Annotated in this window: 44 protein-coding genes and 1 tRNA gene (2 of these 45 cut by a window edge); 24 read left to right on the top strand and 21 right to left on the bottom strand. The window is 64.3% G+C overall.

Going from position 1 to position 57,671, the window contains the following annotated elements:
- The 10 genes from ABXH26_RS13840 to ABXH26_RS13795 form a co-directional block, all read right to left on the bottom strand.
- Positions 1–308: the start of a complex I subunit 4 family protein gene (locus tag ABXH26_RS13840; RefSeq protein WP_353567672.1), read on the bottom strand. 1,192 nt of this gene lie to the left of the window's left edge; the window shows 308 of its 1,500 coding nt (coding positions 1–308); its start codon is at positions 306–308; the stop codon falls past the left edge of the window.
- A 15-nt stretch (positions 309–323) separates the two neighbouring features.
- A complete protein-coding gene (gene nuoL, locus ABXH26_RS13835) occupies positions 324–2,150 on the bottom strand; it encodes an NADH-quinone oxidoreductase subunit L (protein ID WP_353567671.1) in 1,827 nt (608 codons plus the stop codon).
- A gap of 54 nt (positions 2,151–2,204) precedes the next feature.
- The gene (locus ABXH26_RS13830) at positions 2,205–2,609 is read right to left on the bottom strand and encodes a GxxExxY protein (RefSeq protein WP_353567670.1); all 405 of its coding nucleotides are present in this window, start codon (positions 2,607–2,609) and stop codon (positions 2,205–2,207) included.
- 41 nt (positions 2,610–2,650) lie between these two features.
- A complete protein-coding gene (gene nuoK / locus ABXH26_RS13825) occupies positions 2,651–2,968 on the bottom strand; it encodes an NADH-quinone oxidoreductase subunit NuoK (protein ID WP_353567669.1) in 318 nt (105 codons plus the stop codon).
- Between the two features lie 40 nt (positions 2,969–3,008).
- Positions 3,009–3,368 (bottom strand): four helix bundle protein, encoded by a 360-nt coding sequence (locus tag ABXH26_RS13820; RefSeq protein WP_353567668.1) that lies wholly within the window; start codon positions 3,366–3,368, stop codon positions 3,009–3,011.
- Positions 3,369–3,403: 35 nt separating this feature from the next.
- On the bottom strand, positions 3,404–3,958 hold the full coding sequence (locus ABXH26_RS13815; protein ID WP_353567667.1) for an NADH-quinone oxidoreductase subunit J family protein: 555 nt from the start codon (positions 3,956–3,958) through the stop codon (positions 3,404–3,406).
- A 21-nt stretch (positions 3,959–3,979) separates the two neighbouring features.
- Positions 3,980–4,546 (bottom strand): NuoI/complex I 23 kDa subunit family protein, encoded by a 567-nt coding sequence (locus tag ABXH26_RS13810; protein WP_353567666.1) that lies wholly within the window; start codon positions 4,544–4,546, stop codon positions 3,980–3,982.
- A gap of 18 nt (positions 4,547–4,564) precedes the next feature.
- Complete coding sequence (locus tag ABXH26_RS13805; protein WP_353567665.1) at positions 4,565–5,833, bottom strand: complex I subunit 1/NuoH family protein; 1,269 nt, start codon at positions 5,831–5,833, stop codon at positions 4,565–4,567.
- 19 nt (positions 5,834–5,852) lie between these two features.
- Positions 5,853–7,592: an NADH-quinone oxidoreductase subunit G gene (locus tag ABXH26_RS13800; protein ID WP_353567664.1), complete on the bottom strand. Its 1,740-nt coding sequence runs from the start codon at positions 7,590–7,592 to the stop codon at positions 5,853–5,855.
- 179 nt (positions 7,593–7,771) lie between these two features.
- Complete coding sequence (locus tag ABXH26_RS13795; protein WP_353567663.1) at positions 7,772–8,335, bottom strand: elongation factor P; 564 nt, start codon at positions 8,333–8,335, stop codon at positions 7,772–7,774.
- 345 nt (positions 8,336–8,680) lie between these two features.
- Here ABXH26_RS13795 and ABXH26_RS13790 point away from each other — a divergent pair, with 345 nt between their 5' ends.
- The 7 genes from ABXH26_RS13790 (at position 8,681) to phoU (ending at position 17,422) form a co-directional block, all read left to right on the top strand.
- Entirely contained in the window at positions 8,681–9,979 is a 1,299-nt protein-coding gene (locus ABXH26_RS13790; protein WP_353567662.1) for a porin, read from the top strand.
- 195 nt (positions 9,980–10,174) lie between these two features.
- Positions 10,175–11,128 carry a PstS family phosphate ABC transporter substrate-binding protein gene (locus tag ABXH26_RS13785; RefSeq protein WP_353567661.1) on the top strand — a complete coding sequence of 318 codons (954 nt, stop codon included), beginning with the start codon at positions 10,175–10,177 and terminating at the stop codon, positions 11,126–11,128.
- A gap of 108 nt (positions 11,129–11,236) precedes the next feature.
- A complete protein-coding gene (locus tag ABXH26_RS13780; RefSeq protein ID WP_353567660.1) occupies positions 11,237–13,498 on the top strand; it encodes an ABC transporter permease subunit in 2,262 nt (753 codons plus the stop codon).
- 3 nt (positions 13,499–13,501) lie between these two features.
- On the top strand, positions 13,502–15,124 hold the full coding sequence (pstA, locus tag ABXH26_RS13775; RefSeq protein ID WP_353567659.1) for a phosphate ABC transporter permease PstA: 1,623 nt from the start codon (positions 13,502–13,504) through the stop codon (positions 15,122–15,124).
- The gene (pstB, locus tag ABXH26_RS13770) at positions 15,124–15,885 is read left to right on the top strand and encodes a phosphate ABC transporter ATP-binding protein PstB (RefSeq protein ID WP_353567658.1); all 762 of its coding nucleotides are present in this window, start codon (positions 15,124–15,126) and stop codon (positions 15,883–15,885) included. The genes pstA and pstB (ABXH26_RS13770) overlap by 1 nt, the downstream gene beginning before the upstream one ends.
- Positions 15,885–16,667, top strand: coding sequence for a phosphate ABC transporter ATP-binding protein PstB (gene pstB / locus ABXH26_RS13765; protein WP_353567657.1), 783 nt, complete (start codon positions 15,885–15,887; stop codon positions 16,665–16,667). The genes pstB (ABXH26_RS13770) and pstB (ABXH26_RS13765) overlap by 1 nt, the downstream gene beginning before the upstream one ends.
- 14 nt (positions 16,668–16,681) lie before the next feature.
- On the top strand, positions 16,682–17,422 hold the full coding sequence (gene phoU / locus ABXH26_RS13760; protein ID WP_353567656.1) for a phosphate signaling complex protein PhoU: 741 nt from the start codon (positions 16,682–16,684) through the stop codon (positions 17,420–17,422).
- 30 nt (positions 17,423–17,452) lie between these two features.
- On the opposite strand, the gene ABXH26_RS13755 is transcribed toward phoU, so the two are convergent.
- The gene (locus ABXH26_RS13755; RefSeq protein WP_353567655.1) at positions 17,453–20,086 is read right to left on the bottom strand and encodes a hypothetical protein; all 2,634 of its coding nucleotides are present in this window, start codon (positions 20,084–20,086) and stop codon (positions 17,453–17,455) included.
- 145 nt (positions 20,087–20,231) lie between these two features.
- A complete protein-coding gene (locus tag ABXH26_RS13750; RefSeq protein ID WP_353567654.1) occupies positions 20,232–20,780 on the bottom strand; it encodes a rhodanese-like domain-containing protein in 549 nt (182 codons plus the stop codon).
- A gap of 73 nt (positions 20,781–20,853) precedes the next feature.
- Between ABXH26_RS13750 and pssA the strand changes: the two genes are divergently transcribed.
- The 3 genes from pssA (at position 20,854) to ABXH26_RS13735 (ending at position 23,229) form a co-directional block, all read left to right on the top strand.
- A complete protein-coding gene (gene pssA, locus ABXH26_RS13745; protein ID WP_353567653.1) occupies positions 20,854–21,717 on the top strand; it encodes a CDP-diacylglycerol--serine O-phosphatidyltransferase in 864 nt (287 codons plus the stop codon).
- Positions 21,718–21,779: 62 nt separating this feature from the next.
- The gene (locus tag ABXH26_RS13740) at positions 21,780–22,355 is read left to right on the top strand and encodes an N-acetylmuramoyl-L-alanine amidase family protein (RefSeq protein ID WP_353567652.1); all 576 of its coding nucleotides are present in this window, start codon (positions 21,780–21,782) and stop codon (positions 22,353–22,355) included.
- A gap of 82 nt (positions 22,356–22,437) precedes the next feature.
- Entirely contained in the window at positions 22,438–23,229 is a 792-nt protein-coding gene (locus tag ABXH26_RS13735) for a hypothetical protein (protein WP_353567651.1), read from the top strand.
- Positions 23,230–23,816: 587 nt separating this feature from the next.
- Here the strand turns inward: ABXH26_RS13735 and gltB are convergent.
- Entirely contained in the window at positions 23,817–28,493 is a 4,677-nt protein-coding gene (gene gltB, locus ABXH26_RS13730) for a glutamate synthase large subunit (RefSeq protein WP_353567650.1), read from the bottom strand.
- Between the two features lie 165 nt (positions 28,494–28,658).
- Complete coding sequence (locus tag ABXH26_RS13725; RefSeq protein WP_353567649.1) at positions 28,659–29,501, bottom strand: alpha/beta hydrolase; 843 nt, start codon at positions 29,499–29,501, stop codon at positions 28,659–28,661.
- A gap of 57 nt (positions 29,502–29,558) precedes the next feature.
- Between ABXH26_RS13725 and ABXH26_RS13720 the strand changes: the two genes are divergently transcribed.
- From ABXH26_RS13720 to ABXH26_RS13710, 3 genes are all read left to right on the top strand, one after another.
- Complete coding sequence (locus ABXH26_RS13720; RefSeq protein WP_353567648.1) at positions 29,559–30,452, top strand: hypothetical protein; 894 nt, start codon at positions 29,559–29,561, stop codon at positions 30,450–30,452.
- Positions 30,449–31,327: a hypothetical protein gene (locus ABXH26_RS13715; protein ID WP_353567647.1), complete on the top strand. Its 879-nt coding sequence runs from the start codon at positions 30,449–30,451 to the stop codon at positions 31,325–31,327. Before ABXH26_RS13720 ends, ABXH26_RS13715 begins: the two co-directional genes overlap by 4 nt.
- Before the next feature lie 238 nt (positions 31,328–31,565).
- Complete coding sequence (locus ABXH26_RS13710) at positions 31,566–32,282, top strand: hypothetical protein (protein ID WP_353567646.1); 717 nt, start codon at positions 31,566–31,568, stop codon at positions 32,280–32,282.
- Positions 32,283–32,437: 155 nt separating this feature from the next.
- Here the strand turns inward: ABXH26_RS13710 and ABXH26_RS13705 are convergent, their stop codons facing one another.
- Positions 32,438–35,380 carry a DEAD/DEAH box helicase gene (locus ABXH26_RS13705; RefSeq protein ID WP_353567645.1) on the bottom strand — a complete coding sequence of 981 codons (2,943 nt, stop codon included), beginning with the start codon at positions 35,378–35,380 and terminating at the stop codon, positions 32,438–32,440.
- Between the two features lie 124 nt (positions 35,381–35,504).
- On the opposite strand from ABXH26_RS13705, the gene ABXH26_RS13700 reads away from it, so the two are divergent.
- A complete protein-coding gene (locus ABXH26_RS13700; protein WP_434783429.1) occupies positions 35,505–36,287 on the top strand; it encodes a ParA family protein in 783 nt (260 codons plus the stop codon).
- A gap of 86 nt (positions 36,288–36,373) precedes the next feature.
- Here ABXH26_RS13700 and gpmI read toward each other — a convergent pair whose 3' ends face one another.
- Entirely contained in the window at positions 36,374–37,918 is a 1,545-nt protein-coding gene (gene gpmI, locus ABXH26_RS13695) for a 2,3-bisphosphoglycerate-independent phosphoglycerate mutase (RefSeq protein ID WP_353567644.1), read from the bottom strand.
- Positions 37,919–38,081: 163 nt separating this feature from the next.
- Between gpmI and ABXH26_RS13690 the strand changes: the two genes are divergently transcribed.
- Positions 38,082–38,157: transfer RNA gene (locus tag ABXH26_RS13690), tRNA-Lys, on the top strand.
- Positions 38,158–38,298: 141 nt separating this feature from the next.
- On the opposite strand, the gene tpiA is transcribed toward ABXH26_RS13690, so the two are convergent.
- Together tpiA and ABXH26_RS13680 are read right to left on the bottom strand one after the other, a co-directional pair.
- Complete coding sequence (tpiA, locus tag ABXH26_RS13685) at positions 38,299–39,069, bottom strand: triose-phosphate isomerase (protein WP_353567643.1); 771 nt, start codon at positions 39,067–39,069, stop codon at positions 38,299–38,301.
- Positions 39,070–39,107: 38 nt separating this feature from the next.
- On the bottom strand, positions 39,108–40,304 hold the full coding sequence (locus tag ABXH26_RS13680) for a phosphoglycerate kinase (protein WP_353567642.1): 1,197 nt from the start codon (positions 40,302–40,304) through the stop codon (positions 39,108–39,110).
- Between the two features lie 128 nt (positions 40,305–40,432).
- Between ABXH26_RS13680 and ABXH26_RS13675 the strand changes: the two genes are divergently transcribed.
- On the top strand, positions 40,433–41,053 hold the full coding sequence (locus ABXH26_RS13675; RefSeq protein WP_353567641.1) for a bifunctional 4-hydroxy-2-oxoglutarate aldolase/2-dehydro-3-deoxy-phosphogluconate aldolase: 621 nt from the start codon (positions 40,433–40,435) through the stop codon (positions 41,051–41,053).
- Positions 41,054–41,099: 46 nt separating this feature from the next.
- Positions 41,100–42,647: a pyridoxal-phosphate dependent enzyme gene (locus ABXH26_RS13670; protein ID WP_353567640.1), complete on the top strand. Its 1,548-nt coding sequence runs from the start codon at positions 41,100–41,102 to the stop codon at positions 42,645–42,647.
- 11 nt (positions 42,648–42,658) lie between these two features.
- Here ABXH26_RS13670 and ABXH26_RS13665 read toward each other — a convergent pair whose 3' ends face one another.
- The gene (locus ABXH26_RS13665) at positions 42,659–44,035 is read right to left on the bottom strand and encodes a dipeptidase (RefSeq protein ID WP_353567639.1); all 1,377 of its coding nucleotides are present in this window, start codon (positions 44,033–44,035) and stop codon (positions 42,659–42,661) included.
- A 100-nt stretch (positions 44,036–44,135) separates the two neighbouring features.
- Between ABXH26_RS13665 and ABXH26_RS13660 the strand changes: the two genes are divergently transcribed.
- Positions 44,136–45,704: a glycogen synthase gene (locus ABXH26_RS13660; RefSeq protein ID WP_353567638.1), complete on the top strand. Its 1,569-nt coding sequence runs from the start codon at positions 44,136–44,138 to the stop codon at positions 45,702–45,704.
- Positions 45,705–45,711: 7 nt separating this feature from the next.
- Here ABXH26_RS13660 and ABXH26_RS13655 read toward each other — a convergent pair whose 3' ends face one another.
- A complete protein-coding gene (locus tag ABXH26_RS13655; RefSeq protein ID WP_353567637.1) occupies positions 45,712–45,987 on the bottom strand; it encodes a hypothetical protein in 276 nt (91 codons plus the stop codon).
- Between the two features lie 133 nt (positions 45,988–46,120).
- On the opposite strand from ABXH26_RS13655, the gene ABXH26_RS13650 reads away from it, so the two are divergent.
- From ABXH26_RS13650 to ABXH26_RS13640, 3 genes are all read left to right on the top strand, one after another.
- Positions 46,121–49,165: a hypothetical protein gene (locus tag ABXH26_RS13650; protein WP_353567636.1), complete on the top strand. Its 3,045-nt coding sequence runs from the start codon at positions 46,121–46,123 to the stop codon at positions 49,163–49,165.
- A 53-nt stretch (positions 49,166–49,218) separates the two neighbouring features.
- A complete protein-coding gene (locus ABXH26_RS13645; protein WP_353567635.1) occupies positions 49,219–50,514 on the top strand; it encodes an SGNH/GDSL hydrolase family protein in 1,296 nt (431 codons plus the stop codon).
- 62 nt (positions 50,515–50,576) lie between these two features.
- Positions 50,577–51,902 (top strand): MFS transporter, encoded by a 1,326-nt coding sequence (locus ABXH26_RS13640; RefSeq protein WP_353567634.1) that lies wholly within the window; start codon positions 50,577–50,579, stop codon positions 51,900–51,902.
- 52 nt (positions 51,903–51,954) lie between these two features.
- On the opposite strand, the gene ABXH26_RS13635 is transcribed toward ABXH26_RS13640, so the two are convergent.
- Positions 51,955–54,147: a bifunctional rhamnulose-1-phosphate aldolase/short-chain dehydrogenase gene (locus ABXH26_RS13635; protein ID WP_353567633.1), complete on the bottom strand. Its 2,193-nt coding sequence runs from the start codon at positions 54,145–54,147 to the stop codon at positions 51,955–51,957.
- Positions 54,148–54,247: 100 nt separating this feature from the next.
- Between ABXH26_RS13635 and ABXH26_RS13630 the strand changes: the two genes are divergently transcribed.
- The 3 genes from ABXH26_RS13630 to ABXH26_RS13620 form a co-directional block, all read left to right on the top strand.
- Positions 54,248–55,000 carry a DeoR/GlpR family DNA-binding transcription regulator gene (locus ABXH26_RS13630; protein WP_353567632.1) on the top strand — a complete coding sequence of 251 codons (753 nt, stop codon included), beginning with the start codon at positions 54,248–54,250 and terminating at the stop codon, positions 54,998–55,000.
- 16 nt (positions 55,001–55,016) lie between these two features.
- Positions 55,017–56,483, top strand: coding sequence for a rhamnulokinase (locus ABXH26_RS13625; RefSeq protein WP_353567631.1), 1,467 nt, complete (start codon positions 55,017–55,019; stop codon positions 56,481–56,483).
- Positions 56,484–56,588: 105 nt separating this feature from the next.
- Positions 56,589–57,671, top strand: the 5' portion of a protein-coding gene (locus tag ABXH26_RS13620) for an AMP-binding protein (RefSeq protein WP_353567630.1). The gene runs 1,059 nt beyond the window's last position; 1,083 of the gene's 2,142 nt are visible here — the first part of the coding sequence; its start codon is at positions 56,589–56,591; the stop codon falls past the right edge of the window.

The raw sequence follows: 57,671 nt of genomic DNA, 5'->3' as shown, positions 1-57,671 counted from the left end.
GAGGCGTAGTAGAGCTTTTCCCGGCCCTCGGGAGACTTGCCGGAAAGTATGGCAGCCATCGTCACGATCACCGCCAGCAGCAGCATGATCACGCTCATGCCGTCGTAGAGGCCGAGCGAGAGGTGGATTTCCGGGGTGCTGACCACGCCGAGCGAGAAATTCCAGAAGCCGGCCTTCGGAGTGAAGGCAGCGGCAAGGCCGAGGGCGAGGTTGAGGCCGGCGGCGGCGATCGCGGCGAGGCGGGGTTTGGTGCCGCCGAGGATGGCGAACGCCGCGAGGATGGGGATGAGAACGAGGGCGAGGAGCATGGGAAACGCGGGCGCTTAGTTCCAGAAAGCGGTGAAGTAGATGACGAGCACCACGCCGATCCCGAGCAGGAAGGCGTAGCCCTGGAGGTTGCCGGCCTGGGCGCGGCGGAAGAGGTTGCCGAAGGACTGCGAAAGGCGGGTCGAACCGCCGACGAGCAGGCCGTTGATGATCCACTCGTCGAAGAAGTGGACGATGGCGGCGAGTCCGTCCTGGACGATGCGGACGACGCCCTTGTCGTAGAAGGCATCGATGTAGAAGCGGTTCTGCAGCAGCGGGATCCTGACCGGATCCTTGTCCTTGCCGGCGTAGAGGATGAAGCCCAGCGCGAGGCCGAGGATCAGGGCTCCGATCGAGGCACCGAGGATGATCAGGTGGCCCTCGGTGTGGCCTTCGTGATGCAAATGACGGGGATCGATGGCGTTGAGCGGGCCGGTGAGCCAGGCTGAGCCGATCGCCATGGCGGCGAGGATGACCAGCGGGCCCCACATCAGCAGGCCGACCTCTTTGGCGTGATCGGCGCTGTGTTCGCGGGGTTTTCCAAGGAAGGCCACCACGAAGGCGCGGGTCATGTAGAAGGTGGTGAGGAAGGCGACGAAGACGGCGATGCCAAACAGGAATTTGTTTTCGCCGTAGGCGGTGGCGAGGATCTCCTCCTTCGAGTAGAAACCGGAGGTCACGAAGGGCACGGCAATGAGGGCCGCGGTGCCGATGGCGAAGGTGAGGCCGGTGATCGGCATCTTTTTCAGCAGTCCGCCCATCTTCCAGATGTCCTGCTCGTGGTGGCAGGCGTAAATGACCGCGCCGGAGCCAAGGAAGAGGAGCGCCTTGAACCAGGCGTGGGTGAAGAGGTGGAACATGCCGGCTTCGCCACCGCCGAGACCGACCGCCATGACCATGTAGCCGAGCTGCGAGAGGGTCGAGTAGGCGAGGACGCGCTTGATGTCGTTCTGCTGGGTGGCCATCAGCGCGGCGCAGAGCGAGGTGATGCCGCCGGTCCAGGCGATCACGCGGCCGGCGATGCCTTCGAAGGCCTCGGGGCCGAGTTCGACCTGCACGCGGAAGAGCATGTAAACGCCGGCGGCGACCATGGTGGCGGCGTGAATGAGGGCGGAGACCGGAGTCGGGCCTTCCATCGCGTCGGGCAGCCAGACGTGGAGCGGCATCTGGGCGGACTTGCCGACCGCGCCGCAGAACACGCAGAGGATGGCCGCGGCGAGCAGTCCGCCGACGAGGTTCGGGTGGGCGGCGGCGAAGGTGGCGAGGCCGCCTTGCATGTCATCGAAAACGAAGGTGCCGGTGAGCCCGAACACGAGCAGGATGCCGACCATGAAGCCGAAGTCACCGATCCGGTTCACCATGAAGGCCTTGTTGGCGGCATCGGCGGCGGAGGCTTTCTGATACCAGTGACCGATCAGGAGGTAGGAGGACAGGCCCACCAACTCCCAGAAGATGAAGGTCATGATGAAGTTGCCGGCGAGGACGATGCCGGTCATCGAGAACATGAAGAGCGACAGGCCGGTGAAGTAGCGGGCCTTGGCCCCATCGTCCGCCATGTAGGCGAGCGAGAAGATGTGGACCAGCGAGCCGATGCCGGTGACGACGATCATCATCCCGGTCGAGAGCGCATCGAGCTTCAGCTGAATCGGCAGGGTGAAGTCACCGATCGTGATCCACGGGAACGGGGCGGTCATCTCGTCCTTGCCGAGGAGCGAGAAAGAGATGCCTAGCGTTACGACCACCGATGCCACGGACACCATCGAGGCGAGGAAGGCGTTCCGCTTCAGGTAGAGCTGGTTCACCGCTGCGGCGCAGAGGGGAAGGAGGAGAAGAAGCCAGGGCATGAAGGACATCGGATTCAGAAATGGGAAACCACGGATTAAGGGATTGGGGGATTTTTATTCCGTGGATTTGGGGCGCTTGTTGAGGATTCGCCGGAATTCGAGGGAGGGCTTGGCGAAGTTCAGGATGAGTCCGGCCTCAAGCCCGGTCACCGCGAGGTAGCTGAGCGTCTGAGCGATGTGGACCTCGTGGATCTCACGGACGACCTTGTTTTCGAGAAGCACCTTCGAATCGACGATCAGGTCGGTGATCAACTTACTCACGACGTGACCCTTGTAGATCACCGGAAACGTCTCCTGCTGAGTGAACGAAATCTGATGCTCGGCCAATTCGAGGCACATCGAGTTTTCGTAACTACGTTCGTCCAAGCCCGGACCATGAAAACGATGCACGGCCATCGCGAAACCGATCAGTTGTTCGGTTAGATCGCTATGAGGAGCAGTGAAGCGTTCCTGTTTCATGGAATCCCAAATCCCTTAATCCGTAAATCCGTGGTTCAACTTCAGTCGCGCAGGGTCGTCAGTTCGTCGGTGTGGATCGTTTGCCGCGCGCGGTAGAGGGCGACGATGATCGCGAGGCCGACGGCCACCTCGGCGGCGGCGACGGTGATGACGAAGAAGACGAGCATTTGGCCGTTGTAGTCGGGCAAGCCGTGGGCACCGTTGAAGCGGGAAAAGGCGACCAGAGTCAGGTTCGCGGCGCTCAGCATCAGCTCGAGGCACATGAACACGACGATGATGTTCCGCCGCATGACCACACCGGCGAGACCGATGGCGAAGAGAAGGCCGGAGACGAGCAGGTAGGAATTCAGGGAGGCCATGGAGAGAGTAGCGGGTAGCAGGTAGCCAGTAGCAAGGGTGTCAGGTGCAGGGTCGGACGGATTGCGAGAGCCCGATCAGGACTCGCTTGGCTTCCAGGGCGGATTCACGGAGGGCAGCGGTGTCGGCGTACCCGAGGTCTTGGGCAAGGAGAAGTTGGTAGCGTGCCTCCTCAAGCGAGGCTTCGGCGATGTTGTAGTGGCGCGCCTTGTCAGCATTCGACCACCGTGAAAATCCCTCAACAATGTTGGATGGAGTCGAGATAGCGGCTCGGCGGACTTGAGAGGTCAAACAGAACATTTCCTCTTTCGGGAGCTCACGGGTCACCCGATAAACACCAAGCACGAACTCATGCGCCTTCTGCCAGGCGGTGAGATCCTCGAATCGTTGGATTTTGCTCATGGTGATTTCGCTTGCTACTGGCTACCTGCTACCCGCTACACCGACTGGCGTTTGGAAAGGACGACGACGCCGACGGTGGCGACCAGCAGGAGGACGCCGATGATCTGAAGCGGCAGGTTGTAGCCGGTGAAGGCGACCTGGCCGACGAGATTGACGTCGGGCAGGTGACCGGCCTGGAGCTTTTCGGAAAGGCCCGGGCTTTCCGCGTAGTGCGCGGCGGCGGCGGTGAGATCCAGCGGCTCGGCGGCCTTGTCGGGCGAGTGGCCGAGGATGCCGATGAGCTGGATGGTGAAGGCGAGGACGATGCCGAGTCCGCCGATGGCGGGAACCAGCCTCGGCGTGCGCTTCTGCTCGGTCTTCAGGTCGAGTAGCATGATGATGAACAGGAACAGCACCATGATCGCCCCGGCATACACGAGGATCTGCATGATCCCGACGAAGAAGGCGTTCAGACCGATGAAAAGTCCGGCGAGTCCGACGAACGAGGCGACCATCGCGAGGGCGGAAGCGACCGGGTTCGGCAGCACGATGACCGCGAGCCCGCCTAGCAGCATCAGGAGGGCGAAGGTCCAGAAAAAGACGAGAGGCATGGGGAGGTCAGGGTAGGAAGCTTACTTCAGCTCGTTCCACTTGTTGACGAGACCGACGCGCTTGCCGCCGATTTCGTAGAGCTTCTTTTTGTCGTGCATCATCTCGGCGCGGCTGCCGCCGGCGATGAGGTAGTCTTTTCGAAGGAAAATGGCCTGCTCGGGGCAGACTTCCTCACACATGCCGCAGTAGATGCAGCGGGTCATATCGATATCGAACTCCTTGGGCCGCTTCTCGACCTTGGCCCACGGGTCGTCGCTGGGGATTTCGCCGGGCTCGATGGCGATCGCCTTGGGCGGGCAGATGAATTCGCAGAGCTGGCAGGAAACGCAGCGCTCGCGGCCTTGTTCGTCGGTCACCAGGGCGGGGGCGCCGCGGTAGTATTCCGGAAGTTGGTCGTCCCAGCGCTGCTCGGGGAACTGCATGGTGGCGCCGAGACCGGAAGACGCGAGATCGCTGGCGCCGCGGGTTTTTCCGCGCAGCGAGTCGAAGGCGTGCTTCATGGTGATGAAGAAGCCTTTGACGATGGCTCCGAGGTAGAGCTTTTCGCCGGTCGCGAGGTCGGGGCGTTTGACTTTGATGACTGCCATCGAGTGGAGAAGGGGAAATCAGTTCGAGCCGAGCAGGCCGTAATTCGGCTGTGGCTTGGGTTCGGACGAGCGCAGCGCCCAGAGCAGGCCGGCGGTCACGGCGAGAAGCACGACTGCGCCGATGATGGTGATCGCGGTGCCGAGTTGCGGAGCCGCGATCACGAGGGCGGCGAGGAAGACATTGATCAGGGCGGCCTCGAAGAAGATCACCCAGCCGAGGCGCATGAGCTGGTCGTAGCGGAAACGGGGCACGGTCCAGCGGACGAGGATGAAGAACAGGATGAAGGTCACCAGTTTCGTCATGAAGACGCCGAGATGGATCAGTCCGCCGACCTTGAAGCCGCCGATGGCGAGGTGGGACACGGCGTCATCGAGCCCGAAGCCCATCGACCAGCCGCCGAGGAAGAGGGTGACGATCATGGCCGAGCCGATGACCATGGCGGCGTATTCGCCCATGAAGAACATGGCGAACTTCATTGATGAGTATTCGGTATGGTAGCCGCCGACGAGTTCGGTTTCGCACTCCGGAAGGTCGAAGGGCATGCGGTTGGTTTCCGCGAAGATCGAGACGGTGAAGATGATGAAAGCGATCGCCGCCGGGATCCAGAAGAGGAGCTTCGAGACGAAGGTGTGGTCGGCATCGTGACCCCACAAGGGCAGCAGCAGCCAGCCGTGCTGGGCTTGTTGCTCGACGATGTTGGAGAGGTTGAGGTCGCCGTAGTAGAGAAGGACCGGGATGATCGAAAGGCCGAGCGCGATTTCGTAAGAAATCATCTGCGCGGTCGAACGGACGCCACCGACGAAGGGATACTTCGAGTTGGAGGACCAGCCGGCCAGCGTGATGCCGTAAACCGACAGCGAGGCGATCGCGAAGACGAACAGCGGGCCGACGTCGAGGTCGGCGATGACCAGTTTCACTTCCTCGCCGGAGAAGCCGATCGGCGAGCCGAAGGGGATCACGCAGACGGTGATGAGGGAGGGCACAACGACCAGCGCGGGGGCGAGCCAATAGAATGCCTTGCGAACGTGGGTGGGCGTGAAGTCCTCCTTGAGGAAGAGCTTGAGACCGTCGGCCATCGGCTGCACGAGCCCGAAGAAGTGGAAATCTTTCTTGGCACCGAAAAGTGTGAGCGGGATACCGACGCGGTTGGGGCCGACGCGGTCCTGGATGATGGCGGAAAAGCGGCGCTCGAAGTAAACGGAGATCGGCACCAGCGGCAGCACCACCATGAAGGTGAGGCCGATGACCTTGGCGGCGATGATGGCCAGTTGAACGAGGAAATCCATGAGGTCAGGGAAAAGGGGATCAGCCGACGATTTCGCCGGAGGCCTTGCGGGCGGCTTCGTTTTCGAGGAGCGGGATGGTGACGCCGGTCTCGGTGACGGGGACCCCGAGGTCGCCGATCTTCGACAGCGTCATGTCGGCGAACTCCGGCACGCCGGCGGCCATGTCCTTGAAGACGTCCTCGATGAGGAAGGGGCCGGTCTCGCCGGAAAGGTCGCGGAGGATTTCCCAGTCGTCGCGGGCTTCGGCGGGCGGCTCGATCGCGCGGTTGAGGCGTTGGAGGCGACCGGTCACGTTGACCATCGAGCCGCGCTTTTCGGCGAAAGCCGCGCCCGGCAGGACGACGTGGCTGGCTTCAGCGGTCGGGCCGGCGAGGAGCTGGACGGAGGCGAGGAACTCGAGCTTGGCGAGGTCTCCGGTGGAAAGGCCGGCTTCGGCGGTGAGGTCTTCGCCGAGGTTGAGCACGGCCTTGATCGAGCCGTTGCGGATGCCGTCGGCGATGGCCGACAGGCGGAAGGCGGTGTCCTCGCGACGCCACACCAGCTTGGCACCGGTGGTGTTCGGGTTGCGGTCGGCGGAGATCAGCAGGCCGTCGCTTTCGCCCATGCGGGGAACCGTCGTGACCTGCTCGATGCCGTGCTGGTGGGCCAGCTTCATCGCCATGTGCAGCTCCTCATTGGTCATGCGCGCCGAGGCGACGATCGCGATCTGGTCGGCCGAGTAGCGGGCGAGGGCCTCGCGGACCGCGGCCAGCGCGTTGGCCCACGTGGCGGGTTGGTGTTTTCCATCCAGCTTCACCATCGGCTCGGTGAGGCGCTCGGGCGAGTCGATGTAGTGGAAATTCAGGCGGTGCGAGTCGGGCATCCAGCACGAGTTGACCTCGTCATTCTGGCGCGGGGTGATGCGGTAGATCGTTTCGCCGCGGGTCCAGACGATGATGTTGGCGCCGGTGCCGCAGTTGACGTCGATGGTCTTGGTTTCCTTCAGGAACCAGACGCGCATCTCGAAGCGGAAATCGTTGCTGGTGAGCGCGCCGACCGGGCAGATGTCGGCGGTGTTGAGCGAGTAATTCGAGTCGAGCTTGCGGCCCGGGTGAACCGTGAGCGTGGTGTAGGTGCCGCGCTGGGTGAAGCCGAGCACCGGATCGTCGGCGACCTCGCCCATGAAGCGGATGCACCGGCTGCACATGATGCAGCGCTCGTCGTCGAGGCGGATGCGCGGGCCAATGTCGACGTTCTTCGGCTTCTTCACCTTCATGTCGATGAAGCGCGAATGGCCGCGGCCGTAGCCGACCGAGTGCTCCTGCAGGCGGCATTCGCCGGCTTGGTCGCAGATCGGGCAATCGAGCGGGTGATTGATGAGCAGGAACTCCATCACGCCCTCACGGACCTTCTCGACGAGTTCGCCGTGGGTGCGGATGCCCATGTTTTCCGCGACGGTGTTCGCGCAGGCGATGACCGGGCGGGGCATCCAGCCGATTTCCTGATAGCCCTCGTCATTGTAGGCCGGGTCCTGGCCGGGGGCCGGGCGTGGTGGCATGCCCATCTGGACGAGGCACATGCGGCAGTTGCCGGGCGAGGAAAGCTTGGGGTGGTAGCAGTAGTGCGGGACGTCGACCTGAAACATCCGGCAGGCCTCGATCATCCGCGTGCCCTTGGGAACCTGGCGCCAGACGCCGTCGATCTGCACGTTGACCATGCCCTTTTCGGCGGCAAGATCCTTGGGGAGGCGGGCTTCTGCGGTGGAGGCGGAATCGCTCATGTCAATGCGAGGAAACGTGCTTGAGGCACGGCCGGGAGGCGGCGCGGCGGGAATATGGAAACCGCCCCAGCCAGCGGCAAGCGCACTTTGTGAAAAATTTCACAAACTCGGACCGTTGGCGAGGACGCATCGCCCGAACCCGCGAGGATATGCGGAAATCGGGCGTTTCGAAGCAGGAATCAGGCCCGGCTGATGTAGGAACCGTCTTCGGTTTTGATCAGCAAACGTTCGCCCGGATTGATGAAAAGCGGTGCCTGGATGACGAGGCCGGTTTCCATGGTCACCGTCTTGTTGGCGTTGTTGGCGGAGTCGCCCTTGATGCCTTCGGGGGCCTCGGCGACGGTCATTTCCATGGAGGGCGGAAGCTCGATGTCGGCCACCACGCCGTCGGCGAAGAGGAGGGTGTAGATCTGGCCTTCGATCAGGTAGTCGCGGACCAGGTCGATGATTTCCTCGGGCACCACGACGTCGTCGTAGGTCTCGTTGTGGAGGAAATGGTGGCCGGCGGAGTCTTTGTAGGAGTATTCGTGGGGGATGCGCTCGAGCATCACGCCTTCCATCGAGTCGTTCGAGGTCAGGCGGAGGTTGGAAACCTTCTTGGTGGCCACGCTGCGGATCGACATCTGCACGTAGGACGCCATGCGTGGAGGGGTCTTGAGTTCGTGGGAGATCACGACGCAGACGTCGCCGTTGTGACGGACCGCGTGACCGCGGCGGAGGTTGATGACAGGAGTGCTGGCCATGTTGCGCAGCGGGATAGGCGGCGGCCCGGCCGATGGCAAGGATGGAGTGGAGGCTGCGATGGGTGGGGCGGAGTCACGAGAGGAGTTGCAGGATGCGCGGGACGGGGTGGATGAATGAGATGGGATTCCGGGGGTTCGGCGGCTGCGGGTTTTTGTGACAGGACCGTGACGCCGGGAGACCGCAGCTTGGACGGAGCAGTCCCGATTTGGAAGAAAACCAGCGACTTAGGGCGGATTGAGCTTTGTGACATCCGCGTGACAAAACCGTCACACAATCCGGCTACGCGTGACATTTCCGTCATCCTAAGAACCGCGGCGTCCACCCGACGGACATCCACGCAAACCATGAACGCGCTTCCATCGGCCCTTTCCACCGGCCTCCGCTGTGCCCTTTACGGGATCCTCGCCACCACCGCCCTCGGCGGGGAAATCGAAACCGTCGCGCCCGCTCCCGCCCCGGCCAACTCCGGCGACTGGTGCGAGTGGCTCGGCAACAAGCCGGGCACGCTTTACAAGAGCGACAATCCCTTCATCCAGGAATTCGGCGTGTTCGGACGATTCCAATGGCAGGCGGCCTACATGACGGGCGAGGACGTCAATGGCTACGAGTTCAGCGACGACTACACCGAAGTCCGCCGTTTCCGTCTGGGTGCCCAGCTCAAGTTCCTCAACTTTTTCACCGCCAAGGCGAACGTGAACCTCGCTGACGATGCCCGTCACTCGACCACCCGCTTCCCCGGCGATGACCAACTGGGTTGGGGCTACGAGGACTTCGATGAGGCCCTGCTGATCTTCGATGCCAAGAAAGCCTTCGGGATCGAGCAGCTCGACGCCCTCGAAGTCGCCTACGGTCGCCACAAATTCGTGCTCGGCTCGGAGGCGCGGACTTCGTCCAAAAAGCTGCTCACCGTCGAGCGGTCCGCCATTTCCAACAAGGTCTACGACAGCCTGCGCCCGACCGGCCTCTCCGTGAACGCGGCCAAGGGCGACTGGGAGTTCGCCGCCGCGATCTACAGCACGGATGCCGACGTCAACGGCGACAACGTCGATTTCATCGGCGGCTGGAACGACGGACTGGCCTACTATCTGGGCGTCGGCTACCAGGCCACCGACGAGCTCTCCTTCTACTGGGACATGGTCTACAATGACGCCCAGGCGACGAGTGGCGAGGACTCGCTGTGGGGCTACGAGTGGGCGACCGCGTTCACCGCAACTTATGACCAGGGATCCTGGGGGGTGATCGCCGACCTCTATTACGGGGACAATGGCGATGCGGACAACGGCGTGGGCAGGGCCAACCGCCAGGGCGATTTCTGGGGCCTGGTTGTCATGCCCCACCTGTGGCTCGTCCAGGACAAGCTGGAGGGTGTGGTGCGCTACCAGTACGCCGGTGCCTCCGAGGATCAGGGCATTCGGGCCAACAGCCGCTACGTCCGCCGCGATCACGGCCCGGTCGTCAATGTGAACTCCGGCCGCGGCAACGAACACCACTCGATCTACGGCGGCCTGAACTACTACCTCTGCGGCCACAACCTGAAGGTGCAGACCGGCCTCGAGTATGAGTGGTTCAATGCGCCGGGCGTCGGCGTGGCTGGCGACGTCAGCGCCACCACCTACTGGTTCGGCTTCCGAAGCTTCTTCTAAACCCTGGGTTTCCCAGCCCGGGCAGGCGGACCGCGCATCGACCGCCTGCCCGGGTGACGGGTTCGACATCGCCGCTGGATCGCCTGGGTGACAACACCGTCACCAATGAGCCAGTGGCAAACTTCCTGACATTTCCGATCTGTCGGCCGCGCCCAATCAGCGGCCATTTCACGTCACTGAAAAAACGTACATCCCATGAAAACGATCCTTACCGGCATCTTCGCCGCCAGTCTCGCCGCCGCTTCGGCCGCGGAATCGCACCTCGATGAAAACCTCGCCAGCTACGAGCCGGTCTCCGGCGTGTCGGGCAGCCTCTCGTCCGTCGGCTCGGACACGCTGAACAACCTCATGACCTTGTGGGCGGAGGGCTTCAAGAAGGCCTATCCGAACGTCACCATCTCGATCGAGGGCAAGGGCTCCTCGACCGCGCCGCCGGCCCTGATGGAGGGCACCTCGCAGCTCGGGCCGATGAGCCGCCCGATGAAGGCCGAGGAAATGGACGCCTTTGAGAAAAAGTTCGGCTACAAGCCGACCGAGGTGAAGGTCGCCATCGACGCCCTCGCCGTGTTCGCCCACAAGGACAACCCGATCGAAGGTCTCAGCCTGAAGCAGGTCGACGGCATCTTTTCCAGCACCCGCAAGAGCGGCAGCGAGGACCTCACCGAGTGGGGCCAGCTCGGCCTCGACGCCTGGAAGGGCCGCCCGATCTCGCTCTACGGCCGCAACTCGGCTTCCGGCACCTACGGCTTCTTCCAGGAGCACGTGCTCGGCAAGGGCGACTACAAGGCGACCGTCAAGGAGCAGCCCGGTTCCTCGGCCGTGGTGCAGGGCGTCGGCGGCGACCAGTATGCGCTCGGCTACTCGGGCATCGGCTACAAGACCTCCGGCGTGCGCGCCCTGCCGCTTTCCAGCGATGGGGGTGAGTTCTTCGAGGCCACCTACGACAACGCGCTGTCCGGCGACTACCCGCTGGCCCGCTTCCTCCTGATCTACGTCAACAAGAAGCCCGGCGAGGCGCTGCCGAAGACCACGCTCGAGTTCCTCAAATACGTGCTTTCCAAGGAAGGCCAGGCGATCGTCGAAAAGGACGGCTACTTCCCGCTGCCGGCGGAGGTGGTGACCGAGCAAGTCGACTCGCTTTCCAAGTAATGCCGGATTGACCGAAGGCCCGGCAGGGGACAGCACTTTCGGCGTCGAAGTTGTCACTTCGGCCGGATTGCCCCTTGCCGGGTCTTTCCATTGCTTGCCCGCGCGAGAATGAGCCCCGCATCCCCGCCCACACCCGATCCCAAGCGCTTCGAAGTTTCGAAGAGGACGCTGCTGCTGGACCGGGTCATGACCCAGCTGATCCGCATCGGCGGACTTGCGGTGATCGTGGCGGTGTTCGGGATTTTCTTTTTCATCGTCCGGGAAATCCTGCCGCTCTTCTCGGGGGCGCACGTCGCAGCCGAGGAGGTCGTGGAAACCCCCGGCGGCCGGCCCCTGGTCCTGGGCGTCGATGAGTGGGGCGAGATGCCCTTTCTTTACCGCGGCGACGGCCAGGTGGTCTTCGTCAGCATGGCCGATGGTGCCCGCCAGGTGGTGCCGGTGCCCTCGCTTGAGGGACTCGCGCCGTCCGCGGTGGCTTATGATCCGGTGCATCGCCGGGTGGCGGTCGGGCTCGGCGACGGGCGGGTGGGCTCGTTCCGGGTCGTTTATGAAACGAAGTTCAACGAGGCCGGCGAGCGTTCGATCCTGCCGACGATCGAGGCCGAGCCTTGGTTCGAGGACAGCATCGGCGAAGGCCCGGTCACCGCGCTTTCGTACGGCGACGGCGGCGACAAGCGCCTGCTGGTCGTGGCCCGTCAGTCCGGGCTCGCCGCCCTGCGCCTCGGCCAGAAGCGGGCGCTGATCGGCAAGCCGAAGTTGACGCTCCAAGGCACCGCGGACCTGACGGCGGAGGTGGGCTCGCCGGTGGTGTCCATCGTTTCCTCGCAAAACGGTGAAGCGGCGCTGGTCGCGGGTGCCGATGGCAAAGTCCGCTACTTCCAGGTCGATGGCGGTGAAGTGACGCTCAGGCAGACCTTCGCGCCCTTCGGCGACACCCCGCCGGCGCGGATGGATTACCTGTTCGGCGGCGTTTCCGTGGCCATGACGGACACCACGGGGCACCAGAAGATCTACAGCCTGTTCCGCCCCGAGGGCTCGACCGTGCGCCTGTTCGGCGAAACGAAGGAGTTCGACCGTGTCGGCGAGGGCGTGCCGGTGTTCGCGCCGAGCCTGCGCAACAAGAGCTTCCTCACGGGTGCGGGCGGAACGCTGTCGGTGCGTCACCTCACCTCGGGCTCGACCCGCTGGGAGGGCAAGGCGGAGTTCGTGCCGGTCGCCGCCACCATCGATGGCAAAACCGAACACTTCTTCATCGCCGGCGACGACGGTCGCATCCAGCGCTTCGAACTGGAGGACCCGCATCCCGAGGCCGGCTGGCGGGCCTTCTTCGGCAAGGTCTGGTATGAAGGCGGCTCCGAGCCGGTTTTCCAGTGGCAGTCGACCGGTGGCTCGGACGACTTCGAGCCGAAGCTGTCGCTGATTCCGTTGATCGTCGGCTCGCTGAAAGGCACCTTCTACGCGCTGCTGTTTTCCATCCCGATCGCGCTCCTGGCGGCGGTCTTTTCCGCAGCCTTCCTGCCGCACGACATGAAGCGCGTGGTGAAGCCCGCCATGGAAATCATGGCCTCGCTGCCCTCGGTCGTGCTCGGTTTCCTCGCCGGCATCTGGCTGGCGCCGATCATCGAGGACAAGGTGCCGTCGATCCTGCTGGTCTGCCTTTCGCTGCCGGTTTCCGCGCTGCTGGTCGGGCTGATCTGGAGCCGCCAGCCGATGGCCATCCGCGGCAAGTTCGAAGGCGGTCGCGAGTGGATGGTGCTGCTGCCGGTGCTAGTGCTCGTCGGCTGGATCGCCTGGGAGCTGGGACCGGTGCTCGAAAGGCTGGCCTTTGTTTACAAGGACGCCTCGACTGGCAAGGAGATCGCCGATTTCCGCCTGTGGTGGCCGCAGGTGACCGGGCTGTCCTTTGACCAACGGAACTCGCTGGTGGTCGGCTTCATGATGGGCTTTGCGGTCATCCCGGTCATTTTCACGATTGCCGAGGACGCGCTCTCGAACGTGCCGAAGACCCTCACCGCCGCGTCCGCCGCGCTCGGGGCGAGCCGCTGGCAGGTGGTGCGCACGGTGATCATCCCGGTCGCCTCGCCGGGGATCTTCTCCGCCTTGATGATCGGCTTCGGCCGCGCGGTGGGGGAAACGATGATCGTGGTGATGGCCACCGGCAACACACCGGTGACCGAGTGGAACATCTTCAGCGGCATGCGCACGCTGTCGGCGAACATCGCCGTCGAGCTGCCCGAGGCCGCGCCGGGCTCCACCCACTACCGCACGCTGTTCCTCGGCGCGCTCGTGCTTTTCATGCTCACCTTCATCCTCAACAGCGTCGCCGAGGTCATGCGCCAGCGGCTGCGCGAGAAAAACAAGCTCGTCTGATCCATGGCCCGCTCCGACAAGCCATTCTCGACCACCGGCCGCTCGCGGCGGGGAGAGCCGCTCGTATGGCTGACCGCCGCCGGGCTGGCGATCGGCGTGCTGCTGACCGTCTCGCTGCTCGGGCTCGTGGTCTACAAGGGCCTCGAGTCCTTTTGGCCGGGCCGTATCATGGTCTGGGAGGTCGCGAAGGACGGGGGCCACGAAACGATCGCCGGCTATGAAGTCCAGGAACGGACCCGCCGCGATCTGGATGGCACGACCCACGCCGAGGTGCAGGTTTTCCGGGGAAACGCGGAACTCTATGGGGAAAAGTTCATCTATCTCGACCGCGCCGACCTGCAGACCGGCACCGAGCCGGATGACATCCTGCTCATCGAGCGGATGGAAGGCGGGCTTGTCATCGGGCGGGCCCGGGCGCTTGAACTCGACGGTGGAGAAACGCTGGCGCCGGATGCGACCGATTTCCGCAAACGACTGGAGGGCCTGATCCAGACCAGCAAGGAGCGACGCAAGGAGCTCAAGCACATCGAGAAGAAGGAAATCGGCCGCAACGCGAAGCGGGTGAAGGAGCTGACTCTCCAACAAAAGCTTCACGGCGAAAGCGAGGCGATCGACAGGGAACTCGCCAGCCTCCAGGCCGAGTTCCAGAAGCTCGACGCCGAACGCGGCGAGATCCGCAAGCAACTGGACGCCGACCACCTGGTGGTGCTGTCCGCCGACGATCGGGAAATCCGCATCGCAGGCGGGGAGCTGCTGCATGTCTACCGGCCGAACCAGGCCGGTTTCTTCGGCCGCCTCGGCGAGATGCTGCGTCGCATCTGGGAATTCCTCAGCACCGACCCGCGAGAGGCGAACACCGAGGGCGGGGTGTTTCCGGCGATCTTCGGCACGGTCGTGATGACGCTGGTGATGAGCCTGTTCGTCACGCCATTCGGCGTCATCGCGGCGATCTATCTTCGCGAATACGCGAAACAAGGGCCGCTGGTCCGCGCGGTGCGGATTTCCGTCAACAACCTCGCCGGCGTGCCCTCGATCGTCTTCGGCGTGTTCGGCCTGGCCTTCTTCATCTACTTCGTCGGCGGCGTGTTCGACTCCTGGTTTTTCCCGAACAGTGAGGAGCCGGTCTACAAAAGCGGTGGCATCCTGTGGGCCTCGCTCACGCTCGCGCTGCTTACCGTGCCGGTGGTCATCGTGGCCACCGAGGAAGCGCTCGCCGCCGTCCCGCGAGGCGTCCGCGAGGCGGCGCTCGCCTGCGGAGCCTCGAAGTGGCAGGCAATCCAACGCGTGGTCCTGCCGGCCTCCTTGCCCGGCATCCTGACGGGCGTCATCCTCGCCATGGCCCGCGGGGCGGGGGAGGTCGCGCCGCTGATGCTCGTCGGCGTGGTGAAGATCGCGCCCGACTTGCCGATCGATGCCACCGCGCCCTTCGTTCATCCGGAGCGTCAGTTCATGCACCTCGGGTTCCACATCTACGATCTCGGCTTCCAGTCGCCCGACTCCGAGGCCGCCAAGCCGATGGTGTTCGCCACCACGCTGCTGCTGATCACGATCGTCGTCGTCATGAACCTGAGCGCGATCATCATCCGCAACCGGCTCCGCAAGAAGTACGCCACCAGTAGTTTCTAATGCCACGCGAGGACTTCATCGACGTCGACAGCTTCAGCTTTTTCTACGGGGAAAAGCAGGCCCTCTACGACATCGACATGGACATTCCCGAGCGCCAGGTCACGGCGCTCATCGGGCCCTCGGGCTGCGGCAAATCGACCCTGCTGCGGAACATGAACCGGATGAACGACCTGATCGACGGCGTCCGCCACCAGGGCGACATCCGGCTCAACGGCCACAGCCTCTACGACCCGAAAGTGGAGGTGATTTCGCTGCGAAAACGGGTCGGGATGGTGTTCCAGAAATACAATCCCTTCGCCAAATCGATCTACGAGAACGTCGTCTTCAGCCTCCGCGTCGCCGGCCGCAACCGGAAGAAGGAACTCGACGAAGTGGTCGAGCGCTCGCTGACTTCCGCGGCGCTTTGGGACGAGGTGAAGGACCGCCTGCACGACAGCGCCTTCGGACTTTCCGGTGGCCAGCAGCAGCGATTGTGCATCGCCCGCGCGATCGCCAACCAGCCCGAGATCCTCTTGATGGACGAGCCCTGTGCCGCGCTCGACCCGACCGCGACGCTCAAGATCGAGTCGCTGATCCGCGAGCTGAAGCAGCAGTTCACGATCGTCATCGTCACCCACAACATGGAGCAGGCGACCCGCTGCTCCGACCGCACCGCCTTCCTCTACATGGGCCGTCTGATCGAATACGGTCCAACGCTCGAAATCTTCGAGAACCCGAAGGCCGACGAAACTGAAGCCTACATTTCCGGACGATTCAGCTGATGACCGCACCCGTTTCCAACTCCCCGGAGACCGCCATCGCCGTCGATGGCGTGGACTTCTGCTACGGCAGGTCCCGCGCCCTCAAGGAGATCTCGCTGGAGGTGCGAAAGCGCGAAATCGTGGCCTTCATCGGACCTTCAGGCTGTGGAAAATCCACGCTGCTCCGTTGCTTCAACCGCATGAACGATCTCGTGCCCGGAGCCCGCGTGACCCAGGGCACGATCGAGATCGACGGCGTCGAGATCCACAGCCCCGAGGTCGATCCCGTGGAGCTCCGCCGCCGGGTGGGGATGGTGTTTCAAAAGAGCAATCCGTTTCCGCGGACCATCTATGAGAACGTCGCCTACGGGCCCCGGCTGGCCGGGATCTCCGACAAGTCGGAGCTCGACGGCATCGTCGAAAAAGCCCTCCGCGGTTCCGCCCTGTGGGACGAGGTGAAGGACCGCCTCAACGAAAGCGCCTTCGGCCTTTCCGGCGGCCAGCAGCAGCGCCTGTGCATCGCCCGGACGATCGCGGTGAAGCCCGAGATCGTGCTGATGGACGAGCCCTGCTCGGCGCTCGATCCGGTCGCCACCGCCAAGGTCGAGGAGCTGATTCTCGACCTCAAACGGGACTACACGATCGTGATCGTGACCCACAACATGCAGCAGGCCACCCGCGTCTCGGATCGGACGGCCTTCTTTTATCTCGGGGAAATGGTTGAATTCGATGAAACGAGCACGATTTTTTCCAATCCCCGGCGGCAGGAGACGGAAGACTACGTCACCGGCCGCTTCGGTTGATTTCCTCTAGTGCCATGTCCCCGAATACTCCTCATATCATCCGCGAATTCGACGATTCGATCCGTAAGCTGGTGGATTGCCTGATCTCGATGGGGACCCAGAGTCGCCTGAACCTCCAACGATCGATCGACGGCCTGCTGACCCGCGACCTGGACCTGTGCAAGGCGGTGATCGCCGACGACAACGAGGTTGATGAGGCCGAGCGCACGATCGATTCGATGGGCATGAACATCCTGCTGCGCTACCACCCGGTGGCGCGGGACCTGAGGCTGGTGATCACCTGCATGAAGGCGGCGGCCAACCTGGAGCGGATTTCGGATCACGCCGTCAACATCGCCAAGCGGGGTCGTAAAATGCTCGACCGCGAAGAGGTGCGCGAGGCGCGCCTGATCGAGCCGATCTTCCACATGGCGGACGACATGTTGCAGGAGGCCCTGACCGCCTTTGCCGACCGCGATTCGGGTCGGGGCCGCGGGCTCAAGGACCAGGACAAGGAACTCGACCGCGCCCACAAGCGCGTGACCACGACCCTCAGTGAATTGCTGGAGGAGGGCGGCGAGAACTCGGCCTCCTACCTGCATCTGATCTTCATCGTCCGCTCGCTCGAGCGGGTCGGCGACCTGGCCGTCAACATCGGCGAGGACGCCGTCTTCCTCGACGTGGCCGAGGATATCCGCTACGGGCGCCACAAGACCGTCGAGACGCCTGCCGCGGATCTCTCCGCCGGCGGAGCGGCGGAGGATGAAGTCGGGTAGCCCCGGCATTTCGGCCGGGGCTCGGGCGCCCTATTCCGGCAGGGTGTAGCTGGTGCCTTGGATGCGGGCGACTTCCGCCGCCATGTTTACGTTGCCGTAAAGAATTCCAAGCTGCTTGCCCGTGAGGTTCGGATCGAGAACGGTGCCTTGGAGAAGGAAGGGATCGTCACCGGTCGAGGTGGCGAGGTCGAGGCGCAGACCGGTCGCTGGCAGGGTGAGCGATTGATAATTGCTCCGACCGGAGGCCACGAAGGTGAGGGCCGGCGCGTTGCGGCCGACCACTTTGTAGCTGTAGCTCTGATCGACGTAGTAGGCCTCGCCCACGGCGTGGGGCTCGACGATGGCGGCATCGAAGGTGTTGGGAGCCCGGAGTCCGGTGCTGGCGAGCGTCCGCGTGATATCGAGGTCTCCCGCGCCGGTGCGGATCAGCCATTTCAACGACGATCCGTCGAGGTTGTAGTGCAGCCACAGGGTTCCGGTATTGACCGGGCTGTTGGCGGAACGGCTGACCCATCGGATGAAGCCGTTGGTGTCCACGTGCTCATCGCGAGCGTTGCCGGCGGCATCGATGTAGCGGAATCCGAGGTCCATGGTGACCTGGCGCTCGATGTAGGCTTGCGGCGCCGAGCGACGGTCCGTCGGGCCGGTGCCGAGCGCGATTTCCTGGGCGTCGGTGAACCCGTCGCCATCGGAGTCCGCCAGATAAACCTTGGTGCCGTAGATCTTGACCTCGTCGCCATCGCTGATGCCGTCACCATCGGTATCCGGATTGTTCGGATCCCCCTTGGCGCGCTTTTCCTCGCTGTCCAGAAGGCCATCTCCGTCCGCATCGCCATCGAGGGTGAGCACGACATTGGCGGGCCGCGTGGTGACTTGAAGCGGGATGACCGCGCCCGAGGTCAGGGCTCCCATTTCGGCGTAGATGTCATAGGTCGCGTTGGAAACCACCGATACGGTCAGGCGGGCGGTATTGCGGACCAGCTCGACGGTCTTGTTGACGTCGCCAACCTGCAGGGAAACTTGATTTGCCGCCGTGGAAATGCCCGGAGCCAGTCGCACGGTGAGCCGGATGTCGATGGGAACCGAGGCGCGGTCGAGAGGGTTCGTGCCCGCTTCGACTTCGGCATAGTCGGTCGCGCGGTCCCCATCGGTGTCCTTCTTTTTCGGGTCGGTGGAGTGAACCCGGACCTCCAGATAGTCGTTCAACCCGTCACCATCGGTATCGGCCTTGTCGAGCTTGGTCCCCAGGGCGAGTTCCTCGCTGTCGAGCAGCCCGTCGCCGTCGGTGTCGCCGTCCAGCTCGAAGACCAGGGTCGTCGGCTCGGTCACGGTGAGCACTTCGGTGCGCTGGCCATCATATTTTCCCATCTGAACGGTGATGGAGTAGGTGGCATCCTGCAGGAGGAAGAGCCGGCGGAAGGAGGGGCCACCGAGGAGTTCGGCAGGGACGCCGGCGGGAGCTTCGGGACCCTCGGCGGAGATCATGGCGAGGGTGGTGGAACCGAGCTTGAGGGCACTGTTCAGGGAAACCCGGACAATCACCGGCACCGGCGACCGCACCGCGCTCGGGGTTTCGCCGGCGAGGAGGCTTTTCATGCCGCTGACCGCCCAGCCCTGGGTCAGTCCCGATCCGTCGCGGCAATTGCCGACGATCACATCGCCATCGTCGGAAATCCCGGTGGCCTCGTAGACGGTCCAATAGGAGAGATTGACGCCCGCGCCGACCAGCAGGGTCTTAAGCGAGCGCAGGCCGTGGGCCGAGTCCCAGACGACCGCTTCCTGGCCCGAGGCGGAGGTTCCATATCCCACGGCACAGCTTCCGTTCCCGGAAACGTCCAGCAAGCGGCAGGAGACGGCACCGCCATCGAGATCACCCACGGACTGCGGGGCCGAGTTGCCGGTCGGATCGAAGATCACTCCCTGGACACCGGCTGCGTCCGTGCCGTAGCCGACGATCGTGGAGCCATCGGCGGAAATCGCGGTGGCGGCGGAGCCATCCCCGCCGCCGGGCAGGTCTTTGAGGGAAATCATGGTGCCTCCTTGGGACCATTTGAAAGCCTCCGAGCCGCTGTTGTAGGAACTGGCGCCGACCACGATCGAGCCGTCGCCCGAGATCGCGTTTGCCACCGAGGTGCTCCCCGCGTTGGGGTTCAGCACGCCGAGATCGCTGACGTTGGCCCCTTCCCAAAGGGCGGCGCGGACGCCCGACGAAGTGGTGGAAAGGCCCACGACCCTGGCTCCATCGGCGGAGATGCCGAGGCCTTGGGCGAACATGATCCCGCCGGATCCCAGCACCTTCAGTTCCTTGATGCCGGCAGCGGCGGTCCAGCGGGCGGCGCGAACCCCGGAGTTGCCGCGAGTTCCGGTCCCGCTTCCGGCACTGCCGTCGTAGGACAGGGAAGACATCGAGGAGCGGAACGGATCGGGCAGGATGTCTCCCAGACCGCTGACGCCCGTGTTGAACTTCCAGGCCATCGCTTCCTCGCCTTGGGCCGATTCGCCCTTGCCACAGACCACGGATCCATCGCCCGAAATGCCCGCGACGCTGGCGTTGCCGAATTTGTCGGGGAAGCCCTGGATCAGATTGAAAACGAGCGGGGTGGGCGCGGCCACCACGGTGGAGCTGAGGCCGGCCAGGAGACAGGCGGCAAGGGAGGGTTTCATGGAAGTGAGAAACAAGGGTTGGTTCGCCGGACCGAAGCCCGGTCGGGAAAAAATCGTGGCAGGTATCTCCGGATATCTCTCCCGCGGCAATCGGAAACCGCGGGAAGGCCGGAAAGTTCGCGGCATAATTCACGCCGCCATGGATTTAGTCCACCTCCAGACGGTAGCGCCGCACGGCGGGATCCACCTCACGCGACCAGGCATCAATGCCACCCTTCATGACGCGCGTCCGCTTCAATCCATGCCCCTGAAACCAAGATCCATGATCCAGCGCATGGCGCCCCTGGTGGTCGTAGAGCACGATCTCCCGCTGCGGATCCCCGGCGAAGAGCTGCTGCTGCAGTTCCTGCGTCATGAAAACCGAGCCCTCGATCCGCACGGCATCGTGCTCCTCGCGGGTCCTCGTGTCCACCAGCAGCGGCGGGGTATCCGAGCCGAGACGCTGTTTCACCTCGGCCGGACCGATCAGCATCTGCTGGTCGTGCGCATCCGCGGAAAGCAGGTGCTCCAGCATCTCCGCCGGGTCATGCCCGCCGGAGCGCGCCGCCAGGCCGGCCAAGGTCTCCTGCGGGGCGAAACCGCAACTCTGGCAGCCACCCAGATGGTAGCGCGAGAAAAGAGCCCGCCGGGCACCCGGCAGGGCATCGAGAATGTCCGCCATCGGCGAATCCGGAGTGAGTTCGGAGGTCGTCATGAGCCCACCGTAGGAGGTTCGGCGGAAAATTTCCACTGTCACCCGGTCCGAGGCTGGGTCAGGTTGCCTCCGCATGCCGGCGACCGACGACGAACCGAAGATCTATCTTCTGCCGAACCTGATGACGGCCGGCAACCTTGCGTGCGGGTTCTTCGCCGTGCTGTCCATCTTCCAAGGCATCCTCGTGGCCACCAGCAAGGAGGCCGGCTACGACTTCGCCCTGGCCCAGCCGTTTTACGAGCGGGCGATCATGCTGATCTTCGCCTCGTGCATCTTCGATCTCCTTGACGGTCGCCTGGCCCGCCTCGGCGGCAAGGAATCGCCCTTCGGCCGGGAGTTCGACTCGCTGGCCGATGTGATCAGCTTCGGCATGGCGCCCTCCCTCCTGATGGCGAAGGCCGTGCTCTTTCCGCTCGACCACTACGTGGACGGGCTCGGCTGGGGCCTCGCCTGCATCTACGTGCTTTGCGGCGCCGTGCGGCTTGCCCGCTTCAATTGCATCGCCGCCTCTTCCAACCACAATCCCTCCGACACCGATTTCCGCGGCATTCCGATCCCCATGGCCGCCGGCTTCATTTCCTCGCTGACCTTCCTCATCATCTATCTGAATGAGAACGACCGGGATCTCGGCATCTGGAAATTCGTGCTGGCCGGGGCGATGCTGTGCCTTTCCTACCTGATGATCAGCAACGTCCGCTACCCGAGCTTCAAAAAACTCGGCTGGCGGACCCGCGGCACCCCCTTGGTGATCGTGGGGGGGGTGGTGCTTCTGGTGGTGACGGTGCGTTACCGCTACGTGATGCCCGTCATGCTCTTCAGCGCCTATCTTCTCTACGGATTGGTCGTGCGACCGTTTCTCCCGAAACGAATCGTGAAGGAGATCGAGGACGAGGAGCACGCGGACGATTCCCAGGAAGAAAATCCAAAAAGTTTTTGATTAAATTTCCTTAATTATTTAGAACGCTTCGCGTGAAGTTTCGAGGCGCTCCTTTTCGTCTTTTGCTGTGGCTCTTCTGCGGGTTCCTGGTGCTGTCGGCCGCCACCGCCGCGCGATTTTCAACCGTGATCATCGATGCCGGACACGGTGGCAAGGACAAGGGGGCCTACTGGGGCGGGGTGAGGGAATCGACCCTCAACCTCGGCGTCGCCCGCGAACTGGAGGCCTGCCTCAAAAAGCGGGGAATCCGCACCGTGATGACCCGCCGTTCCGACGTCTTCATTTCGCTCCGCGGCCGGGCCAACATCGCCAACCGCTATCGCAACGCCGTGTTCGTGAGCATTCATTTCAACGCCTCCCGCAACACACGCATCTGCGGCGCCGAGACGTATTACTGGGGAAATCAGGGCCGCGTCCTGGCGGGGGCCATCCAGCGCCGGCTTCCGGCCCGCCTCAAGACATACAATCGCGGCATCCGCAAGCGTGGCCTCGCCGTGCTGGTCCACACCCGTTGCCCCGCGGTGCTCGTCGAGTGCGGCTTCATGAGCAACCGCAACGAGCGCCAGCGCTGCGCCACCCGGTGGTACCAGCAGACCGCAGCGCGTGGGATCTACGATGCTCTGATGGCCTATCGCTGACCCGGCCGAACTCTCGCTTGTCAGACCTGCGGCATGGTCCGATGGAAGGGGCGTGCAGGAGGAAAAGTCGACCCGACGATGGATGGCGGTGCTACTGGTGGGCTTCCCTCTGGGATTGATCCTGACTTCCCTCATCGCCTGGTGGTCCTGGCACGAACGCGGCGGTGAAAAGGTGGAAGTCCACCGGTTCACGCTCCCGATCGAAGCCGAGAGCCTTGCCGCCGACCTGGAAAAGATCCGGCGCTTTGCGACCCCGCGGCATCTCGGATCACCCGCGGGCGAGCTGGGCCTGACCCGCATGGCGGCGATGATCGAGGGCACCCTCGGCCCCTCGAATGCCGGCTACGAAATCCAGCGCCTCCCGGGGGCCGCCCAGGGCGAATGGCCGATTCTGATCGCATCGCTCGAAGGAGGCGAAGGTCAGGCCCTGTGGGTGGCCACGGGGTATGACCTCGAACCGGGCTCGGAGGATCATTCCGGCGTCGCCACGCTGATGGCGATCGCCGGTGCCATGGCCGGGGAAACGCCTGCTCGTCCGGTGAAGTTTTGCTTTCTCCCGCACGTCCGGCAGGAGTCTCCGGCTCGCGAGGAAACCCTGTCCCGCTGGCAGCGCCGCCGGGCGGGAAAGGGTCAGGTGCTGTGGGTGGAGAGCGCCGGCCTACCGCTTGAGGTCTTCGCCGCGGGCGAGACGGGGTTGCTTCGTCAGTGGATGCAGGGAAAACCGCAGTTCCGATGGTTCGACCAGCGGCCGGACCAGCGGCCGAAATCGATCCCGGAAGGCGTGGATTTCGCGGTCACCGGCGGCGGGACTGGTGAGCCGGTGAAGACCGCCGAGGCCATGGCGAACTTGGTGCGGTTTCTTTCGAAGCTCTAACAGGGGCGGCGGGCATCGACCGCCGGGCTTGAGGGAAGAGATGGCCGGTGGGGTGGGCCGGTTGGAGTTCCTCAGAGGAGGCCAGCGGTGAAGGGGGGAAGCGGCGTTCTCAAACATCGCGAAGTGGCGGGCGCGCGGGAACTCGCACCAGCCTTGGCTTGTCGGTCAGGCTGCCGCTTCCTTGTCCGGCGGTCGATGCCCGCCGCCCCCAAGGACAAGATTTCGCGGTCACCGGGGGCGCGATCGGTGAAGGCAATGAAAACCGCCGGGGCCATGGCGGAGCTGGTGCTGTTTCTTTCGAAGCGCTGACAGGGGCGGCGGGCATCGACCGCCGGGCTTGAGGGAAGAGATGGCCGGTGGGGCGGGCCGGTTGGAGTTCCTCAGAGGAGGCCAGCGGTGAAGGGGAGGAGGCTTTGCCCAAACCCGTGAAGACCGCCGAGGCCGCGAGCTCGCGGGAACTCGCACCAGCCTTGGCTTTATCGATCGGGCTGCCGCTTCCTCGCCCGGCGGTCGATGCCCGCCGCCCCCGGGCACGAAAAAGCCGGGCTGGATTTCTCCAGCCCGGCGAGGAACTCACTTGGCCGCGATCAGCGCACCGCAACCGGCTCGGAGGCGGATTCGTGTTGTTCTTCGGCAGCTTCGAGAGCAGCCCTTTCCTTCGGAATCACTCGAACGAAGCGACGCACTTCCTCGCTCCACTTTTCGAGCAACGCCTTGCCGTGCGGGCTGCCGGTGGCTTGGAGGTGGGCCTCGACCAGCGCCTTCAGCATCACCTCGTCCGCCTCGCGCTTGAGCGGCAGCGCGACCACCATCTCGTTGTTGACGCGGGAGTAGAAACGGCCGTCCACATCATAGACATAAGCAGTGCCGCCGGACATGCCGGCGCCGAAGTTCTTGCCGGTGCGTCCGAGGATCGCGATGGTGCCGTTGGTCATGTATTCGCAACCGTGGTCGCCCACGCCCTCGACCACCGCCACCGCGCCGGAGTTCCGCACCCCAAAGCGCTCGCCGGCGCGGCCGTTAAGGAACAGGCGGCCGCCCGTCGCGCCGTAGAGGCAGGTGTTGCCGGCGATCGAGTTCTTGTGGAACTCGAACTTCGCATCGACCGGCGGGTGGACGATGATCTCGCCTCCGGCCATGCCCTTGCCGACGTAGTCATTGGCCTCCCCGGTGAGCACGATGCGCATGCCGGATACCATGAAGCAGCCGAGCGACTGGCCGGCGGACCCGGAAAGGTCCAGCGTCACCGCCGTATGACCGTTGAAGCCGTGGTTTCCGTGCACCTCGGCGATGCGCCCCGCGAGGCGGGTGCCGATGTTGCGGTCGGTATTGACCACGCCATAGGTCAGCGTGACCGGCTCGCGGTCGGGCAGCAGCCGGATCGCCTCGTAGGTCCCCTCGTCGATCGCCTCGGGTCCGTAGTGGACATCCGACACCTTCGCATCGGCCTCCACGCCGAGCTCGTTCTTGAGGTCGGCGAGGATCTTCAGATCGAGCGGCGGCTTCGAGATGCCATCGTTGCGGTCCTGGGTGCAGATCCGGGAAATCGAGGCCGGCTCCACGCCCCGCAGCTCCGCCAGCGGAGCGACCACGTCCTTGAGGATCGGGGCCAGGTCCAGCATGTTGGCTTTCGGGTGATCCGGGATCTCCCGCTGGCGCAGGAACTCGGGGTGCCCGATCAGCTCATCCAGATTGCGGACACCGAGCTGGGCCATGATTTCCCGAGCCTCCTGGGCGACGCCGTTGAGGAAGTTGATCACCATCTCCGGCGTGCCCTTGAACTTGGCCCGCCACTTGGGATCGGTGGTCGCCACGCCGACCGGGCAGTTGTTGAGGTGGCACTTGCGGACGTAAACGCAACCCATCGCGATCATCGCGATGGTGCCGAAGTTGTACTGCTCGGCACCGAGGATGGCGGCGGTCACGATGTCGCGGCCGTTGCGCAGGCCGCCGTCGGTGCGGAGCACCACGCGGTCGCGCAGGTTGTTGATGATCAACGTCTGTTGGGCCTCCGCGACGCCGAGTTCCCATGGCGAACCGGCGTGCTTGGTGGATGACAGCGGGGAGGCCGCCGTGCCGCCATCGTGGCCGGAGATCAGGATGTTGTCGGCACTGGCCTTGGCCACCCCGGCGGCGACGGTGCCGACGCCGGTTTCCGCCACCAGCTTCACCGTCACGCGGGCGCGCGGGTTCACTTCCTTGAGGTCGTGGATCAGCTGCGCGAGGTCCTCAATGCTGTAGATATCGTGGTGAGGTGGCGGCGAAATCAGCTGCACGCCGGGTTGGGTGTTGCGCAGGCGGGCGATCAGCGCATTGACCTTGTGGCCGGGCAGCTGGCCACCCTCGCCGGGCTTGGCGCCTTGGGCCATCTTGATTTCCAGCTCGTCGGCGTTCACCAGGTAATGCGCCGAGACTCCGAATCGGCCGGAGGCGATCTGCTTGATGTAGGAGCGGGCGAAGTCGCCGTTCGGATACGGGCCGAAGCGCTTGATGTCCTCGCCGCCTTCGCCGGAGTCCGACTTGGCGCCGATCCGGTTCATGGCTATGGCCAGCGTTTCGTGGGCCTCCGGCGACAGGGCGCCGAGCGACATGGCCGCGGTGGTGAAACGACGGCGGATGTCCTCGATCGGCTCCACCTCCTCAAGCGGCACCGGGCCGCTTCCGGACGGCACGAACTCGAACAGGTCCTTGATCGCGGCCGGTGCGTTCTCGAGGCTGGCCTTCACGTAGCCCTCGTAGTCCTCGGGCTTGCCGCTCTTCACGTAGGTGTGGAAATTCTTGATCACCTCGGTGGTCAGCACGTGGCGCTCGCCGCTCTTGCGGAAGCGGTTGTAGCCCGGATCTCCGAGGTCCAGCGTTTCGCCGGCAGGCACTTCGGTCGTGTAACCCGCCCGGTGGCGGATCAGCGACTCCTCGGCGATTTCGGCGAAGCCGATGCCTCCGATCTTCGAGTGCATGCCGGTGAACGAGGCGGCGATGACGTCCTTGCCCATGCCGATGGCTTCGAGGATCTGAGCGCCCTGATAGGAATTGAGCACCGAGATGCCCATCTTCGACATGATCTTCAGCAAGCCCTTTTCGAGGGCCTTGCGGTAGTTTTCCATCGCCTTGTCAGCGGTCATGTCGTCGCCGAGTTTCCGGGCGAAATCTCCGGCCACCAGCTGCCGCACGGTGGCGAAACCGAGGTAAGGGCAGACGACGGTGGCACCCACGCTGAAAACACAGGCCACTTGGTGGGTGTCGCGAACTTCGCCCGATTCCAGGACCAGCGAGGCCCGCAGCCGCTTGCGCACGCGGATCAGGTGGTGGTGGATGGTGCCGGTGGCGAGCATCGACGGGATGGGCACCCGCTCCGCGGAAATGCCACGGTCGGACAGGATCAGGATGTTCGAACCCGCATCGATCGCCTTTTCCGCCTCGGCGCAAAGCTCATCGAGCCGCGCCTTCATGCCCGCGGCACCGCTGGCGGCGTCCCAGGTGATGTCCAGCACGGTGGCCGGGAAGCCATCCGAGGCGAGGTGCTTCATGCGCTCGACCTGATGTTCGAAGACGATGGCGGCATCGACGTTGACGATCCTGCAGTGCTCGGGCGTTTCGGCGAGCCAGTTGCGCTCGGGACCGAGACCGGCGGAAATGGTCATCACCGCCCACTCGCGGATGGGATCGATCGGCGGGTTCGTGACCTGGGCGAAGCGCTGCTTGAAGTAGGTGTAGAGCAGCCGCGGATAGGTCGATAGCGCGGCCAGCGGGATGTCGTCGCCCATGGAGAAGACCGCCTCCTGGGCGCCCTTGATCATGGGGGGGAAAACCATGTCCAGCTCCTCGAGGGATATGCCGTGCGAGACCTGCTGGCGCGAAAGTTCGAGCGCGTCGGTTTCCTCGTCCGGCGCGTGTGCCTCCGGCGAAACGAAGCGCCGCAGCTCGAGCCGGTTCTCGTCGATCCAGCGGCGATAAGGCTTTTGCTGGGCCAGCTCCTCCTTGATCTCACGGTCGAGCTTGAACTCGCCGGTGGCGGTGTTGGCGGAGAGCATCTGGCCGGGGCCGAGGCGGCCCTTGCGGACGACTTCGGCGTCATCAATGACCACCGCGCCGGCCTCGGAGCCGATGTAGAGCAAGCCGTCCTCGGTCAGCTTGAAGCGCGATGGACGCAGCCCGTTGCGGTCGAGCGACGCGCACAGTTTCACCCCATCCGTATAGACCAGTCCGGCGGGGCCATCCCATGGCTCGGAAAACGAACGGATGTATTGATAGAACGCGCGCAGGTCATCGGAGATGTCTTCATCATTGCGGTAGGCCGGCGGCACCAGCATGCACATGGCGTGCTCCAGCGAGCGGCCGGAAAGCACCAGCACCTCGAGCGCGTGGTCCAGCGACGAGGAGTCCGACTCGCCCTCGCGGATCAGGTTTTTCAGCAGCTCGATGTCCTCGCCCCAGACTTCCGACTCGAAGTAGTCCTCGCGGCTCGACAGCCAGTTGCGGTTCCCCTCGACGGTGTTGATCTCGCCATTGTGGGCCAGCATCCGGAACGGCTGCCCGAGCGGCCATGCCGGGAAGGTATTGGTCGAGAAACGCTGGTGATAGAGCGCGATGGCGGTTTGAAAATCCGGGCTCTGGAGGTCGTCGTAAAAGCCCTTGAGCGCTTCGGGCATCGCCAGCCCCTTGTAGGAGATGAGGCGGCAGGAAAGGGTGGGGATGTAAAAATCCTTGGTGCCGCGGGTCTGCAGCTCGATCCGGCGGCGCACCAGGAACAGCTGGCGCTCGAAGGCCTCCGGTTCGACTCCGGTCGGGCGCCGCAGGAGCAGGTGCTCGATGTGCGGCTGCGTCGCCTTGGCCAGCACGCCGAGGGCCTCGGGATTCACCGGCACCACGCGCCAGCCGATCATTTCGATCCCGCGCTCCTTCACCGCGGCCTCGGCCTTGGCCCGCAGGTCGGCGATCGCCGCCTCGTCCTCGGGGAAAAAGAACACGCCCACGGCGATTTCCTCGCCCGGCAGGTCGGCCCCCAGCTCCCTGGCCGCCTTTTCAAAAATCGGGTAGGGGATCTGCGACAGGATCCCGGAGCCGTCGCCCGTCTTCATGTCGGCATCCACCGCGCCGCGGTGGGTCATGCAGCTGACCGAGGTGAGGGCGTATTCGAGCACCTTGTAGCTCCGCTCCCCGTTGAGATGGGCGATCGCGCCCATGCCGCAGTTGTCGTGCTCCTCGCGCAGGGTGTGGAGCGAGCCGGGGACAGACGGAGTGGAAGAGTGGTAGAAGCTGTTCATGGAAAAAATTGGGGCGATGGATCCTCGACCCGGCGGCTCCGGAGCCGTCGGCGACGCGGCCGGATTGTCCTTTCCGGAGCGGAGCGGGAATAAACGGCAGGGGCGATGGGCTGCCAAGCAGGAATTGTGCCCCGAAGGCGGGCCTGCCGTAGCCAAACCCCGGACTCAGGCAAGGTCGTCAAAGGGATCGGGCGACAGCAGCCCGAGATCGACCAGAAAATGATCCGCAGCCTTGATCGTGAGGTCGTAGTAGAACTCGGACACGTTGAAATTGAAGAACGAATGGTCGGCCTTTTCGTAGTCGACCAGATCCACGCGGTTTTTCCGCCAGCGCATCTTCTTGGAGAACTTCACGACATCTGCGAAGGGCGTCTGGCGATCCTGCCGGCCGTGGAAGAAAATCATCGCCGGCGCGTGCTTTCGCGGCCGCCGGAGCGGGCTGAGCTTCTTGGCCTCGCTGGCGTCCGGAAAGCGCTTTGCCACTTCCGCGCTGGTGGTGTTCACCAGCGCGCTGAAAAGGATCAGCGCCTTCGGGCCTTCGTAGCCGACGATTTCCGGCGACTTGCCCGGCACCCGCAAGGCTTGGTCCAGCGCCAGAAACGCGCCACCCGCGGCACCGCCGAAGACCAGCTTGTTGAGCATCATCTTCACCTCGGACGCTTTCTCCACCAGCCAGCGGACGAAGGCCTCCACGTCCTCGATCGCTTCCGAGGGGCCGGTTCCGTGGACCGACTGCAGCCGTGTTTCCACCACCGCCGCCACCGCGCCACGCGAGGCGAAATGCAGGCACTGGGGGACGAACTGGGTGATCATCGGATTGTCCCAGAAGCCGCCTTGGAAAAAGACCACGACCGGACGATCATCGCCCTCCTGATAGCCTTCCGGCAGGAAGAAATGGGCGCTCAAGGGGCCCTCGCTGGTTTCCCGGTAGGCGAACGAAGTCGCCGACTTCATCATCTCTTTTTGCCGTGCCTGGCCGATCGGGGGGACTCGGAATAGAACGCTCATCGAATGCAGAAAAAGGAAGATTGTCTCCCTGCGCCCCATATCCAACTGTTTTTCCCCATGAAGCGATGCAAATCGATCGCCCTGGCTTGTCTCCTCGGTCTCGCCGCGCCGCTGCTGGCGCAGACGGAGGATCCGCAGCTCGGCGCGAAGCTCACCCAGACCTACAACCTGTGGCGGAACGCCTTCGTGAAGCAGGACGCCCGCACCTGGCAGGCGCTCACCGCACCTCATCGACAGATGGAGGTGAAAAACCGCATCGTTTCCGAAAAGCGGCCTTTCCCGGCGGCGGTGTTCCAGGTTCCGGTGCCCCCTCCGACCCTGGAGGGCCTCAAGCTCGTCCATCTGTCTCAGGTGGGGGCCACCGCCAAGGGCGTCTGGTTCGGACCCGTCAATTTCGGCATCGACGGCAAGCCGACCGACAACCTGTTGGCGCTGGCCTTCATCCATAGCGGAGGGCGCTGGCTTTATGACCGCGCCGACTTCGTGAACCTCGCCGAGTTGCCGGCGGTCCGGAAGGAGCTTCAGAGCGGCGACTACGGCTACCTCGACGAGGTCCCGGAGGCCAGGGCCTCGGGCCAAGTGCCGGTCACGCCGATGGCGGTCAATTCCGCCAAATACATCGCCAAGGTCTACGCTTTCTGTCCGGGCCGGGAAATCAACGTCCAGATCAACCGCATCAGCCGGCATCGCTTCGCCAACACCAAGGAAGCCGAGATCATCCTCGGGGGGGCCGTCGATGGGCGAAACGAGATCGCCTACACGGTCAAGCCGATGGAAGGATCCACCGGTAAGGAAGCCTTCGCGCTGCGAGTCTATCTGATGTCGGAGATCGAAGGCACCAAGCCCATCATGGCTTTCGAGCGCATCGCTCAGGAGGGTGAACCGGTAAAGGGCTTCGAGAGCACCCAGTTTACGTTGGACCCGGCCACCGCCAAAAAGCTCGTTCCTTGAGAAAAGGGCTCGGATCCAAAAAACGAAGGCTCTCGTCATCCGACCAAGCATTGAGCCACGACCCGCTCCGTTCAGACCTGCTTTATACTTGTGACAATGTAGGTAATGCGGAATTGAAAGAGCAGTTTGTTCTTGCTAGTCCGCCCCGAGGAGTCTCCTACCTCCTCGGGGCATTTTCGTTTTTTGGGTACAATTCTGCCATTATGGAGAAAGAGTGCGCGGATGTAGTTCTTGGAATTTTCCAGGTTTTCGGTGGCTTAATAACCGCTACGGTGGGCGCAGGCGCTGGCGCATATTTTGCATTCAAGCTGTCGCGAGATCAGCAGAAGCAGGAGGCCAAGGCCCAGAATTTCGCCGCTTCGGTGGTGGCATTGTACTCGCTCGAGGATCGGCACCTCTGGTTCTTGGGATTTCAGAAGGAATTCATCCGACCCCACGCAGGAAAAGACGAGATTTGGTCAGAATGGCGTGATCGTCCGATTCCTGCTAGCCCGCATTTGGAGACTATCACGATCAAGAATGTGGCGTTTCTCTCCGAAGATCCCTCGAATTCCGTTTTGCTCCACCGGCTCTCTCTTGAGCAAAGTAACTTGCTAATGTTCAAAGAAATGCTCAATCGCCGGAACTTCTTGGCAGCTGAGCTACAAGAGAAAATGAAGCAATCAGGGTCTGTTGCTCAATTGACTCGCGACCTGCACACTCACAATGAAGAGCTGGTCAGGCACGTGATTGAAGGCATTGAAGCCTCCGACGTTCTTCATCGGAGCCTGAGATCAGCGATCGACAGCTATTTTCCAGGATCTGAAATTCCAGCTTTAGACAAGACTGTCGTGCTCGAACGCGAAAAATGGTTGACGTCATTGGACGGTGTTTAGTTCTCTGTCGATGTTCCAAGCGCGAGTTTGCGGTGCGAGCGGCGTCGGATGCTGGCTGGATCCAATTATTCATGGTCGGGAGGGAGCGGTTTTATTCCCGGCGGGATGTGCTAGCCTATCGGCACAATCCGCGTCGACCTGGTTGTCCGAACTTGGCTCCGCCGCCCTATCTAGGAAGGGCTAACGCCTCGGCGTCGGTGCTGGAATCGATGTAACTGGTTAAGCTCCTGCGATTGTCATGAATCCTCGCCGTTTGATGCTTTTGGCTGCCTTAGTAACGGTGGTCACGTCTTGCAAAAAATCGCATGAGCCCGGCGTCGATACGGCTGTGGTAGCTGAAAAGCGACGTGCTGGGCCGCACCAGGACGAAGAGGGATTGTGGGGCCCGAAGATCTCAAACCGAGAATTAAGTCCGAGGATGTTGACGGCTCATAAGGTGCTGCAAGCCAGCATTCAGGAGAAAGACGTTGTCGGCTCGGTTGAGGAGCTGGAATCCGTGTGGGATGAATTACCGGCCCAGCAGCGAAGAATGTATGGTTCAATGGTTTGCGCGTTAATCGCCGAGTTGGAGCGTCCGGATAACTACATCGATTTCAAGGACATACGGAATCGGGATTTGGGCGATGTGCTAGCCGCGGGGATTGCGAGATCAGCCGCCGTAAAGAATCCGTATGCCGGGAATTTTGTCGTCTGTGCGCTATCGATCGAGGATCCTGGAACTCGTCTAAAGGTTTCCTGGGATGTGATGGCGCTATGGCGCGAGTCACTTTCGGAGGGGCTCGCGGAAGTCTCGAGTGAGGAAAAGCAGCGAGCGGGACAAATTGCCTTGGAGTGGGTTCGGATTGAAAAGGATCCTGAAATCAAGAGTCAGATTTTGCGTGCGGCTTGCGGTATGTCCGAACTGTTTACAGAGGACGTCAAAGAGAAGTTGGAGGCGTTGCTCTCAGAATCCTGACTCGATTGTGTAGGAGGTTTGGGATGCGAGAGAGGAACATCCACCCCCTTTAATCGCTGCAAGTCATTCTAGCTCTGTATGTAATGCGGGGTTTATAATCGAGATGGCCCGCCTTGATTTTTTCTGAGCCTGCCTCCTACTCGCAGCTCCGGCAGCTAGCGCAGCAGCCCCACGAGCTCCTCGTCGCTCCAGCCGCTGGCGGTTTCCCCTCCATTGAGGCCCTCAATGAGTGCCCGCTTCGCATCCTGCAGGCGCCGCACGCGTTGCTCGACCGTGTCGCGCATCAGCAAGCGATACACGGTGACCGGCAAGGCCTGGCCAATCCGGTGCGCGCGGTCGTTGGCCTGGCTTTCAGCCGCCGGATTCCACCAGGGATCCATGTGCACGACCGCGTCAGCCGCCGTGAGGTTGAGTCCGTACCCGCCGGCCTTGAGGCTGATCAAAAACACCGCCGGCCCTGCATGCTGCTGGAAGCGCTTCACCCGCTCGCCGCGGTCTGTGGTCGAGCCATCGAGCCGAAAGACGGCGCCATGCTCGTCCCCAAGGCTCTTTTCTTCATTCCGTAGAAATACCGCAAACTGACTGAACACGAGGGTCTTCTTACGTCGTTCCGCTCGTTCCCGAAGGAAGTCCGACAGCCACTCGGTTTTGCCACCGCGCCCCCATTCGTCGTTGAGCAATTTCGGGCTCAAGCACAGCTGACGCAACCTCAGGAGCACCGTGAGCAAGTGCATTCGCGCGGCGGAACCATCCTTCATCGACTCCATCCCCGTGAGGCCCGCCAGTGCGATCTCCTGATAAATGCGGCGGTCGTCCTCACCGAGTTCGAGAACCACATCCGAAATCGATTTTTCAGGCAGATCCTTCGCCACCTCAGCCTTGGTCCGGCGCAGGACAAACGGCGCGATCCTTGCGGAAAGCCGCTTCGCCTCGGCACCGCCGCCTTCGCCGTAGCGCGCGCTGAACTCATCCTTCGAGCCAAGATGGCCCGGCGCGACCACTCGGAAAATGGACCACAGATCCAGCAACCGGTTCTCCACCGGCGTTCCACTCAACGCAAGACGCCCACGGGCCGGGATTTTTGCCACCGACTTCGAGGTCTGGCTTGCGGGATTTCGGATCGCGCCGGCCTCGTCCAACACCATCAGCGCGTATTCCGCCCGCAGGTGGAACGCCAGGTCCCGCACCAGGGTCCCATAGCTCGTCAACACCACGTCAGCCGGTTTTTCACGTCGAGCATCCCGATCCGCTCCGTGCAGTCGCACCACCTGCAGGTCGGGCGCGAAGCGCTCAAGTTCTGCTTCCCAGTTCGCCAGCAGCGAACTCGGCACCACCACCAACGCTCTCCACTTCTCGTCGGACTCCTTCAGCCGTCTGATCGCGGCGATGGTTTGAACTGTCTTACCGAGCCCCATTTCGTCGGCCAACAGCGCGCCGCCAAGCGAGAGGAGCCGATCAACAAGCCAGCTTACCCCTTCGGATTGGTAGTCCCGCAAAGCGAACCCATTTAGTTCAGTGACGCGGATATCTGAATCTCTGGAAAGACGCAGCTTGTCGCTGTTTTCACGAAAACTCCGTAAGCCAAGCAACTGGGCAGGCGTGAGCTGCAATCGCCCCTCCGGCCCGGCGATCCCGAGGTCGGCGGCGAGCGGCTCGAAGTCCTCGAACACCTCCCGGGCCACCACCACCTGGGCACCTGACTTCGTGCGGTTCGAGGTCCGGCCGGAGCGGATCAGTTCCAAGACCTTTGCCCGCGGGACGGGTTTGCCGGCACCCGTCTGGTAGGAGATTTCCACCGCCAGGCTGCCCCCGCCGGTTGGCTCGATCACCGGGCGGATGACATGGAGTGATTTCAGCACGTGGGACAATTGGGGCCCGATCCGCAGCTCCCAGCGCTGCTTCCACCCGTCCAGCCGATTGGCCAGGAAATCGGTGGCCGCAGCGGTGTCGCGGATCACCCACAGGTCCCCTCCCCGCTGCGCGAAACCGTTTTCCCGCAAGGCTGCGAGGAGTTGCTCGCGGTGCCCTTCCGCCTCGACCACCACCACACCTTCCTCCCCGGGATCGGGAGGCTCGACCCGGATTTGGGCGTCGAGGGCGTTCATCGAACCTTCCAAATCGATCCGAATCCGCGGCGGCCGGGCGATCGTCCGCACGCCCGCCAGCCAACCCGGCCGCGGCTCGGAGGTCAGATCGAGCCAGAACTGGAGTTCTTGCGCCAGGGCCCCTTCCGGCACGACCACGCGGCCGAGCTCCACGAAATCACGGATCCTGCCCTCCGTTTCCGCCGCCAAGGCCTCACCGGATGTTCGCGAGAATCCGCGCGGTTCGGCCCAGCCCGCGAAGTCCGGCAGCGAAATCCAGACCCGCCCGTCCGGCCGCCAAACCAGTTCCAAGCCCTGCGCGGTCCGTCGGCTGTCCATCAGTCGGGCCGGCAACAGATCTCCCGCCTCGATCGGTCCCTCCGGCCCCTCGATCCGGGAGTGGAAGCTCAGCGCGGCCAGCAAATTGCCGAGAACCTCGCCACTCAGGTGAAGTTGACCGGGCTCCTGGCCCGCCTTGCCGACCTCAGCCCACCAGCGGCAGAGCGCAAGATCGCCATCGTCGGGCTCGTCTTCAACCCATTGAATCCTCACCGCCAGACTGCCGGCAGCCAACGCGCGCGGCCATTGCGGCGGGAAACGGACCACCGAGGCCCGTCCGCGCACCTCGGCCGCAGGTTCGGGCCGCTTGGGTGACGCCTTCGGCACCCGATCGGGATCCGCCGCGGCCAGCAGCAACGCCACGGCGTGCTTGCAGACCGCGCCGGACGAGCGGTTTTCGGCGCATTGGCAATCGACCTCCAACACCCCGGCCGTGCGCACCACGGTGCGGAGCCGCCGTTTTCCCTGCATGAACACGCCGGTCAGGATCCCGTTGCGCTCGCCGAACCCGGGCACGCCACCGCTTTCCACCAACCGCTGGCCCTCCTTGAAGGCCCGCCAGCTGACCTCCTTGCGGATCCTCTCCGTCGTCCACTCGCGCACGCCGCCTGTTTCGCCCCGGGCCCCAACCCGTGACCAGCAAAACCACGGCTCAAAAACGATCGCCCATCCCATCCATCCCCCGAATCCGATCCATCCCGCTCCCAAACTCCCACAGCCCGACCCGCCCCCACGGATTTCGGCCGAGTTTTGTTTGCCAGCCCGCCCGCGGATCGGGATGCTGCCGCTCGCTGAAAAAATGAAGGTCGTTGCTGTCGGAAACCAAAAAGGAGGGGTGGGCAAAACCACCACTGCACTGAACCTTTCCGCCGCCCTCGCCGCCCGCGGTCAGCGGGTGCTGCTGATCGACCTCGACCCGCAGGCGAACACCACCAGCGGCCTCGGCGTGGAATGCGAGGGCGAGGACACGGTTTATCCTTCGCTGATCAGCGATCACGACGTGCGCTCGTGCATCCGCGAGACCGGTCGCGACCGCCTGTGGCTGATCCCCTCCCACATGGACCTCGCGGGTGTGGAAATCGAGCTCGCCCGCAGCGACGACCACCTCACCCGCCTGCGCGGGATTCTCCAGGGACTGAAGCCGAACGACCTTTTCGAATACTGCATCCTCGATACCCCCCCTTCCCTCGGCGTGCTCATGACCTCCGCCCTGGCCGCGGCCGATGAAGTCCTGGTGCCGCTGCAATGCGAGTGGTACGGCCTCGAAGGCCTGGCGAAGATCGTGCGCGTGATCGACGAGATCCGCGACAGCGGTGCCAGCCCCGCGTTGCGGATCGAGGGCATCGTGATGACCATGTTTGACAACCGCACCAACCTCGCGCGCCAGGTCATCGAGGAGGTGAAAAACTATTTCCCGCAGGAACTCTACACCACGGTGATCCCGCGCACCGTCCGCATCAGCGAGGCCCCGAGCCACTCGAAGACAATCCTCGAGCACGATCCCACCGGCACCGGTGCGACCAGCTATCTCTCGCTGGCCGAGGAGTTCCTAGCCCGGCATGGCGTCGCGGCCGGAGTGTAGCAGGAGGGCACCTCACAGGGCAGGTGTTTCCAAAACCGCCCGCACCCGAGCCCGCCCCACTTCCACGGGACGGGCCGTGCCGGCTCCTATCGCTCCAGCATCGACTTGCCGGTCATCTCGGCGGGTTGCGCGACGCCCATCATGTCCAGCAGCGTCGGGGCGACATCGGCCAGGATGCCATCGTGGAGCTTCACGCCTTCGGTGTCGTTCGCCACATAGAACACCCGCACCAGGTTGGTGGTGTGGGCAGTGTGCGGCGAGCCGTCGGCATTGATCATGAACTCGCAGTTCCCGTGGTCGGCGGTGATCAGCAGCTGGCCTCCGAGGCGCAGGGTTTCCTCGACCACGGCCTTCACCGCGGCGTCGATCTTTTCGCAGGCCTTGATGGCGGCCTGGACCACGCCGGTGTGGCCGACCATGTCGGGGTTGGCAAAGTTGAGAATCACCATGTCGTAGTGCTTCAGCTCGGAAACGACCGTGTCGGTCACCTGCGAGGCACTCATTTCCGGCTTGAGGTCGTAGGTCGCCACATCCTGCGGCGATGGGATGATCTTCCGGTCCTCGCCCTTGAAGCTCTTCTCCTCGCCGCCGTTGAAGAAGTAGGTGACGTGCGGGTATTTCTCCGTCTCGGCGATGCGCAGCTGGTTCTTGCCCGCCTTGGCCACCGTTTCTCCGAGCACCATCTGGTAGTGTTCGGGCGGGAAAATCACGTCGCAGTCGTAGTCGGCGTCGTACTCGGTCAGCGTCACGTAGTGCACCTTCGGCCGCCGGCCGGCCTTGAAATTCGTCCAGCGCCCTTCGTGCAGGAAGACCTCGGAGAGCTGGCGGGCACGGTCGGCGCGGAAATTGAAAAAGATCACCACGTCGCCGCTCTTCACACGCTGCTGGTTGGCGTTGCAGAAAACCATCGGCAGCAGGAATTCGTCGGTCTTCTCCTGCTGGTACATCTCGGCGATCGCCTCGGAGGCGAGCACCTCCTTTTCGGCACCCTTGCCGTGGACGATCGCGTCCCAAGCCAGTTTCACGCGTTCCCAGCGTCGGTCGCGGTCCATGGCGTAATAGCGGCCGACCACGGTGGCGATGCGCGCACCATGCTGGGCGATCTTGTCCTCGACCTCCGAAACGTAGCCCGCGCCGGCGGTAGGCGAGGTGTCGCGGCCGTCGGTGATGGCGTGGACCATGATGTTGGAAACCCCGCCCTGCTTGGCCATGCCGACCATCGCGCAGAGGTGGTCCATGTGGCTGTGGACGCCGCCATCGGAGACGAGGCCGATGAAGTGCAGGGTTTTCTTCTTGCCCTTGGCCAGCTTGATCGCGCGCTTGAAGGCGGCGTTGTCGTTCATTTCACCCTCCGCGATGGCCTTGTTGATGCGGGTCAGGTCCTGATAGATCACGCGGCCGGCGCCGAGGTTCAGGTGGCCGACCTCGGAGTTGCCCATCTGGCCGTCCGGCAGCCCGACATCCATGCCCGAGGCGCTCAGGAAGGCCTTCGGGCACTTGTCCAGCACCTCGTCATGAAACGGCGTGTTCGCGAGCAGGGTCGCGTTGCCGTCTTTCTTCGCCGTCTTCTGGCCGCCGGGGTTTTCGCCCCAGCCGTCGCGGATGATGAGAACCACTGGTTTCTTGGACATGACGCCGCGCGTGTACCCCTGCCCCGCGGGTGAGTCCAGCGGCATCCGCGACCGATCAGTGACATCGTTTCCGGGATCGAGGAAAACCCAACTTCAGCATTGACACCTGCTCCCGATCACCGTTTCTTCCGCGTCCCGGAGCCGCCCAAACGGTGACGGAAACGCCTCGTTAGCTCAGTTGGTAGAGCAGAAGACTCTTAATCTTTTGGTCCTAGGTTCGAGTCCTAGACGGGGTACCATGAAGGCCGCCTGCCGTGAAGCAGGCGGCCTTCTCCATTTCATGCGCAAGGCATCCCCAACCCGGGGAGCCGCGTGGACACGAAAATGGCCGCGGAGGAACTCCGCGGCCTTCGTTTTAAAAAGGTGTCCGGCCGGGCCGGTCAGTCCTTGGTGCCGTTTTCGATGATCTGCAGGAAGCTCGATGCCTCCAGCGCGGCTCCGCCGATCAGTGCGCCGTCGATATCCGGGCAGGCCATCAGTTCGGCGGCGTTGCCGGGCTTGACGCTGCCACCGTATTGGATGCGGATCCTGGCCGCGGCGTCGGCGCCGAAGGTTTCCCCGATCAGCGAGCGGACGAAGGCGTGAGCCTCCTGGGCCTGCTCGGCGGTGGCGGTGACGCCGGTGCCGATCGCCCACACGGGCTCGTAGGCGATGACGGTCTCGGACAGGTCCTTGTCGGAAAAGCCCTCCAGGCCCTTGGTGACCTGGCGGCGGAGGACTTCCTCCAGCTTGCCGCCCTCGCGCTCCTCGAGGGTTTCCCCGATGCAGAAGATCGGCTTCAGGTTGATCTCGCGGGCCTTGAGCATCTTCGCGTTGATCACGGCGTCGGTCTCGCCGTAGATCGCGCGGCGTTCGCTGTGGCCGAGGATCACGTAGTGGACGTAAAATTCCTTCAGCATCATCGCGCTGACCTCGCCGGTGTAGGCGCCCGCGTCATACTCGGAACAGTTCTGCGCGGCGAGGGCCACGGCGGTCACGTTGCCAAAGAGCTCGGCGGCCTTGGCCAGCGAGACAAAGGGCGGAGCGATGACCAGATCGCAGGGAAAAGTCTGGTGCTGCACGTGGGGCAGAAGCGCGCGGGCGAAGTCCTCCGTCTCGGAGGGCCCCTTGTTCATCTTCCAGTTGGCGGCGAAAATCGGCTTGCGGTTCATGCGTGGTAGTCAGCGGGTTATGAGCATCCTTCGTGCCATCAGGCTTCGTCGAGCGCGGCGACGCCGGGCAGTTCCTTGCCTTCCAACAGCTCCAGTGAGGCACCCCCACCGGTGGAAATGAAAGTCACCTGATCGGCCACGCCGAACTGGTTCACGGCGGTCACGGAATCCCCGCCACCAACGATCGTGACGGCATCCACCTTGGCCACCGCCTCGGCGATCGCCTTGGTGCCCTTGGCAAAGGTGTCGATCTCGAACACGCCCATCGGGCCGTTCCAGACGATGGTCTTCGCCTTGGCCACTTCGCCGGCGAAAAGCTCGATCGACTTCTCACCGATGTCGATCCCCTCCCAGCCGGCCGGAATTTCACCACCCTCGCCGAAGATGCCGGTGGTCTTGGTTTCGGCTCCCTCCTTGAATTCCTGGGTCATCAGCGTGTCGACCGGCAGGACGAAGCGGACGTTGTGCTTCTTCGCGTTTTCCAGAATGTCCAGCGCGAGGTCGAGTTTGTCGTTCTCCACCAGGCTGTCGCCGACCTCGTAGCCCTGCGCCTTGAGGAAGGTATAAGCCATGGCGCCGCCGATCAGGAAGGCATCGGCCTTGTCCATCAGGTTGTTGATGACGTCGATCTTCCCGGAGACCTTGGCCCCGCCCATGATCACCAGGAACGGGCGCTCCGGGGACTTGAGCTGGTCGACCAGATATTCGAGCTCGCGGGCCATCAGGAAACCCATGGCGCTCTGCGAAACGTAGTGGGTCACCCCTTCGGTCGAGGCGTGCGCACGGTGGGCGGTGCCGAAGGCGTCGTTGACGTAGATCTCGGCGCTGCCGGCCAGTTCCTTGGCGAAGTCCGCCTCGTTCTTTTCCTCGGCGTTGTGATAACGGGTGTTTTCCAAGAGCAGCACCTCGCCTTGGCCGAGCCCGGCGCGAAGCGCGGCGGTTTCCTCGCCGACGCAGTCCGGGGCGATCGCCACCGTCTTGCCGAGCAGCTCACCGAGGCGGGTGGCGGCCGGCTTCAGAGAGAACTCGGGCTTGGGCTCGCCTTTCGGCCGGCCGAGGTGCGAGCAGAGGACCAGCTTCGCGCCACCGTCGAGCAGGTGCTTGATCGAGGGCACGGCCGCCTGGATGCGGGTGTCGTCGGTGATCGCGCCGTCCTTGAGCGGAACGTTGAAGTCCACACGCATGAGGACTTCCTTGCCCTTCACGTCGAGATTCTGGATGGAAAGTTTGGCCATGGCGGCGGACGTGCTGCACCCCGTCACGATGAGAGTCAAGCATCGGGTGGGTCCGCCCCCGCGCGATGACTGGATTGACGGAACGAACTCTTGTCATTGACCATGGAGTTTCGGTTATTCTGTTCGCCATGATTGATCGCATTCTGGAGAGAAGGATTTGCCCGGTGGTGGTGTTGGATCGAGTGGATGACGCGGAGCCCCTGGCCGATGCCCTGCTCAAGGGCGGTCTGGACGTGATGGAAATCACCTTCCGCACCGATGCGGCGGCCGACTGCATCGAATACATCGCCTCCCACTGCCCGGACGTCATCGTCGGAGCGGGCACCCTGCTTTCCCCGGACCAGGTCCAGCGTGCCAAGGATGCGGGCGCGACTTTCGGCCTCGCGCCGGGCCTCAACCCGAAGGTTCTGGAAAAGGCGCAGTCGCTCGGCATGCCGTTTTCCCCCGGCGTGATGACCCCCACCGATGTGGAGCAAGCCCTCGGCCTCGGCTGCGATCTGCTGAAATTCTTCCCCGCCGGCGCGGCGGGCGGGCCGAAGATGCTGCAGGCCCTGGCCGGCCCCTATGCCCACACGGGAGTGAAATTCATCCCCACCGGCGGCATCAACCGCGCCAACATGCGGGAATACCTCGACCTCTCGGTGGTGGCCGCCATCGGAGGCACCTGGATGGTTGACTCCACCTTGATCCTCGAAAAGCGCTGGGAGGAGATCACCTGGCTGACCCGTGAGGCACTGGCCGCCCGCTGACGCCATTTCACTTGCGCGGGCCATCGTTTGGCACAGCCTCGCCCGCGTGGAAACCGACGACGCCCTGTCCCCGAACCGTCGCCTGCGGCAGGAAATCCTGCTCGCCCGTGAGCGCGTCTATCACTTCGCCTCGCTCACGCCGGTCGAGCCGCTCGGGGCGCCGGGGCTCGACGTGTGGGTGAAACGCGAGGACCTCTCGCCGATCAAGGCCTACAAGTGGCGCGGCGCCTCGAACCGGATGGCGGCGCTGACGCCCGACGAACGACCGCGCGGGGTGGTCACCGCCTCGGCCGGCAACCATGCCCAGGGCGTCGCCCTCGCCGCGGCGAAGCTCGGCATCGATGCCCGCATCTACATGCCCGGCTCCACTCCACGGGTGAAGGTGGAGGCCGTGCGACGGCTCGGCGGCGAGCGGGTGAAGGTGATCCTTTCCGGCGACAGCTACGATGAAGCCATGGCCGCCGCGCTGGCGGACGGGCGGGAAACGGGCGCCACCTACATCCACGCCTACGACGACCTCCGCGTCATGGCCGGCCAAGGCACGCTGGCCGATGAGGTGGTGCTCTCCGGGCACGGACCGTTCGACATCGCCTATCTTCAAATCGGCGGTGGCGGCATGGCGGCCGGCGTTTCCGAATGGCTCAAGACCTACTGGCCGGAGATCGAAATCGTCGGCGTCGAGGGCATCGACCAGGCCTGCATGGGGGCCGCGGCGGCCGCGGGTGAGCCGGTGACGCTCGAAAAGGTCGATCTTTTCTGCGATGGCACCGCCGTGAGGAAGATCGGCTCGCAGCCCTTCGAAATCCTCCGCACTCGGCTTGACCGGCTGATCACGGTGACCAACGACGAGGTGGTCGGCGCGATCCGCAGCCTGTGGGAAAACCTGCGCTGCATCGCCGAACCTTCCGGGGCCATGGGCCTCGCCGGCGCCCTCAAGGAGCGCCCCCGGATCGAGGGCAAGCGGGTGCTGGTCGTCCTGTGCGGGGCCAACATCGATTTCCTCAAGCTCGGCCAACTGGCCGTGGGCCAGGAGGCGGGTCGCTCGCTTTCCCGAACCCTCAGCGTGCGGATCCCCGAACGACCGGGCTCGATGCTGCGCCTTCTGAACTCGGTCTTCACCGGGGCCAGCATTGTGGATTTCCAGTATGGAAAAACGGACGACTCCGACGCCTGGCCGGTCTTCACCCTGCAGACCGAGTCCGAGTCCGGCCTGGACGAGATCGCGGCTCGCCTCGAGGACCAAGGATACGATTGGAAAGAACGCGATCACGCCGTCGACATCCGTTTCCGCGCCATCCCGCTACGCGGTGACCTGCTCCAGCATCCGGCCTTCCTGCGGCTCGATTTCTACGAGCGCGAGGGCGCCCTGCGCGATTTCCTGCGGGCCCACCTGCCCCAGTCGGGAAACCTCTGCTACTTCAACTATCGTAGTTCCGGCGAGCGGGTCGGCCGGGCGCTGATCGGGATCGAATTCCCCTCACCCGAGGCACGCACGGCCTTTCTCGGGAGCCTCACCCCCTCGGGCGATGGCTACCGCCTCTGCGAACCCCTCGATCCCGAAACCGCGGGCCGGCTGATGGGCCGGAAAGCCTGAGCCGGACCGGCCTACGCCAGCTCCTCCAGCAGGGCCTGGTTCATCCGGATGCCGGCTTCGAAGTTCTCGACCGGGAAGTTTTCGTCCGGCGAATGGATCTGGGCATCGGCCAGGGCGAGGCCGAGCAGCAGGGTGTCGGCGCCGAGGATCTCGCGGAAGCTCTGGACGATGGGAATGCTGCCGCCCTCGCGGATCAGCACCGGTTCCTGGCCGAACGACTTCCGCAGCGCCTCTTGGGCGGCCTTTCCAAACTCGCCGTGCGGATCGGTGTGGTAGGGCTTGCCGTCGTGGCCGGGGATGAACTCGAGCGTGACGCCCGGCGGGCAGTGCTTTTCGAAGTGCGACTTCACCTTGCGGATGATGTCGCCCGGTTCCTGGTCCGGCACGAGACGGAAGGAGAACTTCGCCATCGCCTCGGCAGGTAGCACGGTTTTCGAGCCCTCGCCCTGATAGCCGCCGCCCATGCCATTGACCTCGGCGGTCGGCCGGGCCCAGGTCTGCTCGGCGGGCGTGAAGCCTTTTTCGCCGAACAGGGACGGAGCCCCGGTGACCTTGAGGAAATCCTCCTCGGAAACGCCGGGCACGGCCGCCCACATCTCACGTTCCCACGCTTCGAGCGGACGGACATCGTCGTAGAACCCGTCGATCACGATCCGGCCGTCGGCATCGTGCAGGCTGGCGATGAGCTGCCCCACCGCCGTCGCCGGATTCATCACGGCTCCGCCGAAAAGCCCTGAGTGCAGGTCGCGCGCGGGACCCCGGACGATCAGCTCGCCGCAGGTGATGCCCCGCAATCCATAGCCGAGTGTCGGCGTGCCGGGAGCCACCATGCCGGTGTCCGACACGGCGATCACGTCGCAGGCCAGCAGTTCTCGATTCTGCTCGAGGAATCCGGCCAGGTTGGGGCTGCCGATTTCCTCCTCGCCCTCGAAGAGGAAAGTCAGGTTGACCGGCAGGTCTCCGGCGGCGGCCATGGTTTTCCCGACCCCCAACAAGTGGGCGAACATCTGGCCCTTGTTATCGGTCGCGCCGCGGGCCCAGATGCGGCCGTCGCGGATTTCGGGCTGGAAAGGATCGCTGGTCCAAAGGTGGAGCGGATCGACCGGCTGCACGTCGTAATGGCCGTAGATGAGAACATGGCGGCGGCCCTGTTGGTGAACGTTGCGGGCGAGGACCACCGGATGCTTCGGCGTATCATGCAGTTCGGCGGAAAGTCCGAGTTCGCCGGCTTTGGCCACCAGCCACTCGCCGCAGGCACGGACGTCGCCGGCATGGCGGGAGTCGGTCGAGATGCTGGGAAAACGAAGGAATTCGAACAACTGCTCCAGCTCGTGCGTCATGGTCCGCTTCTTGCCCGCACGCCGGCGGAGCGACAAGGCGAAACCCACGCCGCATTTTCAAATGCTGGCAGCCTTTAGGCTTTGCCCGAAACGTGGAGCGGCCCTACCTTTCGTAACCAAACGCCTTCCCTTTTCCGATCCACGCCCCGTGAGCACCATCCCCGCCGACCCCAAACGCCCGCGCATCCTCGTCGTCACTCCGGAGATCACCTACCTCCCGGATGGCATGGGCAACCTCGCGCAGCGCTTGTCGGCCAAGGCCGGCGGCATGGCGGACGTGTCCGCTTCACTGGTCAAGGCGCTCTACGACCAGGGGGCCGACGTCCATGTGGCCCTGCCGAACTACCGGCGGATGTTCCACCTCGATATCGCCAGCGTCCACGATTACGAGTTCGGAAAAGTCAGCCGCGCGCTGCCCGAGCAGCGCATCCATCTGGCGGAGGACCGCGTCTTCTATCACCGCTCGCGGGTCTACAGCTCCACGGAAAACCACACCCTGGCCCTGGCCTTCCAGCGGGAGGTGATCAATCACATCCTGCCTCAGGTGCGGCCGGACCTCATCCACTGCAATGACTGGATGACCGGCCTGATCCCGGCGGTGGCGAAGCGCTTCGGGATGAAGTCGCTCTTCACCCTCCACAACATCCACACCGAGCGGACCACCATGGAGGCCATCGAGGACCGCGGCATCGATGCCGCCGAGTTCTGGCAGTACTTGTTTTTCTCCCGCCCGCCGCAGAGCTACGAGGAAAGCCGGGCCTTCAACGTGGTCGACCTGCTGACCACCGGCATCTTCGCCTCCGATCACGTCAACACGGTCAGCCCGAAGTTCCTCAGCGAGGTCGTCGATGGCCTGCACGACCACATTCCCGGCCACATCCGCCACGAGCTATGGTCGAAGTGCAACGCCGGCTGCGCCTCGGGCATCCTCAACGCGCCCGACCCGTCCTACAACCCGATCAAGGACCAGTTCATCGAGGACCACTACTCCGTCGATACCGTGATGCACGGCAAGCGGGCCAACAAGATGCGCCTCCAGCAGGAGCTCGGCCTCGAGGTCAACCCCGACGCGCCGATGCTGTTCTGGCCCTCGCGCCTCGATCCCGTGCAGAAGGGCTGCCAGCTCGTCACCGACATTCTGCACTCGGTGATCAGCGATTACTCAGACCTCGGCCTGCAGATCGCGGTCATCGCCAGCGGTACCTTCCAGCCGCACTTCCACCACATCGCCGACTTGCACGGCATCCGCCATCGGGTGGCGGTCACGGATTTCAACGAACGCCAGTCCCGGATGGGCTTCGCGGGCTCGGATTTCATCCTCATGCCTTCTTCGTTCGAGCCCTGCGGCCTGCCGCAGATGATCGCTCCGAAATACGGTTCGCTGACCATCGCGCACGATACCGGCGGACTGCACGACACGGTGGAGCCGCTGCAAGTCGATCAGGACCGCGGCAATGGCTTCCTGTTCAACGTGTTCAATTCCGAAGGTCTGCGCTGGGGCATCGACCAGGCCATGCACTTCCACCGCCTGCCGTGGGACGTGAAGGAAGCCCAGCTCCAGCGGATCATGCGGGAGGCAAAAAACCGCTTCAACCACATGGCGACCGCCGCGGAATACATCCGGACCTACGAGCGGATGCTCGGCCGCTCGGTCTCCGGCCCGGTGGCGGGCTCTGAGGCCGAGGCCCCCGCGGTCCGTGCCTCGAGCAAGGCCTGAGGGGAGTTCAGGAGCGTTCCTTTTCCTCCCGGATCACGCTCAGCGCATCGAACAAGGCGAACAGCAGCACGAACAGGCACAGGGCCCCGCAGGCGGCCCAGTAGACCGCAAAGCGCAGGATCGACTCCGCCAGCCACTCATCGATCGCAAACAGGCCGAAAATCAGCATGGCAATCATCGCCACCGCGAAACCACCGAGGAACAGCCGGCGCTTTCCGCGGTCGGCGAGGATCCCCGCCGCCACCGCCTTGTCGATTTCCCACTGGCTCGGATCTTTCGGCATCGGAAACAGCGTGGGCGGACCCCAGCTGTGCGGCCAGCCCGAAGAAATTCGCGTTTTTTGATAATTTGGTCAGTTATGAGATCTCTTTCAAAAAGATAACGATTGGAAGTCATGGACCCCGCCCGCCGAGTTCATGCGCTGCCATCATCTTTCCGCCGTCCCGTTCCTGTTTGTTGTCGCCGTGGGCCTGGTGGTCCTTCGGGAAATGCCGACTCCGCCGCATGCGTCCGATGCTCCGGCCGCGGTCCCGTTCCGCTCCTTGAAAAAAATCGCCCCGTGGAACCCGGCCGGGGGTATCACGGGCGGGAGAGGTTCGCGGGTCGAGCTACCCTTCGACCTCGATGGCGTCCATGCGGGCCGAATCACGCAGGAGCACCAGTTTCCCGACGGTCGGCGCGCCATCAGCCTGCGCCTGGCGGATGGCGGCGACTTTCATCTCGTTTCCCTCGGCGATCGCTGGGAGGCGCGGGTCGTCCCGCATGCCGAGGGCGGCGGGTGGCGGTTGGAGGGCGACTCGTCCGGCACCACGGTCACGCCCTTGGAAAAGTCCGCCCTGCTTTGCCACGGCGAAGCCCGCAGCCCGGAGTCGGCCGGGCTCCCGCCGATGCTCGGTTTTGAAAAAAAGCGGGGCCTCCAATCAAAGGACGAACTTTCGATCCCCCTCCTCCACAGCATCGATGGCGCCACGGCGGTGATCTATCTGGATTTCGACGGTGAAACGGTCAGCGGCACCCACTGGAATTCATCCTACAACGGGGGCGCGCCCCTCGTCGCCGGCGCGGCTCCTTTTTCCGCCAGAGAGATCGAGGATATCTGGCTCGGCGTCTCCGAGGACTACTCGCCCTTCGAGGTGAACGTCACGACCGACCGCGCCGCCTACGAGGCCGCGCCGGTGAACCGTCGGGTGATGGTCGTCTTCACGCCGGACAATGAATGGTACGGCAGCTCGGGCGGGGTGGCCTACATCGATACCTTCGGCAGCCCGCTGATGGATCCGCCGGCCTGGGTGTTCACCGACCAGCTCTCCGATCGGGCCGACTTCGCCGCCGAAGCCGCCGCCCACGAGGCGGGGCACACCCTCGGCCTGCGCCACGATGGCGGGGCCGAGGGCGAATACCACCGGGGCAACGAACACTGGGCCCCCATCATGGGTGCCGCCTACAATGCCGCCGTTTCCCAATGGAGCCGTGGTGAGTATGCCGGCGCCACCAACACCGAGGACGACCTCGAAATCATCAGCAGCCCGCGCAATGGCTTCGGCTACTACCCCGACGACCACGCCGGCACCCCGGCCGCGGCGACGGCGATGGAGATCATCGAGGTCGATACGCTCGAGGGCTGGGGCTACATCGAGCGGGACAGCGACCGGGACGTGTTCCGCTTCCAGACCACCGGCGGCGTGGTCACCGCCGCGGCGGACCCCATCAAGGTCCACCCCGACCTCGATCTTCGCCTCGAGCTGTGGGATGCCGCGGGAAACGAAGTGGCGGTGAGTGATCCGGCCGATGCGTTGGATGCCGCGATCGCCACCTCCCTGCCCGGCGGGACCTATTTCCTTGCGGTCTCCGGGGTCGGAAACGAACCCGCCGGCTACACCGGATACGGCAGCCTCGGCGAATACGACCTGCGGGTCACCGCGCCGCAGGACCCCTCGTTCGCTGCGGAGATCGTGTCACCGGCGGCGGAGCAGGTCAGCCTGCCCTTCGGCACCGGATTGCGGCTCGAGGGAATCGCCCGTGGTGGCATCGTCTCCTGGCAGGCCATCCAAGTTCCCGCGGGAGGTTCGGTGAACTTCAGCGATCCGTCCGCCTCGTCAACCGATGCCGTGTTTTCCGTGCCCGGGATCTATCAGGTCCGCTTCGCCAGCAGCCTCGGCGACTTTTCCGTGAACGACATCGTGACGGTCGCAGTCGATGATGCCGCTCCCACCTTTGGCTTCCGCGTGCCCGCCGTCGATTTGGGGCTGGATCGCGATGTTTATGGCAATCAGGCCACGCTCTCGCCCCTCGTCCCCGATGACCCTGCGGCGGGCGGGTTCACCTACACCTGGCGGGTTCTCTCCGGTCCCGGCCAGCTCTCGTCGCCGGACGTCGCCCGGCCGGCTCTCCGTTTCACCGCCGCCTACAGTCCGGTGCGGATGCGGCTGGAGGTCAGTGATGGAGCCTCCGTCGGCTTCGCCGAGGTGTCGCTCACCGCGCACTTCAAGAGCGCCACCTTCGCGGCGCCCGCGGCCTACGCCCGGGTGCTGGTGCCCTCGGCCGAGCCACCGGCCGGCTGGTCCGACCCACTGTTCAACGACTTCGCCTGGACCAGCGGCAATCTCGGTGCCGGTTACGACCTGAGCGGGAACTCCTTTTTCCAACCAGAGCTTCATCTCGATCTCAGCGACACGATGAGTGCGGGCGGCAGCACATGTTATGTCCGCATCCCGTTCTATCTGATGGTGGCTCCGGAAAACGTCCTCTCGCTCCAACTCCGGATGAAGTATGACGACGGCTTCGTGGCCTACATCAACGGCACCGAAGTCGCCCGCGACAACGCCGGCGATGGCACGCCGGCCTGGAACGGCACCGCATCCGAGGACCGGCCTGATGAAGCCGCGTTGTCGTCGAAGCTGTTCACGCTGGACCTGCCGCCCGGCACGCTTTCCAACGGCTCCAACGTGCTGGCGATCCATGCCCTCAACGCCGCAACCACCGGCGGTGACGACCGTTTCCTGATCGCCGCGGAAATGACGGGCGTGATCGCCGATCCGGATCCCAACCCGCCGACTTTGACCCCCTTCGAAATCTGCGTTTCCGGCATCGCCGATCCCACCCGCCGAGGTGCGGAGGACGATCCGGATGGCGACGGGCTCAGCAACCTCTTCGAACACGCCATGGGCACGGCCCCGGACATCCCGGACAGCGTGGGCGAGGTCGTCCGCCTGCCCGACGTCCGCCACGTCCACGTCCGGCTGCCGGCCACCCCGCCGGACGACGTGAGATATCTTCTCGAGCATACTTCGGCTCTGGCCGGCGACTGGCAGGTCATTGCTGAAAAGATCGGTGCCGGCGAGTGGTCCGGCCTGACACCCGCGGTCGCTCCCGAGGACGTCGAAGGCGGGCAGGGCTATGATTTTCCGCTCACGGGCGAAGCGGCCGGCTTCTACCGGCTGCGCATGGAGCTGGTGCCCTGAGTGCTGACAAGCTCCTCGGAAATGTCGCGGTCGGCGGCTGCGTATGCGGCCCCATGCTCCGTGCCATCGCCCTCACCACGCTTGCCGCCACCACCTGCCTCTTCGCCAAGGAAACATCGACGCTGCCGGCGGACCCGTATTTCGCCGACTACTCCCTCGATCCCGCGCCGGCGACGCCCGGGCTGCTGCTGAAGAAAGGCGACAAGCTCGCGATCTGCGGCGACTCGATCACCGAGCAGAAGCGCTACTCGCTGATCATGGAGGCCTACATCACCGCCTGCATGCCGCAGCTCGAGGTGACCTGCCGCCAGTTCGGCTGGGGAGGTGAAACGGCCGGCGGTTTCCTGAACCGGATGGAGAACGACGTCCTGCGCTTCGATCCCGACGTCGCCACCACCTGCTATGGCATGAACGATTTCCGCTACGTGCCCTTCGAGCAGGGCATCGCCGACGAATACCTCCGCAACCAGACCGAGGTCGTGCGCAAGTTCAAGCAGGACGACGTGACGGTCGTGCTCGGCTCGCCCGGCATCATCGCCATGGTGCCCGGCTGGCAGGGCAATCCCGCCTGCACGCCGCTCAACCTCAACCAGTCGCTGTCACGGTTCCGCAACCTCGACATCGCCCTGGCCGGCCGCGAAAAAACCTACTTCGCCGATGTTTTCCAGCCGATGCTGGTCGCCCATTGGCGGGCGAAAGAAGAGCTCAGCCCGGATTTCAAGCTCGCCGGCAATGACGGCGTCCACCCCGGCTGGGCCGGCCACGTCGCCATGGCCTACGCCTTCCTGAAGGGCCTCGGATTCGATGGCGACCTCGGTGGCATTACCGTTGTCGGCGATCGCGCCCGGGGCAGCGGCGGGCATGAGGTCGAGGGCATGTCGAACGGCACCATCACGGTGAAAAGCTCGCGCTTTCCGTTCTCCGCCGGTGCCGGCGAGCTGACCGATGACGACAGCCTGCGGGCCGGACTCGCGCTGGTGCCTTTCGACGCCGAGCTGAACCGTTTCACGCTCACGATCGAGCGCCCGACCGCCGACCGCTACGCCGTGACCTGGGGCAAGGAAACGCATGAATACTCCGCCGAGGATCTGGCCAAGGGCGTCAACCTCGCGGCCGACTTCATCGAGCACCCGCTGCTCGAACCCTTCCGCAAGGTCTGGAAGGCCGCCGAGCAGAAGCAGAACTACGAGACCCGTCAGGTGAAGGACCTGTTCCACGGCCCCGAGGCGGCCATCGACATGGACACCATCGCCGACCTCACGGAAAAGGTGCACTCGAAGCTGGCCGCCGACCTCGCCGCCTCGATGCAGCCGGTCGAACACCGGATCACCCTCAAGCCGCTCGAGTGAGTCGTCCCTTTCCCGGGATATGACATCGCCTCGCGGCGGGAACTCCCCTATCTCCCGCCGCCATGAGCCGCCCGATGCCCGACGCCCCCGAGCCGCCCCGGCGGTTCCGGCTGCCGGGCTGGCTGGACCGCTACCGGCAACTGCCCCGTTCGGTCCACCACTTCGCCGCGGGGCAGTTCATGATCAATCTGATCAACACCGCGCAGTTCCTTCTCCTCAATCTCTATCTGAAAAGTTTGGGCCTCGACGACCCGGAGATCGCCGCGCTGGGCTCGAACCGCTTCGTCGCCACCCTCTTCCTCGCGCTCCCCGCCGGCTTGTGGCTGCGCGGCCGGCCCCTGCGCAGGCCGCTGCTCATCGGCTCGATCCTGTTCCCCTGCTCCGCCCTGTTCGCCTTGGAAACGGTGCGCTTCGGGGCCATGCCGCTGGCCACCCTGTCCTTCCTGCTGATGGGGCTGTCCAGCCTGCTGCTGAATGTCGGCAGCCTGCCCATGGCCATGCGCCTCACCACGGCCGATCAATCGAGCGAGGCCCTCAGCCTGCTCTTCGCCAGCTGGGCCGCGGCCAGCGTCTGCGGCGGCGTGCTTTCCACCACCCTGCAGGCGATCGGCAGCATCCAGCTCGGCGGCTGGTCGGTCCCGCTCGATGAACACGCGACCCTGCTGGTGCTGACGCTCGTCGCCTTCAGCGCCCCTGTTTTCTACGCCCGTCTCCCCGACCCGCCCGGCCGTCAGGCTCCGCGGAAACACTGGCTGCACGTCGGCGCGGCTGACTGGCCCGTGCTGCTGCGCGCCCTGGTGCCGACCTTGTGCATCGCCACCGGCGCCGGGCTCAGCATCCAGTTCCTTAACCTCTTCTTCAGCCACGTCCACGGCGTCAGCTCGACCGCCTACTCCGGCTACGGCTCGATCAGCAATGTGCTCGTTTTCCTCGCCGGCCTGATCGTCCCGGAGGTGAAACGACGCTTCGGCTGGCGCGGCGCGATCCTCGGGGTGCAGGGCGTCGCCGTCTGCCTGCTGGCGATCATGGGCCTCACCGAGCTGGTCCGGGCTGCGAGCTGGTCCCTTCCCCTCGCGATCGGTTGCTTCATCGTCCGCCAGCCGCTGATGAGCATGGCCGGTCCCTCGACCAGCGAGCTGACCATGAGCTACGTCGGCGAGCAGAACCGCGAGCTGATGAGCGCCTGCAGCGGCGCCATCTGGAGCGGCGCGTGGTGGCTCGCCGCCCGCACCTTCCAACTCCTACGAACCTACGAGATCGCCTACTGGCAGGTCTTCCTCGTCACCTCGGCGCTCTACCTCGTCGGCATCGCCGCCTACCTCCTGCTCATCCGCCAGATCGAGCGCCGACCGCCGGAGGAAACCCCGGCTGCGCCCGCGGAGGCGTGACGGGAGCGCCGGCAGCCGAAGCCACCGACGCCTTGATGCGTTGGAGAAAGCATCAGCGCAGGAAGGCCTCGTGCAGGCCGCCATCGACGGTGATGATCTGGCCGGTGGTTTTGCTGAGCCGCTGCGTCACCAGCAGGAAATAGGCCTCGGCCTGGTCGGCGGGGGTAATGGGGCTCTTGGTCAGCGTCCGGTCGGCGTAGAACTCGGCCAGCTTGGAAACCAACGACTCGGTCGCCTCGTCCTCGCTGTAGGGAATCGCGTACTTCGCGAGCGAGCCGATGACCCGGTCCCGCGGGAACATGGCCGATCCCTGCACCACCGTGGCCGGCGCCACGCCATTGACGCGCACCAGCGGTGAAAGCTCGATCGAGAGTTCCCTCACCAGGTGGTTCGCCGCGGCCTTCGAGGTGTCGTAGGCGAGGCTGCCCTTCTTGGCGACGGCGGCATTGGCGGAAGTGGTGAGCACCAGATTGCCCCGCAGCCCCTGCTCGCGCCAGGTCTTGCCGGCCTCGTCGCCGACCAGATAGCTGCCGGTGACGTTGATGGAAAAGGTGAGCGCCCACTTTTCATCGGGGATGTGCCCGGTGGTGTCGCTGGGGACGAAAATGCCGGCGGTCACGCAGATGTGGTCGAAGCCGCCGTAGGCCAGCGCGACCTGGTCCAGCATCGCGCGGATGCTCGCCCGATCCGTGATGTTGGCGGCAAACGAAGTCGCCGGACCGCAATTGGAAACGCCGGTGCCGGCCACGCCGATCCCGACTCCATATCGGTCGGTGATTTCCCTGGCCGTGGCCTTCGCGGCCTCCTCGTTGAGGTCCACACAGACAATGTGGGCGCCGTCCTTCACCAGCCGGTGCGCCGTTTCCTTGCCGATGCCGGAGCCGGCACCGATCACGATGACGACCTGCCGCGCGAGTTCCTTTTCCGCGGGCATCCGCTGCAGCTTCGCTTCCTCGAGCAGCCAGTATTCGATATCAAACGCCTCCTGCTGGGGCAGCGAGATGTATTCATCAATCGCCTCGGCTCCACGCATGACTTCCACCGCACAGTTGTAGAACTCGGCGGTGACCCGCGACTCGGACTTGTCCTTGCCCCAGGCGATCATGCCGAGGCCGGGGATCAGAACGACGGTCGGGTTGGGATCGCGCATCGCGGGCGAGTTGGCGTGCTTGCAGGTCTCGTAGTAGCTCGCGTAATCGGCGCGATACTTGTCCAGACCTGCGGCCAGCTTTTCCTTCAAGGCGGTCAGGTCCTCGGATTGGGGATTCCACTCAATATAGAGGGGTTTGATCTTGGTGCGCAGGAAGTGGTCCGGGCAGCTGGTGCCCAGCTCGGCCAGCCGGGGCGCGTCCGCCGAGTTCACGAAGCGCAGGATCTTTTCGTCGTCTTGAACCGTGCCGATGAACCGCTTCTGCTGCGAAACCTGTCCCCGCAGCCACGGCAGGATGGCGGCGAAGGCGGACTTCCGCCCGGCTTCCGGCAGTGTCTCGTATTTGGCTCCACCGAAGGCCGCGGCGTCCCCTCCCCTGGCTTGGTACTTCGCCTCGATGAAATCCGCGGCCTTTTCGATGAACGCGAGCGTCCTCGTGTAGCAGACCTTGTCGTCATCGTCCCAGGAAATGAAGCCGTGCTGGCCCATCATGATCGCCTTCAGATCGGGCTGCGACTTCGCGATTTCCTCCATCGCCAGTCCGAGTTCAAAGCCCGGCCGCATCCACGGCACATAGGCCATTTCCCCGCCGAAGATCTCCCGGGTCAGCTCCTCGCAGTGCTTCGAGGCGGCGATGGCGATGATCGCATTCGGGTGCATGTGATCCACGTGCCTGCCCGGCAGGAAGCTGTGCAGCGGCGTGTCGATCGACGAGGCCCGCGGGTTCAAGTTGAAGGTGGTATGCGTGTACATGCCGACCATCTCGTCCTCCGCCGGCGACTTCAGGCCTTTTTCCGGCTTGCCGGCATACACCGTTTGCAGCGACCTCAGCTTGTCCTGATAGAGCGAGGAAAAATTCTCCCGCTTGGCGGTCCGCAAGTCGCCTCCGGAGCCCTTCACCCACAGGACTTCCACGTCTTCTCCCGTCAGGGGATCGGTCTCGATCAGTTTCGACGAGGTGTTTCCGCCGCCCGTGTTGGTGACCCGCTGGTCACCGCCGAGAAGGTTGGAGCGATAGACGAGGCGCTCCACCGGATCGAGATGGGCGGCAAGATCGTCGTCCCATGAATAACTGACGTGTTTGAACTCGGGCATGGATGGAAGGATTCGAATTGACGCCGCCCTGCCTGACCGCCCAAAACCACGCAAGCAAGCACTTTCCCACAAAATCCCACATTCCCTGAGTCATCCCGAGATGCTTCCCGCCGAACGTCATCAAGCCATCCTGAATCGCGCCACGGAGTCCGGCACGGTCCGGACCACCGACCTGGCCCGTCATTTCGGCGTCGCCGAGGAGACGATCCGTCGCGACCTCGACCTGCTGGCCAAGCGGGGTCTTCTCAACCGGGCCCACGGGGGTGCCCTGGCCCCCTCGGCCGGCTTGCCCGAGCTTTCCCAGCATGAGCGTGAGGGCCTCCAGGCGCAGGAAAAGCAGCACCTCGCCTCGCTGGCCGCGGCGCTGGTATCGGAGGGCGAGACCATCCTGCTCGATGCCAGCTCCACCGCGCTCGAGCTGGCGGCCCGGCTGCCGGCCGGGCTGAAGGTGGTGACCTATTCGCTGGCCGTGACCGAACGTCTGGCCAGCCGGCAGGATCTCGAGCTCGTCCAGCTGGGCGGCACTTATGAGGCGAAAGGCCGCCGGTTTTCAGGGCTGATCACGGAAAATGCCGTGCTGTCGCTGCGGATCGACCGCTTCTTCTTCTCGGGTCGGGGCATGGACCTCGACCGCGGGGTCAGCGAGCCGAATCCCGACCAGGCACGCCTGAAGTCGCTCATGCTGCGCCACGCCAGCTGGTCGTGCGCGCTGCTCGACCACACCAAGTTGGGGCTCAGGAGCGACTATTTTTTCGCCCGGCCCAGTGAGATCGACGCCGTGGTGACCGATCCCGGTGCCCAGCCCTTCTTCCGCGGCAAAAGCAGCACCCTGCCCTTCCGGGTGAGCTGGTGACCAAAAAACCCAACCCATGCCCACCTTTCTCTCCATCGACCTCGGCGCCGGCTCCGGCCGCGTGATCGCCGGCAGCCTCGTTTCCGGAAAAATCGGACTCCAGGAAATCCATCGTTTTGACAACCCCGGCACCGACCTGCCCGGCGGCTCTTTCTGGGACATCCTCGGCCTGTTTCGGGAAATCCAGGAAGGCCTGCGCCTCGCCGCCAGTCGTTTCGACGACATCGTGGCGATCGGCATCGATACCTGGGGCTGCGACCACGGCCTGCTGGACGCCCACGGCCGCCTGCTCGGCCTGCCGCACCAATATCGCGACCCGCGCCATGAGGGCATGCCGGAGAAAATGCACGCGCTGATGCCTGAGCCGGAACTCTACCGCCACACCGGCATCACCACCAACTTCTACAACTCCGCCGTCCACCTCTTCGCGGAAAAACAGCTCGACTCCCCCGCCCTGAAGAACGCGGACCGGCTTCTCTTCATCCCGGATCTCATCGCTTACTGGCTTTCCGGGAAAATGGCTGTTGAGCGAACGATTGCATCGACTTCCCAGCTTCTCGACCCCGCGACCGGAGAATGGTCGTGGAAGGTGATCGATGCCTTCGGCCTCCCGCGGCGGATCTTCGGAAAAATCGTCGCTCCGGGAACCGTTCTTGGCCCGCTCCGTGAGGAAGTCCGGCGGGCCACCGGTCTCGGCGGAGTGCCGGTCGTCGCCTCGGCCTCGCACGATACCGCTGCGGCCGTGGCGGGGATCCCGATGGAGGGCGGGGATCAGCTTTGGCTGTCTTCCGGCACTTGGTCGATCATGGGTCTCGAGACCCGCCAGCCGATCCGCAGCGACGCCGCTTTCGCCGCCCGCTGCTGCAACGAACTCGGCGTCGATGGCTCGGTCCGCTTCCTGAAAAACATCGCCGGCCTGTGGCTCATCCAGGAGTGCAGGCGGCAATGGGCGCTCGAAGGCGCGGACCTGGGCTACGCGGAGCTGGTCGCGCTGGCCGACGCCGCCGAGCCGTTTCGCGCCTTCATCGACCCCGACGACCCGGTTTTTTCCGCCCCCGGCGACATGCCCGGCCGGATCCGCGATTTCTGCCGGCGCACCAGCCAATGCGTGCCGCAATCGAAAGGCGAGGTGCTGCGCGTGGCGACGGAATCGCTGGCGCTGAAATACCGCGTGGTGCTCGACTCGTTCCGCCAGCTCTCGGGCAAGGACTTCCCGCGGCTCCACGCCGGCGGCGGAGGCATCCAGAACGCCGCGCTGACCCAGGCCACGGCGGATGCCTGCGGGATCGAGGTGCTCGCCGGCCCGGTGGAGGCCACCTCCTGCGGCAACCTGATCGTCCAGATGATCGCCACCGGGCACCTGCCCGACCTTGCCGCCGGGCGCCGGCTGATCCGCGGATCGTTCGATTTCCAGACCTACCAGCCGCGACAGTCGGGCGACTGGGAGAAGGCGCTGGGGCGGTTCCGGGGAATCCTTGCCTGAGCGCGGGCCGCCGGGACGGGGTCACAAAGGCACAAAAAATCCGTGCTTGGCGGCGATTTCCGGGCCACATCTCGTCACGCCGACGACCCGCCTTTCCCGCCAATCATGAGTTCCGCCGTTCAGATCCTCCATCGCGACCGCATCCCCGCCACCGGCTGCCTTGTCGTGCCAGGCAGGCTTGAGGCTCAGGACCTTCCGGCGTTTCACCAGCTGTTCGAGGGGCGGCCCGTCACGTGGCTGATCGAGGAAAACGCGCCCATGGATCCCGAGGTCCGAAGCTTCCTGGAGAAGTCCGGCTCAGGCGCCGTGTTCTCCGATCAGGACAGCGATCCGCTCGGAATCGGCGAGCAGCTGAAGGGCTCGCTGGCCGATCGCGGCGTGCTCGTCTTCGTCCCCGGCCCGGCCGTGACCCGCGCCGGCACGCCGTGCATGATCCCCGGCAAAACCCTGACCACGCTGGGCGCCTTCAAGCTGCCCACGCTGCCGGTCGGCATCGACACGCCCCGCTCGACCTGCCTGTCGGTGGAAAAGCCGGCCAACCTTCCCCGCGTCGTGTTTGCCATCGGCCGCCCGATTCCGGAGAAGCAGGCGTCCGGCGCGGCGATCCGCCAAGGCATGCTGGAAGCCTCCGAGGAGGCCTACTCGGGCCGCTCGCTATTCAAGTCCTCGCTGGCGATGGCCGTTCTGCAGGGGCTCAAGAAGCACTCGAAGACCCGCATTCACGATGGCTCGGACGACTCCGACCTGAGCTTCGACCGGCTGCTCGCCGCCGCGCTGGTGTTTTCCAAATACCTCCGTGCCGAGACCGATGCCCGCCGGATCGGCATCGTCCTTCCGCCCGGCAAGGCCGGCATGGTCGCGAACCTCGCCGTGCTTTTCGCCGGCAAGGTGCCCGTCAATTTCAACTTCACCGCCGGGCACGAAGCCATCCGCTCGGCCATGAAGCAGTCGGGCGTCGATCGCTACATCACCGCCGATCCATTCGTGCGCAAGGTCGCCTCGTTCCCGTGGCCGCCGAACCGCGACCTGATCTTCATCGAGCGCGTCCTGCCCAGCCTGAAAAAGAAGATCGTGACCTGGGCCGTGCTGTCGAAAATCCTCCCGGTCGGCACGATTGCCACCCTGTTCGGGATCGGCAAACAAAAGGGCGACGACGAAGCGGTCCTGCTTTTCACCTCCGGCTCGTCC

The organism is Haloferula sargassicola, assembly GCF_040362925.1.
GTDB classification, from domain to species: Bacteria; Verrucomicrobiota; Verrucomicrobiia; order Verrucomicrobiales; family Akkermansiaceae; genus Haloferula; species Haloferula sargassicola.
This window is presented reverse-complemented; position numbering and strand designations above follow the sequence as displayed.

Coding starts and splice junctions, on each gene's coding strand:
- pstB (WP_353567658.1), top strand. CDS start 15,124: ATGCCACGCGAGGACTTCATCGACGTCGACAGCTTCAGCTTTTTCTAC.
- ABXH26_RS13640 (WP_353567634.1), top strand. CDS start 50,577: ATGAGCCGCCCGATGCCCGACGCCCCCGAGCCGCCCCGGCGGTTCCGG.
- ABXH26_RS13645 (WP_353567635.1), top strand. CDS start 49,219: ATGCTCCGTGCCATCGCCCTCACCACGCTTGCCGCCACCACCTGCCTC.
- ABXH26_RS13785 (WP_353567661.1), top strand. CDS start 10,175: ATGAAAACGATCCTTACCGGCATCTTCGCCGCCAGTCTCGCCGCCGCT.
- ABXH26_RS13805 (WP_353567665.1), bottom strand. CDS start 5,833: ATGGATTTCCTCGTTCAACTGGCCATCATCGCCGCCAAGGTCATCGGC.
- ABXH26_RS13815 (WP_353567667.1), bottom strand. CDS start 3,958: ATGCCTCTCGTCTTTTTCTGGACCTTCGCCCTCCTGATGCTGCTAGGC.
- ABXH26_RS13675 (WP_353567641.1), top strand. CDS start 40,433: ATGATTGATCGCATTCTGGAGAGAAGGATTTGCCCGGTGGTGGTGTTG.
- ABXH26_RS13630 (WP_353567632.1), top strand. CDS start 54,248: ATGCTTCCCGCCGAACGTCATCAAGCCATCCTGAATCGCGCCACGGAG.
- ABXH26_RS13635 (WP_353567633.1), bottom strand. CDS start 54,147: ATGCCCGAGTTCAAACACGTCAGTTATTCATGGGACGACGATCTTGCC.
- ABXH26_RS13810 (WP_353567666.1), bottom strand. CDS start 4,546: ATGGCAGTCATCAAAGTCAAACGCCCCGACCTCGCGACCGGCGAAAAG.
- ABXH26_RS13625 (WP_353567631.1), top strand. CDS start 55,017: ATGCCCACCTTTCTCTCCATCGACCTCGGCGCCGGCTCCGGCCGCGTG.
- ABXH26_RS13800 (WP_353567664.1), bottom strand. CDS start 7,592: ATGAGCGATTCCGCCTCCACCGCAGAAGCCCGCCTCCCCAAGGATCTT.
- nuoL (WP_353567671.1), bottom strand. CDS start 2,150: ATGCCCTGGCTTCTTCTCCTCCTTCCCCTCTGCGCCGCAGCGGTGAAC.
- ABXH26_RS13710 (WP_353567646.1), top strand. CDS start 31,566: ATGAATCCTCGCCGTTTGATGCTTTTGGCTGCCTTAGTAACGGTGGTC.
- ABXH26_RS13650 (WP_353567636.1), top strand. CDS start 46,121: ATGCGCTGCCATCATCTTTCCGCCGTCCCGTTCCTGTTTGTTGTCGCC.
- ABXH26_RS13780 (WP_353567660.1), top strand. CDS start 11,237: ATGAGCCCCGCATCCCCGCCCACACCCGATCCCAAGCGCTTCGAAGTT.
- ABXH26_RS13735 (WP_353567651.1), top strand. CDS start 22,438: ATGGCGGTGCTACTGGTGGGCTTCCCTCTGGGATTGATCCTGACTTCC.
- ABXH26_RS13725 (WP_353567649.1), bottom strand. CDS start 29,501: ATGAGCGTTCTATTCCGAGTCCCCCCGATCGGCCAGGCACGGCAAAAA.
- ABXH26_RS13720 (WP_353567648.1), top strand. CDS start 29,559: ATGAAGCGATGCAAATCGATCGCCCTGGCTTGTCTCCTCGGTCTCGCC.
- pssA (WP_353567653.1), top strand. CDS start 20,854: ATGCCGGCGACCGACGACGAACCGAAGATCTATCTTCTGCCGAACCTG.
- ABXH26_RS13705 (WP_353567645.1), bottom strand. CDS start 35,380: ATGGGATGGGCGATCGTTTTTGAGCCGTGGTTTTGCTGGTCACGGGTT.
- ABXH26_RS13755 (WP_353567655.1), bottom strand. CDS start 20,086: ATGAAACCCTCCCTTGCCGCCTGTCTCCTGGCCGGCCTCAGCTCCACC.
- ABXH26_RS13655 (WP_353567637.1), bottom strand. CDS start 45,987: ATGCCGAAAGATCCGAGCCAGTGGGAAATCGACAAGGCGGTGGCGGCG.
- ABXH26_RS13750 (WP_353567654.1), bottom strand. CDS start 20,780: ATGACGACCTCCGAACTCACTCCGGATTCGCCGATGGCGGACATTCTC.
- gltB (WP_353567650.1), bottom strand. CDS start 28,493: ATGAACAGCTTCTACCACTCTTCCACTCCGTCTGTCCCCGGCTCGCTC.
- phoU (WP_353567656.1), top strand. CDS start 16,682: ATGTCCCCGAATACTCCTCATATCATCCGCGAATTCGACGATTCGATC.
- pstA (WP_353567659.1), top strand. CDS start 13,502: ATGGCCCGCTCCGACAAGCCATTCTCGACCACCGGCCGCTCGCGGCGG.
- ABXH26_RS13830 (WP_353567670.1), bottom strand. CDS start 2,609: ATGAAACAGGAACGCTTCACTGCTCCTCATAGCGATCTAACCGAACAA.
- tpiA (WP_353567643.1), bottom strand. CDS start 39,069: ATGAACCGCAAGCCGATTTTCGCCGCCAACTGGAAGATGAACAAGGGG.
- ABXH26_RS13700 (WP_434783429.1), top strand. CDS start 35,505: ATGAAGGTCGTTGCTGTCGGAAACCAAAAAGGAGGGGTGGGCAAAACC.
- ABXH26_RS13795 (WP_353567663.1), bottom strand. CDS start 8,335: ATGGCCAGCACTCCTGTCATCAACCTCCGCCGCGGTCACGCGGTCCGT.
- nuoK (WP_353567669.1), bottom strand. CDS start 2,968: ATGGCCTCCCTGAATTCCTACCTGCTCGTCTCCGGCCTTCTCTTCGCC.
- ABXH26_RS13790 (WP_353567662.1), top strand. CDS start 8,681: ATGAACGCGCTTCCATCGGCCCTTTCCACCGGCCTCCGCTGTGCCCTT.
- ABXH26_RS13820 (WP_353567668.1), bottom strand. CDS start 3,368: ATGAGCAAAATCCAACGATTCGAGGATCTCACCGCCTGGCAGAAGGCG.
- gpmI (WP_353567644.1), bottom strand. CDS start 37,918: ATGTCCAAGAAACCAGTGGTTCTCATCATCCGCGACGGCTGGGGCGAA.
- pstB (WP_353567657.1), top strand. CDS start 15,885: ATGACCGCACCCGTTTCCAACTCCCCGGAGACCGCCATCGCCGTCGAT.
- ABXH26_RS13680 (WP_353567642.1), bottom strand. CDS start 40,304: ATGGCCAAACTTTCCATCCAGAATCTCGACGTGAAGGGCAAGGAAGTC.